This is a genomic window from Amycolatopsis echigonensis (assembly GCF_014174495.1).
GTDB classification, from domain to species: Bacteria; Actinomycetota; Actinomycetes; order Mycobacteriales; family Pseudonocardiaceae; genus Amycolatopsis; species Amycolatopsis echigonensis.
On record NZ_JACJHR010000052.1, the window covers coordinates 1 to 57,671 of the forward strand.

51 protein-coding genes are annotated in these 57,671 nt (G+C 69.7%); 22 read left to right on the plus strand and 29 right to left on the minus strand.

Annotation, left to right across the window (positions count from 1 at the left end; translation table 11 throughout):
• Window positions 1–415: SdpI family protein (locus tag H5411_RS29840; protein WP_183125752.1), on the minus strand; the 415-nt coding region annotated here is incomplete at its 3' end.
• 65 nt (window positions 416–480) lie between these two features.
• On the opposite strand from H5411_RS29840, the gene H5411_RS29845 reads away from it, so the two are divergent.
• The 3 genes from H5411_RS29845 (at window position 481) to H5411_RS29855 (ending at window position 5,375) form a co-directional block, all read left to right on the plus strand.
• Entirely contained in the window at window positions 481–1,638 is a 1,158-nt protein-coding gene (locus H5411_RS29845; protein ID WP_167441952.1) for an esterase-like activity of phytase family protein, read from the plus strand.
• Window positions 1,639–1,796: 158 nt separating this feature from the next.
• Window positions 1,797–4,685: a leucine--tRNA ligase gene (gene leuS / locus H5411_RS29850; protein WP_183125753.1), complete on the plus strand. Its 2,889-nt coding sequence runs from the start codon at window positions 1,797–1,799 to the stop codon at window positions 4,683–4,685.
• Between the two features lie 51 nt (window positions 4,686–4,736).
• Window positions 4,737–5,375 carry a hypothetical protein gene (locus tag H5411_RS29855; RefSeq protein WP_244194653.1) on the plus strand — a complete coding sequence of 213 codons (639 nt, stop codon included), beginning with the start codon at window positions 4,737–4,739 and terminating at the stop codon, window positions 5,373–5,375.
• Window positions 5,376–5,382: 7 nt separating this feature from the next.
• On the opposite strand, the gene H5411_RS29860 is transcribed toward H5411_RS29855, so the two are convergent.
• On the minus strand, window positions 5,383–6,063 hold the full coding sequence (locus tag H5411_RS29860) for a hypothetical protein (RefSeq protein ID WP_246369427.1): 681 nt from the start codon (window positions 6,061–6,063) through the stop codon (window positions 5,383–5,385).
• Window positions 6,060–6,800 (minus strand): ABC transporter ATP-binding protein, encoded by a 741-nt coding sequence (locus H5411_RS29865; protein ID WP_246369429.1) that lies wholly within the window; start codon window positions 6,798–6,800, stop codon window positions 6,060–6,062. The genes H5411_RS29860 and H5411_RS29865 overlap by 4 nt, the downstream gene beginning before the upstream one ends.
• Window positions 6,801–6,952: 152 nt before the next feature.
• Between H5411_RS29865 and H5411_RS29870 the strand changes: the two genes are divergently transcribed.
• A complete protein-coding gene (locus tag H5411_RS29870) occupies window positions 6,953–7,690 on the plus strand; it encodes an SDR family NAD(P)-dependent oxidoreductase (RefSeq protein ID WP_101436736.1) in 738 nt (245 codons plus the stop codon).
• Here the strand turns inward: H5411_RS29870 and H5411_RS29875 are convergent.
• Window positions 7,687–8,424 (minus strand): TetR/AcrR family transcriptional regulator, encoded by a 738-nt coding sequence (locus H5411_RS29875; RefSeq protein WP_101436737.1) that lies wholly within the window; start codon window positions 8,422–8,424, stop codon window positions 7,687–7,689. The two genes, H5411_RS29870 and H5411_RS29875, sit on opposite strands and share 4 nt — an antisense overlap.
• A 343-nt stretch (window positions 8,425–8,767) precedes the next feature.
• Between H5411_RS29875 and H5411_RS29880 the strand changes: the two genes are divergently transcribed.
• From H5411_RS29880 to ptsP, 3 genes are read left to right on the plus strand one after another with little or no spacing between them, the layout of a single operon-like run.
• Window positions 8,768–9,640, plus strand: a complete 873-nt coding sequence (locus tag H5411_RS29880; protein ID WP_101436738.1) for a ribokinase — start codon at window positions 8,768–8,770, stop codon at window positions 9,638–9,640.
• A 28-nt stretch (window positions 9,641–9,668) separates the two neighbouring features.
• Window positions 9,669–10,406: a hypothetical protein gene (locus H5411_RS29885; protein WP_183125755.1), complete on the plus strand. Its 738-nt coding sequence runs from the start codon at window positions 9,669–9,671 to the stop codon at window positions 10,404–10,406.
• Window positions 10,399–12,075 (plus strand): phosphoenolpyruvate--protein phosphotransferase, encoded by a 1,677-nt coding sequence (gene ptsP / locus H5411_RS29890; protein WP_183125756.1) that lies wholly within the window; start codon window positions 10,399–10,401, stop codon window positions 12,073–12,075. Before H5411_RS29885 ends, ptsP begins: the two co-directional genes overlap by 8 nt.
• Window positions 12,076–12,133: 58 nt before the next feature.
• Here ptsP and H5411_RS29895 read toward each other — a convergent pair whose 3' ends face one another.
• On the minus strand, window positions 12,134–12,796 hold the full coding sequence (locus H5411_RS29895; protein WP_101436741.1) for a DUF1707 SHOCT-like domain-containing protein: 663 nt from the start codon (window positions 12,794–12,796) through the stop codon (window positions 12,134–12,136).
• Window positions 12,797–12,925: 129 nt separating this feature from the next.
• Between H5411_RS29895 and H5411_RS29900 the strand changes: the two genes are divergently transcribed.
• Window positions 12,926–13,918 (plus strand): hypothetical protein, encoded by a 993-nt coding sequence (locus tag H5411_RS29900; RefSeq protein WP_312878649.1) that lies wholly within the window; start codon window positions 12,926–12,928, stop codon window positions 13,916–13,918.
• 2 nt (window positions 13,919–13,920) lie between these two features.
• Here the strand turns inward: H5411_RS29900 and H5411_RS29905 are convergent, their stop codons facing one another.
• Genes H5411_RS29905 through H5411_RS29915 form a run of 3 tightly spaced genes read right to left on the minus strand, consistent with a single transcriptional unit; the run spans window position 13,921 to window position 16,924 of the window.
• Complete coding sequence (locus H5411_RS29905; RefSeq protein WP_101436743.1) at window positions 13,921–14,577, minus strand: response regulator; 657 nt, start codon at window positions 14,575–14,577, stop codon at window positions 13,921–13,923.
• Window positions 14,574–15,707, minus strand: a complete 1,134-nt coding sequence (macS, locus tag H5411_RS29910) for a MacS family sensor histidine kinase (protein WP_183125758.1) — start codon at window positions 15,705–15,707, stop codon at window positions 14,574–14,576. The genes H5411_RS29905 and macS overlap by 4 nt, the downstream gene beginning before the upstream one ends.
• Window positions 15,704–16,924 carry an AI-2E family transporter gene (locus H5411_RS29915; protein ID WP_183125759.1) on the minus strand — a complete coding sequence of 407 codons (1,221 nt, stop codon included), beginning with the start codon at window positions 16,922–16,924 and terminating at the stop codon, window positions 15,704–15,706. Before H5411_RS29915 ends, macS begins: the two co-directional genes overlap by 4 nt.
• 297 nt (window positions 16,925–17,221) lie before the next feature.
• Here H5411_RS29915 and H5411_RS29920 point away from each other — a divergent pair, with 297 nt between their 5' ends.
• Window positions 17,222–18,256: a hypothetical protein gene (locus tag H5411_RS29920; protein ID WP_183125760.1), complete on the plus strand. Its 1,035-nt coding sequence runs from the start codon at window positions 17,222–17,224 to the stop codon at window positions 18,254–18,256.
• A gap of 178 nt (window positions 18,257–18,434) precedes the next feature.
• On the plus strand, window positions 18,435–21,569 hold the full coding sequence (locus tag H5411_RS29925; protein ID WP_143271404.1) for a beta strand repeat-containing protein: 3,135 nt from the start codon (window positions 18,435–18,437) through the stop codon (window positions 21,567–21,569).
• A gap of 81 nt (window positions 21,570–21,650) precedes the next feature.
• On the opposite strand, the gene H5411_RS29930 is transcribed toward H5411_RS29925, so the two are convergent.
• Window positions 21,651–22,430: a dioxygenase family protein gene (locus H5411_RS29930; protein ID WP_183125761.1), complete on the minus strand. Its 780-nt coding sequence runs from the start codon at window positions 22,428–22,430 to the stop codon at window positions 21,651–21,653.
• Between the two features lie 103 nt (window positions 22,431–22,533).
• Here H5411_RS29930 and H5411_RS29935 point away from each other — a divergent pair, with 103 nt between their 5' ends.
• Entirely contained in the window at window positions 22,534–23,073 is a 540-nt protein-coding gene (locus H5411_RS29935; RefSeq protein WP_101440932.1) for a YciI family protein, read from the plus strand.
• Window positions 23,074–23,076: 3 nt separating this feature from the next.
• On the opposite strand, the gene H5411_RS29940 is transcribed toward H5411_RS29935, so the two are convergent.
• Window positions 23,077–24,255 carry an MFS transporter gene (locus tag H5411_RS29940; RefSeq protein ID WP_183125762.1) on the minus strand — a complete coding sequence of 393 codons (1,179 nt, stop codon included), beginning with the start codon at window positions 24,253–24,255 and terminating at the stop codon, window positions 23,077–23,079.
• Between the two features lie 95 nt (window positions 24,256–24,350).
• Here H5411_RS29940 and H5411_RS29945 point away from each other — a divergent pair, with 95 nt between their 5' ends.
• A complete protein-coding gene (locus tag H5411_RS29945) occupies window positions 24,351–24,722 on the plus strand; it encodes an ArsR/SmtB family transcription factor (protein WP_101436749.1) in 372 nt (123 codons plus the stop codon).
• A 36-nt stretch (window positions 24,723–24,758) separates the two neighbouring features.
• Here the strand turns inward: H5411_RS29945 and dnaB are convergent, their stop codons facing one another.
• The 12 genes from dnaB to H5411_RS30005 all read right to left on the minus strand — a co-directional run bounded on the left by dnaB (window position 24,759) and on the right by H5411_RS30005 (window position 35,027).
• Entirely contained in the window at window positions 24,759–26,162 is a 1,404-nt protein-coding gene (gene dnaB / locus H5411_RS29950) for a replicative DNA helicase (RefSeq protein WP_037364212.1), read from the minus strand.
• 722 nt (window positions 26,163–26,884) lie between these two features.
• Window positions 26,885–27,682, minus strand: coding sequence for an ESX secretion-associated protein EspG (locus tag H5411_RS29955; protein ID WP_312878650.1), 798 nt, complete (start codon window positions 27,680–27,682; stop codon window positions 26,885–26,887).
• Between the two features lie 11 nt (window positions 27,683–27,693).
• Entirely contained in the window at window positions 27,694–29,058 is a 1,365-nt protein-coding gene (locus H5411_RS29960; RefSeq protein ID WP_183125764.1) for a hypothetical protein, read from the minus strand.
• Window positions 29,059–29,100: 42 nt separating this feature from the next.
• Window positions 29,101–29,712 (minus strand): DUF3558 domain-containing protein, encoded by a 612-nt coding sequence (locus tag H5411_RS29965; protein WP_183125765.1) that lies wholly within the window; start codon window positions 29,710–29,712, stop codon window positions 29,101–29,103.
• A 7-nt stretch (window positions 29,713–29,719) separates the two neighbouring features.
• Window positions 29,720–30,127: a hypothetical protein gene (locus tag H5411_RS29970; RefSeq protein WP_246369431.1), complete on the minus strand. Its 408-nt coding sequence runs from the start codon at window positions 30,125–30,127 to the stop codon at window positions 29,720–29,722.
• Window positions 30,128–30,367: 240 nt separating this feature from the next.
• Window positions 30,368–30,832, minus strand: coding sequence for a 50S ribosomal protein L9 (gene rplI / locus H5411_RS29975; protein ID WP_101436753.1), 465 nt, complete (start codon window positions 30,830–30,832; stop codon window positions 30,368–30,370).
• A 14-nt stretch (window positions 30,833–30,846) separates the two neighbouring features.
• Window positions 30,847–31,095, minus strand: coding sequence for a 30S ribosomal protein S18 (gene rpsR, locus H5411_RS29980; protein WP_037364233.1), 249 nt, complete (start codon window positions 31,093–31,095; stop codon window positions 30,847–30,849).
• 34 nt (window positions 31,096–31,129) lie between these two features.
• Window positions 31,130–31,657, minus strand: coding sequence for a single-stranded DNA-binding protein (locus tag H5411_RS29985; RefSeq protein ID WP_101436754.1), 528 nt, complete (start codon window positions 31,655–31,657; stop codon window positions 31,130–31,132).
• Between the two features lie 29 nt (window positions 31,658–31,686).
• On the minus strand, window positions 31,687–32,010 hold the full coding sequence (rpsF, locus tag H5411_RS29990) for a 30S ribosomal protein S6 (RefSeq protein WP_093572314.1): 324 nt from the start codon (window positions 32,008–32,010) through the stop codon (window positions 31,687–31,689).
• 101 nt (window positions 32,011–32,111) lie between these two features.
• A complete protein-coding gene (locus H5411_RS29995; protein ID WP_183125766.1) occupies window positions 32,112–33,035 on the minus strand; it encodes a hypothetical protein in 924 nt (307 codons plus the stop codon).
• Between the two features lie 79 nt (window positions 33,036–33,114).
• Window positions 33,115–34,020, minus strand: a complete 906-nt coding sequence (locus tag H5411_RS30000) for a hypothetical protein (protein ID WP_312878651.1) — start codon at window positions 34,018–34,020, stop codon at window positions 33,115–33,117.
• A gap of 179 nt (window positions 34,021–34,199) precedes the next feature.
• Window positions 34,200–35,027 (minus strand): hypothetical protein, encoded by an 828-nt coding sequence (locus H5411_RS30005; RefSeq protein WP_183125768.1) that lies wholly within the window; start codon window positions 35,025–35,027, stop codon window positions 34,200–34,202.
• 103 nt (window positions 35,028–35,130) lie between these two features.
• Here H5411_RS30005 and H5411_RS30010 point away from each other — a divergent pair, with 103 nt between their 5' ends.
• The gene (locus H5411_RS30010) at window positions 35,131–35,904 is read left to right on the plus strand and encodes a deoxyribonuclease IV (RefSeq protein ID WP_183125769.1); all 774 of its coding nucleotides are present in this window, start codon (window positions 35,131–35,133) and stop codon (window positions 35,902–35,904) included.
• Window positions 35,905–35,959: 55 nt separating this feature from the next.
• On the opposite strand, the gene H5411_RS30015 is transcribed toward H5411_RS30010, so the two are convergent.
• Both H5411_RS30015 and H5411_RS30020 read right to left on the minus strand, forming a co-directional pair.
• Entirely contained in the window at window positions 35,960–37,519 is a 1,560-nt protein-coding gene (locus H5411_RS30015; protein WP_183125770.1) for a glycosyltransferase family 87 protein, read from the minus strand.
• Window positions 37,520–37,554: 35 nt separating this feature from the next.
• A complete protein-coding gene (locus H5411_RS30020) occupies window positions 37,555–38,622 on the minus strand; it encodes an ROK family transcriptional regulator (RefSeq protein ID WP_183125771.1) in 1,068 nt (355 codons plus the stop codon).
• Between the two features lie 57 nt (window positions 38,623–38,679).
• Between H5411_RS30020 and H5411_RS30025 the strand changes: the two genes are divergently transcribed.
• Window positions 38,680–39,738, plus strand: a complete 1,059-nt coding sequence (locus tag H5411_RS30025; protein ID WP_101436761.1) for a Gfo/Idh/MocA family oxidoreductase — start codon at window positions 38,680–38,682, stop codon at window positions 39,736–39,738.
• 67 nt (window positions 39,739–39,805) lie between these two features.
• Here the strand turns inward: H5411_RS30025 and H5411_RS30030 are convergent, their stop codons facing one another.
• From H5411_RS30030 to H5411_RS30040, 3 genes are all read right to left on the minus strand, one after another.
• Window positions 39,806–42,340, minus strand: a complete 2,535-nt coding sequence (locus tag H5411_RS30030) for a transglycosylase domain-containing protein (RefSeq protein WP_312878652.1) — start codon at window positions 42,338–42,340, stop codon at window positions 39,806–39,808.
• 217 nt (window positions 42,341–42,557) lie between these two features.
• The gene (locus H5411_RS30035) at window positions 42,558–45,491 is read right to left on the minus strand and encodes a transglycosylase domain-containing protein (protein WP_183125772.1); all 2,934 of its coding nucleotides are present in this window, start codon (window positions 45,489–45,491) and stop codon (window positions 42,558–42,560) included.
• 91 nt (window positions 45,492–45,582) lie between these two features.
• Complete coding sequence (locus H5411_RS30040; RefSeq protein WP_037809062.1) at window positions 45,583–45,984, minus strand: DUF5318 domain-containing protein; 402 nt, start codon at window positions 45,982–45,984, stop codon at window positions 45,583–45,585.
• 245 nt (window positions 45,985–46,229) lie between these two features.
• Between H5411_RS30040 and H5411_RS30045 the strand changes: the two genes are divergently transcribed.
• Together H5411_RS30045 and H5411_RS30050 are read left to right on the plus strand one after the other, a co-directional pair.
• The gene (locus H5411_RS30045) at window positions 46,230–46,787 is read left to right on the plus strand and encodes a PadR family transcriptional regulator (protein WP_037716279.1); all 558 of its coding nucleotides are present in this window, start codon (window positions 46,230–46,232) and stop codon (window positions 46,785–46,787) included.
• 65 nt (window positions 46,788–46,852) lie between these two features.
• Window positions 46,853–47,941, plus strand: coding sequence for an inositol-3-phosphate synthase (locus H5411_RS30050; RefSeq protein WP_101436763.1), 1,089 nt, complete (start codon window positions 46,853–46,855; stop codon window positions 47,939–47,941).
• Between the two features lie 68 nt (window positions 47,942–48,009).
• Here the strand turns inward: H5411_RS30050 and H5411_RS30055 are convergent, their stop codons facing one another.
• Complete coding sequence (locus tag H5411_RS30055; protein WP_183125773.1) at window positions 48,010–48,867, minus strand: SAM-dependent methyltransferase; 858 nt, start codon at window positions 48,865–48,867, stop codon at window positions 48,010–48,012.
• An 86-nt stretch (window positions 48,868–48,953) separates the two neighbouring features.
• Entirely contained in the window at window positions 48,954–49,610 is a 657-nt protein-coding gene (locus H5411_RS30060; RefSeq protein ID WP_101436765.1) for an HAD family hydrolase, read from the minus strand.
• An 85-nt stretch (window positions 49,611–49,695) separates the two neighbouring features.
• Here H5411_RS30060 and H5411_RS30065 point away from each other — a divergent pair, with 85 nt between their 5' ends.
• From H5411_RS30065 to H5411_RS30090, 6 genes are all read left to right on the plus strand, one after another.
• Window positions 49,696–50,181, plus strand: coding sequence for a MarR family winged helix-turn-helix transcriptional regulator (locus H5411_RS30065; RefSeq protein ID WP_101436766.1), 486 nt, complete (start codon window positions 49,696–49,698; stop codon window positions 50,179–50,181).
• Window positions 50,178–51,398 (plus strand): MFS transporter, encoded by a 1,221-nt coding sequence (locus H5411_RS30070; RefSeq protein ID WP_183125774.1) that lies wholly within the window; start codon window positions 50,178–50,180, stop codon window positions 51,396–51,398. Before H5411_RS30065 ends, H5411_RS30070 begins: the two co-directional genes overlap by 4 nt.
• Before the next feature lie 160 nt (window positions 51,399–51,558).
• Window positions 51,559–53,640 carry a PhoX family protein gene (locus H5411_RS30075; protein WP_183125775.1) on the plus strand — a complete coding sequence of 694 codons (2,082 nt, stop codon included), beginning with the start codon at window positions 51,559–51,561 and terminating at the stop codon, window positions 53,638–53,640.
• A gap of 54 nt (window positions 53,641–53,694) precedes the next feature.
• The gene (locus tag H5411_RS30080) at window positions 53,695–55,101 is read left to right on the plus strand and encodes a DUF7850 domain-containing protein (RefSeq protein ID WP_183125776.1); all 1,407 of its coding nucleotides are present in this window, start codon (window positions 53,695–53,697) and stop codon (window positions 55,099–55,101) included.
• A gap of 85 nt (window positions 55,102–55,186) precedes the next feature.
• Window positions 55,187–56,869: a hypothetical protein gene (locus H5411_RS30085; protein ID WP_183125777.1), complete on the plus strand. Its 1,683-nt coding sequence runs from the start codon at window positions 55,187–55,189 to the stop codon at window positions 56,867–56,869.
• A gap of 52 nt (window positions 56,870–56,921) precedes the next feature.
• Window positions 56,922–57,599, plus strand: a complete 678-nt coding sequence (locus H5411_RS30090) for an SDR family oxidoreductase (protein ID WP_183125778.1) — start codon at window positions 56,922–56,924, stop codon at window positions 57,597–57,599.
• Window positions 57,600–57,671: the final 72 nt, after the last annotated feature.

Genomic DNA, 57,671 nt, shown 5'->3' on the forward strand with positions numbered 1-57,671 from the left:
CGTCGCTGGACTTCTGCAGGACTCCGCAGCCGCCGGCACCGCACGCGCAGCCGCTGCAACCGGCCGGGGCCGGCGAGGGCGCGGGCACGCTCAGGGCCGCTCGCGCGCCCATCCGGGCACCGGCGACGACCATCACCAGCAGGCCGAGCAGTCCGACGATCGCGGCGGCCACCAGGCCCGCGGTGGCGGGGATCGCGAGACCGGCGAGTCCGCAGACGACCGCGGCCGCGCCTCCGGCGAGCGTCGGGATTCCGGCCACCCGGTTGGCCAGCTGGAACGCCTCCTCGCTGCGCATCGAGGCTTCGGTCCGGACTCCGGCCCCGCCTGCCCTGGTCAGGCGTCCGCGCACGCCGAGGAAACCACCCCAGCCGACGACGACACCAAGGACGATCGGGACGAGCGCGATAGCGAACACCCCCTGAGGATAAGCGTGACCTCGCGGCAATGCCCCGGATACCCTCGTCGGCTGTGCTACGGGCCATGTCTTCGTCCACGCGACGCCGGCTGCTCGCCGCCGGGATCGTCACCGTGTCCTTGCTGGTTCCGGGAACAGCGCAGGCGTCACAGCGTCCGGTCCGGTTGCTTGGCGAGCAGCTCGTACCGCACAACCTGCAGTTCCAGGGCACCACCGTCGGCGGGTTGTCGTCGGTCGACTTCGATCCGCGCACCGGCGGTTACGTCTTCATCAGCGACGACCGGTCCGCCGTCAACCCGGCCCGCTTCTACACCGCGAAGTTCGACGTCAGCGCCAAAGGTGTGGGTCCGGTCACCTTCACCGGCACGCATCCGCTGCTGCGCCCGGACGGCACGCCGTACCCGCCGCTCGCGAAGAACGACCCGGCCGCTCCGCAGAACGAGCAGACGATCGATCCGGAGGAACTGCGCGTCGACCCGTGGAGCGGGCATTACGTCTGGTCGCAGGAAGGCGACCGGCTCGCTGACCAGCACCTGATCCAGCCGTCGATTCGCGAAGCCACCCGCGACGGGCACTACGTCCGCGACCTGCCGCTGCCCGCCAACGAGCGGATGACTCCGGACGCCGGTCCGCGCCGCAACTACGTCCTCGAAGGCCTCGCCTACACCGGGTTCGGCACGCTGCTGGCCAGCGAGGTCGAGGCACCGTTGCGGCAGGACGGCCCGCCGCCCACGCCGACGTCGGGGGCGTTGTCGCGGATCACTCTCCAGCGCCGGTCCGGACCCGTGCTCGCGCAGTACGCGTACCCGCAGGAGAAGCTTTTCTCCGCGCCGAAGCCGGCCACCGGGTTCGCGGACACCGGCGTTTCGTCGATGCTCGCGGTGAACCAGGCCGATCCGACGAAGTTCCTGATGATGGAGCGGTCCTTCGTCACCGGCGTCGGCAACAAGGTGCGCATCTTCGAGATCGACACCACCGGCGCGACGAACGTCCTCCACACCCCGTCCCTGGCAACCGCGGAGCACGTCCGGCCGGTCAAGAAGAAGCTGCTCGCCGACCTCTCCGACCTCCCGCTTTCCACGGTGGACAACATCGAGGGGATGACCTGGGGACCGGCGCTGCCGTCCGGGGAGCGCAGTCTCGTGCTCGTCAGCGACAACAACTTCTCCGCGTCCCAAGTGACCCAGGTCGTCGCTTTGGCGGTCCCGTCGGAACGGCTTTGACCAGGGCGTTACGATGAGTGCGTGAACATGGCTCGGCTGCTCCTTGGCCTGCCGCGCTGACCTGGTCCGATGACCGGCTCGGCGCGGCGACCCCTCATGCCTTCTGGCTTGGGGGGTCGAGTTGTTTCTGGAGTGGCTCGACACGGAGGAAGACGGCGATGACAGGGTCTGACGAGGCCACCGGGGCCGCGACGAAGAACGTCGCGGACGCTGAGCACGCCCCGCCGTTCCGCTACACCGCGGAGCTGGCCGGGCAGATCGAGCAGCGCTGGCAGGACCACTGGTCCGACCACGGCACCTACCACGCTCCGAACCCGGTCGGCCCGCTCGCCGAAGAGGGCGAGCCGGTGCCCTCGGACAAGCTGTTCGTACAGGACATGTTCCCGTACCCGTCCGGTTCCGGCCTGCACGTCGGGCACCCGCTGGGCTACATCGGCACCGACGTCTACGCGCGCTACCACCGGATGATCGGCCGGAACGTGCTGCACACGCTGGGCTACGACGCGTTCGGCCTGCCCGCCGAGCAGTACGCGGTGCAGACCGGCACGCATCCGCGCACCACGACCGAGCAGAACATCGCCACCATGCGCCGCCAGCTGAAGCGGCTGGGCCTGGGACACGACGAGCGCCGGTCGATCGAAACGATCGACCCGGACTACTACAAGTGGACCCAGTGGATCTTCCTGCAGATCTTCAACTCCTACTACGACGAGGACGCCCGCAAGGCGCGTCCGATCGAGGAGCTGGAGAAGGCGTACGCCGCGGGCGAGCGCTCGACGCCGGACGGCCGTCCGTGGGCCGAGCTGAGCCACGTCGAGCAGCGCAAGATCATCGACGACCACCGGCTGGTCTACATCTCCGAGGCTCCGGTGAACTGGGCCCCCGGCCTGGGCACCGTCGTCGCGAACGAGGAGGTGACCGCGGACGGCCGCAGCGACCGCGGCAACTTCCCGGTGTTCCGCAAGAGCCTGCGCCAGTGGATGATGCGGATCACCGCGTACGCCGACCGCCTGGTCGACGACCTGGACCTGCTGGACTGGCCGGAAAAGGTCAAGTCGATGCAGCGCAACTGGGTCGGCCGTTCGCAGGGCGCGCGGGTCTCGTTCGCCGCGGGTGACGAGAAGATCGAGGTCTTCACCACTCGTCCGGACACGCTGTTCGGCGCCACCTACATGGTGATCGCGCCGGAGCACCCGCTGGTCGAGAAGCTGACTGCGGCGCAGTGGCCGGGCGAGCACCCGGAGAGCTGGACCGGCGGCGCGAAGACGCCCGTCGAGGCCGTCGCCGCGTACCGGGCCGCCGCCTCCCGCAAGTCCGATCTGGACCGGCAGGAGAACAAGGAGAAGACCGGCGTCTTCACCGGCACCTACGCGGTGAACCCGGTCAATGGCAAGGAAATCCCGGTCTTCGTCGGCGACTACGTGCTGATGGGCTACGGCACCGGCGCGATCATGGCGGTGCCCGCGCAGGACCAGCGCGACTGGGATTTCGCGAAGAAGTTCGAGCTGGAGATCGTCCGCACGGTCGACCCGGGCGAGGGCTTCGAGGGCGAGGCGTTCACCGGCGACGGTCCGGCGATCAACTCCGCCAACGACACCGTCGACCTGAACGGCATGGGCGTCGCGGACGCCAAGAAGACGATCATCGCCTGGCTGGAGGACCGCGGCGCGGGCGAGGGCACCGTGCAGTACAAGCTGCGCGACTGGCTGTTCGCGCGCCAGCGCTACTGGGGCGAGCCGTTCCCGATCGTCTACGACGAGAACAACCTGCCGATCGCGCTGCCCGAGGACCAGCTGCCGGTCGTGCTGCCGGAGGTCGACGACTACTCGCCGAAGACCTTCGACCCGGACGACGCCGATTCCGAACCGTCGCCGCCGCTGTCGCGCGCGAAGGACTGGGTCGAGGTCACCCTGGACCTGGGCGACGGGCCGAAGAAGTACCGCCGCGACACCAACGTCATGCCGCAGTGGGCCGGTTCCTGCTGGTACCAGCTGCGCTACGTCGACCCGGCGAGCCAGGACGTGTTCTGCGCGCCGGAGAACGAGGCCTACTGGCTGGGCCCGCGCCCGGCTGAGCACGGCGTGGACGACCCGGGCGGCGTCGACCTGTACGTCGGCGGCGTCGAGCACGCGGTGCTGCACCTGCTGTACTCCCGCTTTTGGCACAAGGTGCTGTACGACCTGGGCCACGTCTCCTCGAAGGAGCCGTACCGCCGCCTGTTCAACCAGGGCTACATCGAGGCGTTCGCCTACACCGACAAGCGCGGTGTGTACGTGCCTGCGGAGGAGGTCGTCGAGCGCGACGGCAAGTTCTTCTTCGGCGACGAAGAGGTCAAGCAGGAATACGGCAAGATGGGCAAGAGCCTGAAGAACGCCGTGACGCCGGACGAAATGGCGGACACCTACGGCGCGGACACCTTCCGCGTGTACGAGATGTCGATGGGGCCGCTGGACATGTCGCGGCCGTGGGCGACCAAGGACGTCGTCGGCGCGCACCGGTTCCTGCAGCGGCTGTGGCGGCTGGTGGTCGACGAGCAGACCGGCGATCTGCGGGTTTCGGCGGACGAGGCGACCGAGGCGGACCGGAAACTGTTGCACCGCACCATCGCCGGGGTCCGCGAGGACTACGCGGAGATGCGGTTCAACACCGCGGGCGCGAAGCTGATCGAGCTGAACAACCACCTGACCAAGGTGTACGGCTCGGCCGCGGCGACCCCGCGCGAACTGGCCGAACCGCTGGTGCTGCTGCTGGCTCCGCTGGCCCCGCACGTGGCCGAGGAGCTGTGGCACCGGATGGGCCACGCCGATTCGCTGGTGCACGGGCCGTTCCCGGTCGTGGACGAGAAGTACCTGGTCGAGGACTCGGTCGAGTACCCGATCCAGGTCAACGGCAAGGTCCGCTCGCGGATCACCGTGGCCGCGGACGCGAAGAACGACGCGGTGCAGGCTGCCGCGCTGGCCGACGAGAAGATCGCCGCGCTGGTCGGCGACAAGACGCCGCGCAAGGTGATCGTGGTGCCGGGCCGTTTGGTCAACATCGTGCTCTGAAAAAGCGCATTCCGGCCCGGGAGCCGATCCCGGGCCGGTACTGTGCTGTCCGTGCGTAACCGGGCGATCACTGCGGTCACTGTGGCCACTGTCGTAGCGGCGGCAGTGCTTTCCGGGTGCGCCGTCGCTCCTGCTCCGCCACCGGGGAAGCCCGCGCCGCGGCTGCCAGCGGATTCGATCGCGTACGACACGCTGCCCGTCATCACGAGCCGGCCGAAGCTGTTCCCCGGCGACTGTTCACAGTTCGAGAAGAACCCGGCGTTGCTGGGCACCCTCGGCGGCAGTTCGCCGACGTACAACCCGTATGCCAAGGCCTGCGTCATGAAGCGGTCGGCGGGCACGCAGGTCGAGGTCGGCTCGATGGACCCGGACCAGCGCATCCCGGAGCCGTGGCCGGGCTGGTGGAAGGTCTACGACTACAGCGTCTACCACTTCCGCCGGATGCTGGTGCTGGACCGCTACTACGCGGTTTCCCAGCTCGACGGGTACGGCTGCAAGGTCGCGGTGAATACTGGTTCGCCGCAGGTGCTCACCGTCCGGGTCGGCGCCGAATTGGGCCAAGGTCCGGTCCCCGGCGACAGCGTCGACGTCGATCGCCAGACCGCTCAGCGGTTCTGTCCGGACGCGCAGAAGGCCACCGAGGACTACCTGAACACAGTCGACCCCGGCGGCGGCTCGCTGGCCGGCTGAGCTGGGGTCACGCCGCTTCTCGCGTGCCCGCCCGCCAGATCGCGACCCCGGCCAGGCCGATCCACACCACCAGCGACGCCGCCAGCGCGACCGGTCCGTGCTTGGCGATCCCCGCGAGCTGACGCGCGGGTTCGGCGGGATCGACCCATCCCGCGTAGTCGATGCCGCTCTGCAGGAACACGAACAGCAGCGACAGCAGGACGTAGGCGGTGATCGCTCCGGCGGTGTTGGGGATCAGCCAGCCGATGGTGACTGCGAACAGGGTCATGCAGAATCCGCCGAGCAGAATCGTCGCGACCATCGAGCCCGTCCGGGCGTCGAGCAGGAATTGTGTGTCGTACGCGTCGAGGCGGCTTCGGTAGTAGGTGAAGGTCATCAGCAGGTGCAGCCCGGAAGCGACCAGCCAGACGCCGAACGCGATGGTGGCCTGAGCGAGGACGTAGCGCAGCCGCGACGGCTGGGCGAGCAGGGTCGGCTGCGCGCTGCGGTAATGCCATTCCGCGGCGATCAGCTTCACGAGCACGACGTTCATCAGGACCGCGCCGAGCCGGATCGTGAGGAACACCGGCAACAGCTGCTTGTCGAGCGTGTAGTCGCGCATTCCGCCCTGCAAGAACAGCAGCGACAGCGTCACCAACAGGACCGGCGCGGAGAGCACCAGGATCTTGTCCGCCACCGTCGCGGTCATCTTCCGCAGCTCGACGCCCACCACGGTGCCGAACGACGCGCGCCGCTGCGCCGGGGCAGGTCGGTGGCGCGGATGAGCGTGCGGGCCGGTCCGGCGAAGCTCTCCAGCGGACCGTCGGCGACGACGCGACCCTGGCCGATCATCACCACGCGGTCCGCGGTCTGGTCCACTTCGGACAGCACGTGGCTGGACAGCAGCACGGTGCCGCCGCGCTGGGCGTACCCGCGCAGCAACTGCCTGGTGGAGCGGATGCCGTCCGGGTCGAGGCCGTTGATCGGTTCGTCGAGGATCAGCACCGGCGGATCGCACAGCAGCGCCTGCGCGATGCCGAGCCGCTGCCGCATGCCGAGGCTGTACTTGCCGATCCGCCGGTTCGCCGCGTCGGCGAGGCCGACCTGCCCGAGCACCTGATCCACCCGGGTGGCGGGCAGCCGCATCAGTTTCGCGGCGTTGAGCAGGTGGTGCCTGCCGGTGCGGCCGGGGTGCACGGCGGACGCGTCGAGGAGCACGCCCGCGACGTGCGCCGGGTTGGGCCACTCGCCGAAGCGGCGGCCGGCGATGGTCGCGGTGCCGGACGTCGGCGTGGTCAGGCCGCAGATCATCCGCAGCGTGGTCGATTTGCCCGCGCCGTTCGGTCCGAGAAAGGCGGTCACCGTGCCCGGCCGCAGGCTGAACGACACGGTGTCGACCACGCGGCGCTGGCTGTAGACCTTCACCAGCTCTTGGACGTGCAGCAACCCGTCCCTCCCCCGTTCTCCCGCTGGCAGGAGTTTGTCACAGGCTGTGGCCGTCCGGGCGCGGAATCGGACCGCCACGACCGAAAGACGCCAGCTTCGCCCGTTGTTCGGCGCTTCGATGGTTGAAAGCAAAACAAACTGAAAGGACGGACATGAACCTCGACGGCAAAGTGGCGCTGGTGACGGGCGGGAGCCGCGGAATCGGTGCGGCGACGGCACTGCGGCTCGCCGAGGCTGGGGCGGATGTGGTGCTCACCTACGCGGTGAACGCCGAGCAGGCAGCGGAAGTGGTCGACCGGATCAAGGCGCTCGGACGGCGTGCGCTCGCGGTCGGCGCCGACAACGCGGATTCGGCGGCGGTGGAAGCCGCGGTGGAAGCGGCGGTCGCCGAGTTCGGGCGGCTGGACGTGCTGGTCAACAACGCGGGCGTCGGTTTCGTCGGGCCGTTGGAGCAGACCGGAATGGACGACGTCGACCGGGTGCTCGCGGTCAACGTGCGCGGTGTGCTGGCCGCGACCAAGGCGGCGGCCAAGCATCTCGGCGAAGGCGGCCGCGTGATCACGATCGGCAGCTGCGTGACCGATCGCGTGCCGGGACCGGGGATGGTGCTGTACGCGGTCAGCAAGTCCGCGATGGTCGGGCTGACCAAGGCGCTGTCCCGTGAACTGGCTCCGAACGGCGTGACGGTGAACCTGGTGCACCCGGGACCCACCGACACCGAAATGAACCCGGCCGACGGCCCCTATGCCGCGGACCAGGCGTCGATGACCGCGGTCGGCCGGTACGGCAAGCCCGCGGAAGTGGCTGACACGGTGGCGTTCCTCGCCTCGCCGGCCAGCGCGTACGTGACCGGCTCGACCATCTCGGTCGACGGCGGCCACGCGGCCTAATCCGAGTAGAGGCCGACGTCTCGCGCGAGGTCGGTGAGCATGGCCTCGAACAGGACGTCCGGTTTCGACACCGGGATCGGGTAGTTGCCGAACACCTCGAGGGTCACGTGGCCGTAGAGCCGCGCCCAGAAGGTGATCATCAGATAGGTGAGCCCGAGGTCCAGCTTCTCCGGCGGGATTTCCCGCCCGGACTCCTTGAGCACCGTCAGCAGGTCCTGCTGGAACGCGGTGAGGTCGTCGCGGAGTTCGGGCGGGACCACGTCGTTCGGCGGCATGACCAGGTCGTGCTGGGCGAGCACGTGGCCGGCCGCGGCGAGGAAGATCCGGCCGAACGGCTCGTCGAGCCTGCGCAGCGCGCTGCCGGTCGCGGTGCCGGTGGACCCGGTCGGCGACGCGAACACCAGCGTGAATTCCTTGGTGTGGGTCAGCGCCCAGCGGCGGAACCCTTTGCAGATCTGAAAGAGCTGCAGCAGGCCCTCGTCCTTCAGCTCCGCGATGTCCTCGGCGATTTCGGCGGCGAGGTCGGTGCAGACGTCGAGACGGAGGTTTTCCAGCAGGTCGTCGCGGGATTCGTAGTAGCGGTAGAGGGCCGGTGCGGTGATCCCCAGCTCCCGGGCGATGGCCCGCAGCGTGACGGCCTCCGGGCCCTGGCCTACCAGCAGGTTTCGCGCGGTCCGGCGGATGTCCGCTTCGGTAGCCGCTCGCGCGCGACCCCTGCGTGTGGGGCTGCTCATCTGGGCAGTCTAGGTGGTCTGGACACCGATTCAGCTGCCCGGCGCGCGAATCGGGGCGCCGCCGACGCCGATCACTCGGGGGGCTACGTGATCGGCGCCGGCGACCCGATGCCCTCTCCGGTGCGCTTCCGGTCGGGGCAACGTCATCGGCTCAAGGCCAGTGACGCTCGAAGAAGAGCGAAGCCCGGCACGGAAGTGACGCCTGGGGGATACGGATCCCCCGATCGAGTGACGGCCGTTCGCTGTTCCGCCTGATTGTCGCACTCCGCGCCGAGAAAGTTACAAACACTTTCACTTTCGGGCACCGGGGGCGGAAAGGACGGGTCATGGCAAAGTGGCGGCCATGAGTCATGCGGTACTGGTGGTCGGGTCCGCGAATGCGGATTTGGTGGTGCCGGTCGACCGTCGACCCGGCGGCGGCGAGACGGTGCTGGGCGGCGACACCGCGTTGTCCCCTGGCGGCAAGGGCGCGAATACCGCGGTCGCGGCGGGAAAACTCGGTGCGGACGTCGCGTTGCTCGGCGCGGTCGGCGACGATCCCTACGGTCGATTGCTGCGGGACTCGCTGGCGAATGCGGGGGTCGACACGCAATTCGTCCGGACCGTCGAGCGGCCTACGGGAATCGCCTACATCACCGTGACTCCGGACGGGGAAAACTCCATCCTCGTCTCCCCTGGCGCGAACTCCGCGCTGGAACCCGAGGACATCACCGACGAGGCGTTGGACGGCGTACGCGTGCTCGTCGCCTCGCTGGAAGTGCCGCTGCCGACGATCGAGCGCGCGGTGGTGCGGGCGCGCGAAAAGGGCGTGCGGGTGCTGCTGAACCTCTCGCCGGCGGCCGAGGTGTCGCCGGAAACGCTGGCCGCGCTGGACGTCCTGCTGGTCAACGAACACGAGGCCGCGTACCTGCTCGGCTCGGAGGACGCTGACCCGCGCAAACTGCTCGACCTCGGCCCGCGCGCGGCCGTCGTCACGCTCGGGGCCAAGGGCGCGGCGGTACTCGAAGGCGATAAGTCGACAACGGTCGAGTCGCCCAAGGTGGAAGCGGTCGACACGACAGGCGCGGGCGACGCGTTCGCCGGTGCGCTGGCGGCGGCCCTCGCGGACGGCGCTGACCTGGTCGAAGCCGCTGAGCGGGCGGTGAAGGTGGCCGCGGTGACCGTGACCCGCCGGGGCGCCCAGCCGTCGTATCCGACGGCCGCCGAGCTGGAATGAGGCACGTCCGGACCGTGTTGCAGGTCACGTGGGCGATTCGTTCGGTTCGGCGTGGTGGCAGGGGTACGCGACCCGGTTGCGGAGGATCGCGGCGGCGCGGCCGCGTGATCCGCTGGCTTTGATGCCGCTCGACGAGACGCTCGCCGCACTGGGCCGAACAGCGGAAACTTACGAAGGGTTGCGCCCGGTCCCGGTTGACGGCGTCGTGGGTTCCCTCGCGCGCGCCGACGATTTCGACCGGCTGTTCCGGCCCCGAAACCGCGCGCTGCGAGACCGCTGGCGGGCGATCGCCGACGCCGTCGGGGAGCTTCCGCCGGTGCGGCTCGTGCGGTTGGGCGACATGTACTTCGTGGAGGACGGACATCACCGGATCGCGCTGGCCAGGGCGCGCGGCGCGGAGACGGTCCTGGCCGAGGTGCGGTCGGTCTGCACGGTCGCCTGGGCGATGCGCTGCCTGACTCTCGCGGACCTGCCGTCGAAGAGGGCCGAACGGATGTTCCTGGAACGGGTTCCGCTCGCCGACGCCGACCGGACCGACCTGTGGCTGGACGATCCGGCCGACTGGTTCCGGCTCGCGGACTCGGCGGAGGCCTGGGGTTTCCGGCAGACTTTGCGGGGCCGGGTGCTGCGCGACCGCGCCGAACTGGCCCGCGCTTGGTGGCACGAGGAGGTGCGTCCGGTGGTCGAACGGATGCGAAATCGGGAAATGGGTGCGGCGCCGCGGGAGATCGCCGTCTATGTGAGCTATGGTCTAGACCATGTCTGAGAGTGCCGCCGCTCCGGCCGAGTCGCTGTCGCGCCCTTCCTCGCTGACCGGGGTCGCGGTGAGCCCCGGACGCGCGAGCGGACCCGTCGTTCGGGTCGCCGAGCCGATCGGGGAACCCGCCAGCACGCCCGCGCCGGACGATCCGGCGGCGGAGGCGGCCCGGATCGAACCCGCCGCGCGAGCGGTCGCCGCCCGGCTGGAAGCGCTGGCCGAGGCCGCGACCGGCGAGGCCGCGACGATCCTGGTCACGACCGCCGCGATGGCCGCCGACCCGGCGCTCGCCGCTCAGGCTCAACAGCTGGTGACGGCGCGGAACCTACCCGCGGCCCGCGCCGTCTACCAGGCCGCTGAAGGCTTCGCCGACGCGCTGGCGGCCGCCGGCGGGTACATGGCCGAGCGGGTCCGCGACGTCCGGGACGTGCGCGACCGGATCGTCGCCGAACTGCTCGGCGTCGCCCCGCCCGGCGTGCCCGAGCTGGCGTCGCCGAGCGTGCTCGTCGCGCGCGACCTGGCCCCGGCCGACACCGCGGGGCTCGACCCGGCGAAGGTGCTCGCGCTGGTCACCGAGGAGGGCGGCCCGACGAGTCACACCGCGATTCTGGCGCGGGCGCTGGGAATTCCGGCCGTCGTCGCGGTGCGCGGGCTGCTGGCCTCCGACGCCGAGGCGCTGTCGGTCGACGGCGACACCGGCGTGGTCGAGGCGGTCGACCCGTCCGCGCCAATCGTCACTGCCGCGGCTGCTGGTCCGGCCGAGTGGAACGGCGTCGGAGAACTGTCCGACGGGCACCGGGTGAAGGTGTACGGCAACGTCGGCTCCCCGGCCGACGCGCAGGCCGCCGCGGACGCGGGCGCCGAGGGCGTCGGGCTGTTCCGCACCGAGTTCTGCTACCTCGACGCGCCGGCCGAGCCGTCTGTCGAAGAGCAGCGAAAAGCTTATGCCGCAGTGCTTTCGCCGTTCCGCGGCAAGCCGGTCATCGTGCGCACGCTGGACGCCGGCGCGGACAAGCCGCTCGCGTTCCTGTCCCCGGAGGACGAGCCCAACCCGGCGCTCGGCGTCCGCGGCCTGCGGATCGCGTTCGACCGGCCGGAGGTGCTCGACCGGCAGCTGCGAGCCATCGCGGGCGCGGCGGAGGATTCCGGCGCGGAAGTTTCGGTGATGGCCCCGATGGTCGGCACCGTCGAGGAAGCCGCCTGGTTCGCCGAACGCGTGCGCGCCGCCGGGATCGCGCGGGCGGGCGTGATGATCGAGATCCCCGCCGCCGCGGTGCTGGCGCGGGAAATTCTCGGCGTGGTCGATTTCGTCTCCGTCGGCACGAACGACCTGGCCCAGTACACCTTCGCCGCCGACCGCCAGCTCGGCGCGGTGGCGAAGCTGAACGACCCGTGGCAGCCCGGTCTGCTCCGCTTGCTGAAGCTGATCGGCGACGCGGCGGAAGCGACCGGAAAACCGGCGGGCGTGTGCGGCGAGGCCGCGGCCGACCCGCGGCTCGCGCTGGTGCTGGCCGGGCTCGGCCTGACGAGTCTGTCGATGAACGCCCCGGCGATCCGGGCGGTCGGCGCGAGCCTGTCGACGGTGTCGCGGGAGCAGGCCCGCGAGATCGCGGAGGCGGCGCTGGCCACCGTCGATCCGGTCTCGGCGCGCAAGGCGGTCGCGGACGCGCTGTCCTAGCCGGGGGACGCCGGATCCGGGTGAGAGATGGGGTACCGGATCCGGCGCCGGACGCTGGTCAGCCGAAGATGCCCCGCCGAGGGTGGCGGATGACCAGCGAGCCTCCGTGGACGCGGCCGGTCAGCACATAGCGCGGGGTGCCCGCGCGGCCGTTGCTGCCGGTCTTATCGTCGAGCGAGCCGAACTTGATCTCGGTGATCGAGTTGTAATCCACCGCCGCGTGCTGCGGGATGATCAGCTCGACCGAACCCCACTTCGAGTCGAGTTCGATCTGCACCACCGGGGTGGCGACGCGGGCCTCGGTGAAGTCGAGTTTCGTGCTGCCGTACTTGTTGCGCACCACCATCGCGGCCGGGACCTGCCACGGGCCGCTGCGCTGCAGTGACGAGTACTTGGCGTTGAGCTCGAGCCGCTGGCCCAGTCCGTAGTTCGGCCCGTAGCCGGGAGGTTCGGTCTGCGGCGCGTACTGCGGAGCCGCGCCCGGGTGCACCAGGCCGGGCAGGTCGGCGAGGACAGTGTTGAGCTCGCCGCGGGTGCGGGCCGCGAGCGCCTGGTCGGTGCGTTCGGTGAACTCGTCGAGGGTGAGCATTCCCTGTCCGATGGCTTTCTGCAGCACGCCGACGACGTGTTCGCGTTCGTCGTCGGACACCCGGATGTCGCGCGCGGTCAACGGCTTGGTCTCGGTCGCGGGCTGCGCGGCGGTCGTCTCTTCCTCGGCCATGGCTTCGATGGTAGAACTCGATTTCCGCTGGCAGATCGGGGAAAAACCCTGAACGGACCCGTACCCCGCGCACTGGTCGCCCTGATCGCGGCCGGCTGCTTGCTGACCTCCTGCACGAGCGGCGCTCCGGTGCCCGCGCCGGCGAGTTCGGCGCGTCCGACCCCGACCACACCCCCGCCGACCGGCCTCGACGGACGCGTCGCCACTGACGGCATCGGCGTGGAACTGTTGCTGGCCACGTCGCCGCCGACGGTGTTCGACGCCGACTCAGGCGTGCGCGGCACCCTGCCCGGCGTCCCCGGTGGGGAACGAGTGGTTTCGGTGCTGCGCGTCGGCCACACCCCGGTCGTGCTGACCGCGCCGACCTGCCAGCAGTCCGGCTGCGCCCCGGCCGAGGTGTACGTCTACCTGGGGCTTTCGCCCCCGCGGTCGCTCGGCACAGCGGTGAGCGCGGCCCCGGGAGCGGACGGCACCAGCGTGTGGCTGATCCGCGAGGACGGTCCGGACCTCTGCCGGCTGGAACACGTCGCGCTCACCGGCGTCTCGTTCGGCCACGGCACCGTGGCGTCCTGCCGCACGCTCGTCCGGGTGGAGACGTCGCACGGATTGCTGATCACCGTCGGCGGCGGCACCGCCGAGACCGTCGACGTGCTGATCGACCCGGCCACCGGACGCACCGTGCAGCAGTCGCCGCGCATTCTCGCCGCGGCCGGCGACCGGCTCGTTCTCGGCGGGCTCACCGACCTGACCGTGTTCGACCTGCGCAGCGGAGCGCGAAAACCGGTGGCGCTGCCGGTGCCACAGCCCAACCCGTACGTGCTGCCCAGCCGGGACGGCAGCGTCGCCGCGGTCGATTTCGGCACCCCGTCATTCGCCGGAACCGGCACGCAGACGCGGGACCTGTGGCTGCTGGACCTGCGCGATGGCACCTGGCAGGAGGCTCCGTCGATGCCGTATTCGACGGAGAACCTGAAGCACTCCGGCCTGGAGTGGACCGAAGCGGGCGACTTGATCGTGGACGACGGCGTCGTCGCGGCGTGGCATCCGGGCGAACCGGCTTGGCGGCTGGGGAAGGCGAAACTCGCCGCGGCGCAGCAGGCGGCCGGGGTCGCGACCTCCTGAGGTCAGTCCTCGTCCAGCCCGTGCTCGATCGCGTACCGCGCCAGCTCGACCCGGTTGTGCAGCTGGAGCTTCCGCAAGGTCGACTGCACGTGGTTCTCCACGGTCCGGTGCGACAGCACCAGGCGCTCCGCGATCTGCCGCGCGGTCAGCCCCTTAGCGACCAGCCGGAGCACGTCGGTCTCCCGGTCGGTGAGCCGCGGCGGTTCCGGAGCGCCGTCCGGAGCGTCGGCCATCCGCCGGTACTCGCCGAGCACCAAGCCCGCCAGCCCGGCGGTGAACACCGGATCGCCGTCGGCCGTGCGGCGCACCGCGTCCACCAGTTCCGCCGCGGACGCCGATTTCACCAGGTAACCCGACGCGCCCGCCTTCACCGCTTCCAGCACGTCGCTGTGTTCGCCGCTGGCCGAGAGCACCAGCACGCGCGTGTCGGGGGCCGCCGTGGTGATCTCGCGGGTCGCCTCGACGCCGGACGTGCCGCCGAGGTTCAGGTCCATCAGCACCACGTCCGGCCGCACCGCGCGCGCGATCCGGATCGCCGCCGGAGCGTCCGGTGCGGTCGCAGCCACCTCGAACCCGTTCTCGCTGAGGTCGCGCGCCACGCCGTCGCGCCAGATCGGGTGGTCGTCGACCACCATCACGGAGATCGTCCGTTCCGTCATCGTCCGCCCCTCATCGTGGCTGGCACCCGCACTTCCCACTCCGTGCCCCGGCCCGGAGCGCTGTCCAGCACCGCGTTCCCGCCGAGATCCTCCGCTCGGCCGCGAATCGACTTCACTACTCCGAGACGGCCCTCGGCCGCCGCTCGTTCCAGCCGGCCGGCCTCGATCCCCGGTCCGTCGTCGCGGATGCTCACCACGACCTCGCCGCCGAGGTCTTCGAGCAGCACCCAGGCGTGCGCTTCCGGACCAGCGTGTTTCTCCACGTTAGCCAGTGCTTCGCGGGTGATCGCGACGAGTTCCTCGGTGACGTGCGCGGGCAGGTCAACCGTGCCCGCGGGCGTCGATACCTGCACCGACGTGGTCGCCAGCAGTTGCAACGCCGAACGGAGGTCCACGGTATCGCCGGACCGCGTCGGCTCGCTGCTCACCAACGCGCGCAACGCGATCTCCTGCTCCCCCGCGAGCCGCGCCAACTCCGCTGCTTCGCCGCCTACTTCGAGACCGCGCCGCCGTACGCGCGCGAGGACCTGAAGCACGCTGTCGTGAATCGAGCGTGCGAGCCGTTCACGCTCGGCCGTCGCTGCTTCGGTGCGAAGTGCGCGCGCGAGCGCTTCGGCGGACGTACGCGCGAGCGTTGCCGCCATGCCGACAAGGAGACCACTCGCGCACAGCAGAACCCCGTCACGGACAACGTCGAGGTCGATCTTCTCGCGCGCGAGACCAGTTCCCACTGCGACGACGAGGCCCGCCACGACGCCGCCGCGCGCGCCGAAACGCGTTGCCGCGGCGAGCGGTGCGACTGCCGCCCACACTGTCGTGATCAACGGCGAAGCCGCGTCGTACTGCGCGTCCGACAGGATCCACGGTGACGTGAGCATGAGCGCTGTGGTGAGCAGGACGTCGAGAATCACCAGCCAGCGATGCCGTCCGCTCTCGCGCACGTACGCGAGACTCGACCCGGCAGACCACGCGCCCATCACGCCGACGACGAGCCACGCCAGCCACGGCCGTTGAAAGTCGGTGTGGTGCGCGATCACCACAGCCAACGCGAACAGCCAGGTGACGACGCGCAGCACCACGACACCGCGCCACAGCGGCGTCGCCGGATCTCGGGTGGATCGAACAGTCACTTCTCGTCTTCGCCGGACCCGGCGTCCTTGTCGTCGCCGGAGTCCTCGCCTTCCTTGGAGTCGTCGTTGGGATTCGCGGCCTGGCTGTGCAGCGCGTCGACGGTCGCCGGATCGGGATCGTGCTCGTGCAGCAGCGACCGGACCCCGGCGTTGAGCACGGCCAGCAGCGGAACCGCGAGCAGCGCACCCGCGATGCCCGCGGCGACCAGGCCGACGGCGATCGCCAGCACCACCGCGAGCGGGTGCAGCCGCACCGCGCGGCCGAGCAGTAACGGCTGCAGCACATGGCTTTCCAGTTGCATCACGCCGACCACGATGGCCAGCACGACCACCGCGCCGATGATGCCCTTCGACACGAGCGCGATCAGCACCGCGACGCCGCCGGTGATCAACGCGCCGATGATCGGGATGAACGCGCCGAGGAACACCAGCGTCGCCAGCGGGATGACCAGCGGCACGCCGACGATCCACAGCCCGATGCCGATGCCGACCGCGTCGACCACGGCCACCGCCGCCGTCGCGCGGATGTAGCTCACCAGCGACGCGAACCCGCGCCGTCCCGCCACATCCACCCGGTCGCGTACCCGGTGCGGCACGCCGCGCACGAGGAACGACCAGATGCCGTCGCCACCGGCGAGGAAGAAGATCGTGACGAACAGCGTCAGCACGAAGCCAGTGAGGATCTCGCCGACGGTGCCCGCGGTGGTCAGCGCGGTGGTGGTGATCGAGGCCTGGTTGTTCTGCAGGAAGCCGATCGCCTGGTTGATGAAGTCCTGGATCTGCTCCTGGCGCAGGTGCAGCGGGCCGTTGATCAGCCAGTCCTTGATCTGGTTGAGGCTCGTGGTCAGCTGCTGCTGCAGTTCCGGGAGGCCGCTGGAGAACTGGGTGATCACGAAGGTCAGCAGTCCGCCGAGCACGGCGAGCCCGGCCACGAGCACGATCGCCGTGGCGAGCCCGCGCGGGAAGCGGACCTGCACGAGCCGCGACACCGCCGGGGCCAGCAGCGCCGAAAGCAGCAGCGCGATCGACACCGGCACCACGACCGAGGCGAGGTAGCCCAGCAGCCACACCACCGCGTACAGCGCGGCGATCACCACGATGAACCGCCACGACAGCGCGGCGGACACGCGCAGGCCGCGCGGGATGAAGCCGGTGACGTCGGCGACTGGTTCGGAAAGGGACGGTTGTTCGCGTTGTCCGCGCCCAGGCTGGCTCACGGGGTCAACCGTATCGGCCCGGGCGGCGAAAACCGGGCGGATCGCCCAGCGGCCGGCGCGAATCACCGCTTCGCCGGGGCCGCGCGTACCGACTCTGGAGTAACCGGCCGTCTTCTCTGCGGATGACCCAACGTGAGATCCGGCCACACTCTGTGTTGTTCACACGATGGTGGCATCAAGTCGTGTCAAGGATGCGCGGCGGGCCGGAAATTTGGTTGTCTCGGTTTTGCACCACCGCGGAACTGTGCTGTTCCCGGCGAAAACCGGAATCAATTTTTACCTGAGGAGAATTCACCTGTGACGAACGACGCTGTGCACGAGAGGCGGGGCGCGACGCGCTTCGGCCGTCTCGCGTCGCGTGCGTTGTTCGTCGTCGGCGGCGCGCTCGCGGCCACCGCGGCCGCGTGGGCCGTCTCCTCCTCCGCCGCTTCGGCGGACACTGTCGACACGAGCGTCACGCCGGTCGCCGACGCGACGGCCGCCGGAATCGGCGACGTCACCGACGGCGTGGCCCGGTTCGCGGGCGACGTGACCGGTGCGGCGCAAGGGCTTTCGTCGTGCGGCCAGGGAGCCACCACGTGGTCTGAACCAGGCACGTCGCGGCCCACCTGCTCGCTCGACCGGCTCGGCGGCCCGCACCGCGACGACCTCGCCAGCGGCCAGGAGGCCGCCGGAAAGGTCAGCGACGCGGTGAGCGACCTCGGCCAGAACGCGGTCGTCAAGCCGGTGCAGCGCACGCTCGGCTCGCTCGAGCACATCGCGCGCAAACCGGCGGACGCCCGCCAGGTGATCGCCGACGCGACCACCCCGCCGCCCGCCGCACAGGACTTCGGCCGGAAACTGTGGGATCTGCTCGACCCGAGCGCTCCCGCCAACCTGGTCGACCTCCCGAAACTGCCCGCCGCCCCGGTTTCCGGTTCCGGCGAGCAGCTTCCCGCGCCGGGCGTTCCCGAGCAGCCCGCTCAGGCGGACCAAAACCTCGGCGCCGCCGCGATGACCACGTCCGACGCACTGCAGTCGGTCTTCCCGTCGGCGGCCGCGCAGTCCGTCGATCCGGTGCAGGGCGCCGAACTGCCGTCGCGGCACCACGGCGACCGCGGTCTGCCCGGCGCGCCGTTCTCCCCGGCGCAGCTTCCCGTCGCGCCGCTTTCCATCCCGAACTCCCCGGCCGGTGGGAGCACCGCGCCCGGAGGACACCTCGACGGCCTGAACTTCGGCGTCCCCTCCTGGGTCACCGCCGCCGTCGACAACGCCGTGGCGGGATCGACCCGCAACGGCCTCGCGCACACTCCGCGCACCCCGGGCGAGCAGCCCGGCGTCACTCCTGACTGATCCACTTCACCCGCGGGGTCTTTGACGCACCCTCGGACGCCTTCGCGCGCCGTAGCCGTCATCGACAGATACCCCGCGGGTTTTTCGCGCGCTGCGCAATTTCCGCGCACGCATTCCCCGGTGCATTCCGCACCGCCGCAAACCCGCAAGGGACCCCGATATGAAGGAGAAAAACCCCATGCAGACCTGGGCAAAGCGCGGACTCCAGACCGCGTTGGTCACGGGTGGGTTGCTGATGCTGGGCACCGGCATCGCCTCGGCCGACGAGAACGTCAACCCGGACACCCCGGCCTCCCCGCTGGATCTCAACGTCACCGTTCCGATCGACGAGGCCAACAACGCGATCGGCACCCCGCTCGGGCAGGTGGACCTCCCGGCGCACCACAACGAGATCAGCACCAAGCCCGTCACCTCCGCCGTCAAGGGAGCGCTCGCCTCGGCGAAGACGCCCGGCGGCTCCGCGGGCAGCCTGACTGACAGCCTCCCCAAGGCGGACGCGCCCCGGCAGCTCACGCCGACCCACGACGCGTTCAAGGGCAACAAGGTCAACGGCGACGTCGTCGTCCCGATCCAGATCGTCGACAACGCCGTGGGCGTCATCGGCGACGCGCACGTGCAGGGTGGCAACCACACCCAGACCTACAGCCACAACCAGGACGTCGCGACTGACGGCAAGTACTCCGGCCTCGCCGGCAACGTCGTGGCGCTCGACTACGCGCTCCCGGTGCAGATCGCGGGCAACGGCGTCGGCCTGGCCGGCGGCAGCGGTGCGGTCAAGGGCGGTTCGGCGCACCAGAGCACCACCGAGACCGGCAACGTCGACACCACGGGTCAGGGCTCCGGCCTGTCCGGCAACGTCGTCGGCGGCCAGTTCGCGACCCCGGTCCAGGTGACCGGCAACGCCGCGTCCTGGATCCTCGGCAACGCCTACAGCGGCGGGTACAACGCGGACACCACCGCCACCTCCGGCGGTTCGATGAAGTCCAACGGCAAGGGTGCCGCGGGCAGCGGCAACGTGGTCGGCGCGCCGATCGCGCTGCCGGTCAAGTTCAACGGCAACGCCGGCGGCGTGTGGGGCTCGGACGCGGACTCCACCTCCAGCTCCTCGGCCGACGCCAAGGCGGGCGACACCCGTCCGGGCAGCCTGAACGGCACCCCGACCTACCTCGAGACGGACGGGGACCACTCGTTCCTGTCCGGCAACGCCGGAGCCGCGCAGGCGAGCCCGGTCGCGAACGTCGCGTCCGTCGCCGGCTCGTGGATCGGCAACGCCACCACCGGCCAGGCGCTCGACCGCCAGGCGTCCTCCTCCACCCACGAGACCACCGCCACCTCCGGCGGCTTCGTGAAGACGAGCGGCAACGACGCCGCCGGCTCGGCCAACGTGGTCGACCCGGCTGTGGCGCTCCCGGTCGAGGCGTGCGGCGTGGGCGGTACCTACATCGGCCGCGCGGTCGCCCAGTGCGACAACACCACCACCGCCACCTCCGGCGACGGCAGCTACACCCGCGGCAACGGCTCGACGCTGACCGGCAACATCGTCAACACCCAGATCGCCGGCGCCCCCGAGGTGCACGGCATCGGCGGCAGCCACATCGGCAACGCCTCGGGCACCTCGACCGAGACCAAGACCGTCACCGCCGGCAACTACGACGGCAGCCAGGGCAACGACTCGTCCGGCTCGGGCAACATCGTGCAGGTCCCGGTGGCCGCGCCGGCCGAGGTGTTCGGCGTGGGCGGCTCGTTCATCGGCCAGGGCGCCGGCAACGGCTCCGAGACCAAGGTCGTGAAGGCAGGCGGCGGCGGGAACACCCAGGACGACAACGGGTTCCTGAGCTCCAACCTCGGCACCGTCCCGGTGTCGACCCCGGTTCAGCTGTTCGGCATCGGCGGCGCGTTCGTCGGCCAGGGCCACGGCAAGGCCAGCAACGACACCACCTCCACCGCGGGCCAGGACGTGCACGCCACCGGCACGAAGGGCGCGGGCGCGGGCAACATCGTCGAGGCTCCGGTCTCGCTGCCGCTGCAGGGCCACGGCGTCGGCGGCGCGGTCGCCGGCATCGGCACCGGCATGGCCGACAACCTGACCGACTCGAAGGCGGGCGGCAACGCCGGCACCGACGGCAAGGACGGCGCGCTCGCCGGCAACATCGTCAAGGCTCCGCTCGCCGGCGCGGGCACGATCTTCGGCGACGGGCTCGCCGGGGGCGCGCTCGGCCACGGCACCGCCACCAACGACATCACCTCGACGGCGGGCGGCGACGCTCTCACCAACGGTGACGGCGGCGCGGTCGCGGGCGACATCGTCGGCGTGGACCCCGCGCCGGTCGCGCAGATCTTCGGCGACGCGGTTTCCGTCGCGGGCGTGTCCTCGGGCGACGGCATCAACAACACCGTCGTCAAGGACGCCGGCAAGGACACCACCTCGGGCGTGGAGGGCTCGCTCTCGGGCGACATCCTCGACTTCCCGGTCCCGGCCGTCGCGCAGATCTTCGGCGACTCGGTCGCCGTGGGCGGCGTGGCGCACGCGGTCGGCGACAACGTGACCAAGGTGACCGACGGCAACGACGCCACCAGCACCGACGGCTCCGGCGAGGCCCTGTCCGGCTTCGACTACTACCACCCCATGGGTGCGCTGGTGCAGATCTTCGGCGTCCCGCTGGAGGTGCTCGGCGTGGCCACCGCCGAGGCCCCCAACTCGACCACGGTCGACCCCGAGCCGGCCATCGACGTGCCGTTCGGCGGCGAGATGGGCGCTGACCAGCTCCCCGCGCTGCCGGCCGTTCCGGGTCTGCCGGGCCGCTCCGCCACGCCGTCGCTGCCGTCGGCTCCGTCCCTGCCGGGCCTGCCCGGCCTGTCGGGTCTGCCCACCGCGACCACGCTGCCCGGCCCGGCGCTGCCGGGTGCCCAGCGTGCCGACGTGCCGCAGGTCAGCGGCCTGTCCGCGCTGGGTCAGCTGAACCAGCTGAAGGGCGCTTCGCTGCTGCCGTCGGTGTCCGGGCTGCAGAACGGCGTCCACCTGCCGTCGGCCCCGGCCGTCCCGTCGCTGCCGGGCGTTCCGGCTCTGCCGGGTGCGGGTGCCGAGCGTGCGGACGTTCCGGCTGTTCCCGCTCAGCTGCCGGTGAAGACCTCGCTGCCGACGCTGAACCAGCTGCCGGCCGTCGCCGCGCTGCCCGCCGTTCCGGGTGCCCCGACGACCCTGCCGACCACGATGCCGACCGCTCCGGCCGTGCCGGCGATCGGTGACGCGACCGGCCCGCTGGGTGCGTTCCAGAAGCTGGCCGCGAAGGTGACCAGCTTCTTCAAGAAGTGAACCGCTTCGCCTGAAGCGTGCCGGGGATAACCCGGACGGGCCCGGAAGCCACGTGCTTCCGGGCCCGTTTTTTGTGGTGCGTCAGGAGAATTCGAGCGACCGCTTCGCCAAGCCGTGCCAGAAACCGTCGATCACCGTGCGGCCCTCGCCTTCGGCCGAGCTGGCGCCGAGCGATACGAACAGCGGCGCGAAGTGCTCGATCCGCGGGTGTGCCATCGCGGCGGCCGGGGCCTTGTGCTGGAAGTCGAGCAACGCGTCGAGGTCGTGGGCACGCAGCGCCTCGTCGCCCCAGTGGTCGAATTCGGCGGACCATCCCGGAGGCGTTCCGTCGGTGCCGTCGACTTCCCGCATCGCGCGGAGGTTGTGGGTGAAGAATCCGCTGCCGATGATCAGCACGCCCTCGTCGCGCAGCGGCGCGAGCTTGCGGCCGAGGTCGTAGAGCGCCCGCGGGTCGAGCGAGGGCATGGAAATCTGCAGCACCGGTACGTCGGCGTCAGGGAACATCTCCACCAGCGGCACGTACGCGCCGTGGTCGAGGCCGCGGTCCGGGGCGTCGTGCACCGGGGTGTCGGTCGAATGCAGCAGCTTGCGGACCTTCGCGGCGAGCTCCGGAGCGCCCGGTGCGGCGTATTTGACCTGGTAATAGCGCTCGGGGAAGCCCCAGAAGTCGTAGACCAGCGGGACCGTCGTGGTCGCCCCGAGCGTCAGCGGAGCCTCCTCCCAGTGCGCCGAAACGACCAGGATCGCGCGAGGTTTCGCCAGGTCAGCGGACCACTGCGCGAGCTGGCGGGTCCACGTCGCGTCGTCGGCGAGCGGCGGCGCACCGTGGCTCAGGTACAGAACCGGCGTGCGGGTCGCCATGGCTGCCTCCAAATGTTTGAAAGTTCAACTACTATCGTACGCCTCCTTCGCGGACTTGGCGAATTCGTGCTCGGCTCCCCGGCAGATGCGGCAGACTCGCCCGGTGAAGTTCTTCTGCTACCACCGGGACCGTCCGGGCTCCGCCGCGTTGCGGGCCGAGTTGCTCGAGGCGCATTGGTCCTACATGGACGGTTTCGCCGAGGAACTGATCGCTCGCGGCCCGACCTTGAACGGCGAGCTCCCGACCGGAAGCGTGCACATCGTCGACCTCCCGGACGCCGCCGCGGCGCGGGAATTCGCTTTCGCGGAACCGAATTACCAGGCCGGTGCGTACCGGGACGTCCTGATTCGCCGCTGGGACAACGCTCTTGGCCGCACCATGTGGGAATTCCCGGGCGATCCGGAGGCCGCGAACCTGTATTTGGTGCTGGGCTTGGGTTCCGGTTCCCCCGTCGACCTTGAGCCAGCCGACACGGAGACCTTGATCGCCTATGGTCCGCTGTGGTCCGACGACGGAACCGCCTGGCTCGGCACAGCAGCCTTGGTGCAAGCCGCTGACGCCGATACGGCCCGCGGACTCCTCGCTGCGGAGCACTACGCCGCGATCGAGGTGCACGACTGGGCGCCCGGCGGCCGTTCGTGATCGTCAGCGGGCCGAACGCCAGACGATTCCGGCGGCGGTGAGCGCCGCGAGTGCGAGAACCACGGCGAAAACAGTTGATCCGGTAGCGATTCCGAGGACGTCACTGAGATAGCCGGTGGCGACGGGCAGGAGTGCGGCGGGAAGGTAGCCGCCGAAGTTGAGCAGAGCGTTGGCCTCGGCGCGCCGCCGTTCGGGTACGTGAGTGCTGATCAGCGTGAGCCCGCCGAGTTGACCGAGTCCCTGCGCGGCTCCCGCGAGCACGGCGGTCACGACGATGGCAGCGATCCAGTGCGCGTGGACAGCGACCAGCAACGCGGCCATGCAGGCCACCCCTGCCGCTGCCCCCGCGAGCAGGATCGTGCGAACCTCAAACCGCTTCGCCGCGAACTGAACCGCGGTCGCCGCACCGAACATCACGAACGCCGTGACTCCGGCGAGCAGGCGATTGCTGGTGCCGAGCACGCTGGCCAGCAGTGCCGGTCCGAGGGAAAGCACGAACGACGTCGACGTGATTCCCGGGGCGAAAACCGCGATCCCGAGCGCGACGTACTTGCGCTGCGCCCGCGGTACCGTGGGGATCCGCATCCAACCGCCCGCACCGGCATCGACCGGACGCCGAAGCGGCAGCCGAACAACCACGACGGCCGCGCTGACCAGGAGAACCGCCGAAACCGCGAAGATCGTCACCGTCGGCCCTGGCAGAGTTTCCGACAACGCCCCGGCGAGCAGCGGCCCGAGTCCAGCCCCGAACACCATCGCGGTTGACGCCGCGAGCGTCGCGGTGCGAGCGCGTCCCGGCCCGCCGACGTCAACCACGGCGGCCATTCCCGCCGAGACGGTGATGCCGACCGCGAGTCCCGCCAGCAACCGAGCGATCGCCAACGCGAGCACCGACGTCGCGACGGCGAACAACCCGCAAGCGACCAACGCGAGCAAAACACCAGGCAGCACAACAGGTTTGCGCCCGAGCCGGTCAGACGCGCGACCTGCCACGAGCAGCGCGGCCAGCAACCCGGCGATGTAGGCCGCGAAGATCACCGTGAGCGTGCCAGCGGAGAACCCGAGCCGGTGCTGCCACAGCACGTACAGCGGGGTCGGTGCGTTCGAAAGCACGAACACCGCCGTGACGGGCCACGCGGCGAGCCAGGGACTACCGGTCCGCGGGGGTGCGACGACGGTCATGGATCCTCCAGTACGAGATTATTCGAACTAGTACGAGCGAACTCGAACATAGCAGTAGTTCGACTAATCTCGTACTGGAGTGGTTGAATGAGGTCATGCGCTCGTCCCCGGTGACCGACCCGGATACCCCGCCCGCCGAACTGCCGCCGCCCCTGCCCGAACCGGCGCGAGAAGACCTGCGGCTGGAAGCGGTCCTGGGTGCCCTGAGCGACCCGCTGCGGTTGACGATCGTGCGAAAACTGCTGCTGGAACGCGAGGCCTACGACCATCCGTGCGGCTGGTTCGGCTTCGACCGTCCGAAGTCGTCGCTGACCCACCACTTCAAGGCACTGCGGGAGGCGGGCGTGCTGCGTCAGCGCCAATACGGGCTGGAACGACGCAGCCGGGTGCGCGTGGAGGATCTCAACGCCCGCTTCCCGGGACTGCTGGACCTCGTCGCGGACTGGCAGCCCAGCGCGGGCGCCTAGCGAGCCGTGCGGGGTCGAGCCCGCCGACGGTCGAGGTCAGTCGTGGGCGAGGTCGGCGAACCGGCTGTAGTGCAGCTGGTGCGCGACCACGATCGTGCTCGTCGGACCGGCACGGTGCTTCGCGAGGATCAGGTCGGCCTCGCCGGCGCGCGGGTCGTCGCGTTCCCAGGCGTCTGGGCGGTTGATCAGGATGACGATGTCCGCGTCCTGCTCCAGCGACCCGGATTCACGCAGGTCGGACAGCATCGGCTTCTTGTCGGTGCGCTGTTCCGGACCACGGTTCAGCTGGGAGATCGCGATCACCGGCACCTCGATCTCCTTCGCCAGCAGCTTCAGCTGGCGGGAGAACTCCGAGACCTCCTGCTGTCGCGATTCGACGCGCTTGCCGGACGTCATCAGCTGCAGGTAGTCGACGACCACGAGCCGCAGGTCGTGCCGCTGCTTGAGCCGGCGGGCCTTCGCGCGGATCTCCATCATCGTCATGTTCGGCGAGTCATCGACGAACAGCGGGGCTTCGGACACCTCGCTCATCCGCCGGGCCAGCCGCGTCCAGTCGTCGTCGGACATCTTGCCGCCGCGCATGTCGGCGAGGCGGATTTTCGCCTCGGCCGAGAGCATGCGCATCACGATCTCGGTCCGGCTCATTTCCAGCGAGAAGATGACGCTGGTCAGGCCGTGCTTGATGGAGGCGGACCGGACGAAGTCCAGTCCCAGTGTCGACTTGCCGACACCGGGGCGGGCCGCGACGATGATCATCTGGCCGGGGTGGAGGCCGTTGGTCAACTCGTCGAAGTCGGCGAATCCGGTCGGGATGCCCTGGGACTGGCCGCCGCGCGAGGCGATCGCGTCGATCTCGTCCATGGTCGGCTGGAGCAGGTCCTCCAGCGCGACGTAGTCCTCGCTCGTACGGCGTTCGGTGACGTCGTAGATCGCGGCCTGCGCGCGGTCGACGACCTCGTCGATGTTCGCGCCGTCGGCCGCCGCCGCGCCGTAGCCGTACTGCACGATGCGCGTGCCCGCTTCCACGAGACGGCGCAGCACCGCCTTCTCGGCCACGATCTCGGCGTAGTAGCCCGCGTTCGCCGCGGTGGGCACGGTCGCGATGAGCGTGTGCAGGTACGGCGCGCCGCCGACGCGGCCGAGTTCGCCGCGCCGTTCGAGTTCGGCCGCCACCGTGATCGGGTCGGCCGGTTCGCCGCGGCCGTAGAGGTCGAGGATGCAGTCGTACACGGCCTGGTGCGCGGGCCGGTAGAAATCGCCGGGGCCGAGCGCCTCGATGACGTCCGCGACCGCGTCCTTCGACAGCAGCATGCCGCCGAGCACCGACTGCTCCGCCGCGATGTCCTGCGGCGGCTGGCGGTCGAAGCCGCCGGGGCCGGGGTCGCTCGGACCCGGATCGGACTCCGCGTACGCCGGACCGCGGTCATCGGTCACCGCCACTGCCCGGACACCTCCCTCGCCCAGCCGTCGTTCCGGCCGGCCCCGTCGTCTCGCGTGCGCCTGTCCCTGTCCCTGTCCCGAACCGCGTCCGCCGTCCGCCTCGCGAAGAGGTCAGTCCAGGCGAACACCTGTTCGAGTATGCCGGAATCGGCCCGGCTTTCCCACCTCGCCCGTCCGGCTCTCTTCGATGATGGACCGGGCGGTTCCCCGCACCGGTGACCGCCACGCGGAGCCACCGGGAGTAGTGGGCGCGAACGCACGCTAGATCCCCCGGAAGGACGAGCGCAATTCCGGGTGTTGACCGTGCTGTGGACAACCTGTGGATGACTGGGGGCAACGAATCACAGGTCTCCGCGAGCCTGTGGACAAAGTGGGGACAGCGCAGAACGGCCTCACTGAATCCGCAGGTCAAGGCCTGTGTAGAGACTGTGGAGAACTTCGCCAAAACTCGTCCGGCGTGTCGTGTCGAACTCCTTCTTCGGCGTGTCGCACCGGTCGCCGTCCACTGCCCTGTGGATGGTTGCTACGCACGGTAGATCACCGACCCGATGGGCTGAACGAAGGAGAATTCCTCACCTGGCCCACCTGGTGACTGCGGACAGTGAGTAACGAGGCAAAAGCCCAGGTTAACCGGGCGCAAACACGAAACCGGGTGAGGTTCACCGGCCAGACACCTTGCGGTGCCGTGCCGGGAACCCCACCCGGAGTAACGCTAGGGCCGCTCAGCCCAAGGCGCTCTGCGCTTGACGCAGCCGTTCGGAGATCGTCTGCCTGGACCAGGGCGTGTACACGAGGATGGATTCACGACCCGGGCGTTCCTCCATGAGCCAACGCCCCTCGTCGATGTCGACGAAGTTGATCGGCTTGGGAATCCGCCTGCGTGCGCCGCTTGCGGTCCTGACGGCGACGTACAACGCGCCATTGCCGATGCGTGGTGCCTTCATGATCCGCTGAATCTCCTTCAGCGGGGAAGCCTGTTCCTTCCGGCTCTGGTCGTTCATCATGATCGAAGTTCGCGGCTCGCCCGCGTTATGCGGTCGTCCGGTCTCGAATTCCTTGCGGTCGACAAGCAGGGCTTGCCCGGGAGGAGTCCGGGCGGCCGGAATGATGTCGAGGAAGGTTTCAAGGAGCAGCTCCGGCCGTTGCCTGGTGACGGCGACCCTCGGCTCGCGGCCAACCCGGACCAAGCCGAAGCCGCCGCCGTTGCCACTGCCCACCAGCGCGGAAAAGTTAGCCGGGCTTCCGTCGTCGAACTGGCCGTCGAACCAGCCGTAATACTCCAGGTGCGGATGGGAGATCGAATCGATCAACGCGAGCAGATCGCGATCTATCCCCCGCGGGCCCATCAATCCGGCCTGCTGGAGACCTGCGTTGACCTGCTCGTCGAGCCTGCGCTGGTCCTCCGGTACGTAGAACGCGGCCGTCTCTCCGATGACCTTGTGCGGCTCCGCACCACGTCGCCGGATCAGGTTGCACAGGGTGTAGGCCGTGAAGGTCACGGGACGGTCGAGGGTGATCACGTCGCTGACCCTCATTCACCGATGACCGGCGGAACGGTCATCTGGTCGGAGCCGAAGATGTCGTTGCCGTCTTCTTCCAGCAGGTACTTGGTCTGGTGCTCCTCGTCTTCCTGGCCCTTGCCGCCCTTGGCGCCGCCGCCCATGCCTCCCATGCCTGCCGCACCGGCCTTGCCAGCTGTTCCGGCACCGGCACCACGCATGCCGCCCACGCCTCCCGCACCGGCCCCAGCACCGGCACCGCCTGCCGCGGCACCGGAACCGGTGCCGCCGGGGCCAAAGCCTGCCCCGCCGAATCCGCCGGGTCCGAAGGCAGCGCCGCCGCCGGCACCGCCTCCACTGCCAGCGCCGTAGCCGCTGCCGCTACCAGTCGGGCCGAAGGAGCTCGGGTCGAACTTCGCCGGGTCAGTCGTCGGTGGCGTCCAGCCCGAGGTCTTCGTGCCGTCGTCAGGCGGCACAAACTGACCTGGCCCGCCGGGACCGCCTGGCGGAGTGAACCTCGGAGGGTTCGTTTTCGGCGGAGTGAAGCCGCCGCCACCGCCTGGCGGGGTGAACCTCGGGGGGTTCGTTTTCGGCGGAGTGAAGCTGCCTCCACCGACGCCACCCGGCCCGCCGCTGAATCCGCCGCCGATACCGCCAGGGCCGGTGCCCGGCCCGCCGCCGTACTTGCCGGGGTCGGTGTTGCCGTCTGAGATGTTGTTGCCCTGCCAGACGTTGTACTGCGGCATCCCGCCGGCGTTCTGGGAACTCGAACCGTAGTACGCCGTGTAAGCCTGGACGTTCGTCTGGCTGTTCTGGTTGTACTTGTCGATCTCGTCGTCTTTATCGCTGAACGGCTGGTGGTCGTACCACTTCATTTCAGGCGGGTCTTTGGGTAGTTCCTGGACCTTGCCGTGCACATCGTGAAACGCGTCGACCTGGTTGGTCATGAAGGTCTGGCTCGTGCCCAGATTTTTGGCAGAGTCGTCGTGCCAGATCTTGAGCGCATTCGCGCCCGACTGGGCCGCGCCCGCGCTGCTGCCCTGCCAAGCACTGTTCATCTTGTTGTTCAGCGCATCGATTTGCTGAGAGCGAGCTGCGTGCAGCTTCTGAAGCGTGTCGGCTGCGCTCCTGCCGCCGTCGAGCGAACTGGTGTTGCCTTTGCTGATCTTGTCGTAAATCGTGTACGCGTCGATCGACCCGCCGCCGACGTTCGCTTGCAGATGGTCTGCGTGCGGCCCGCCGCTGAAGATGCTGGATGCCGCACCGACCAGGCCGCCGACTACGCCGCCGACGACCGCCCCTTCCGGCCCCAGCACCGCACCGTAGGCGGCTCCGACCGCCGCACCCTTAGCAGTGTTCTTCAGCGTGCTGCCAGTGCTGTTGTCCTCATTCCCCATAATGAGAATCTTCCTTCCGGGCCTGCTAGAGCCGTGTGGCGATCAAGAAGCTGTCTTGAGGTGGTTGATCATCGCGGCGCCGATCTTGGTCAGCGGCTCGCACGGGTTGTCGAGGTTTTTGCCCTTCGAAATGGAATCGACGATGACGACAGTGAGCTGATCGGTGACGCCGATGACGAGATCGCATACGCCGTTTTTGCGCGAGTCGTGCCCAGCCGTGAAAACCGCCGGGTAGCCACTGATCTGGGTCGGCTCGAAGTACGCCTGGCGCGATTTCGTCGCGTAGGTGTCGGCGAGGCCGTTCTTATTCTGAGGGACCGGCGCGAGAGTGACCCCGTTCGCCTTGAGGTCCGGGTCTGAGGACTGCCAGTCGCACCCGCGTGGCGTGATGTCGTTGAGCTTCCCAGGCGAGGCGAGGCCGACGGCATTGGCGTCGTCGCCGAGGGCCGAGCACGGATCGGCGAGCAGCTTCTCGGTCGGAAGCGGTGCCGGGACCTTCGGCACGCCGTTGCTCGACGAGTTGTCGGGACTCGACGGGCTGGGGTTGCCGGGCGCGGGGGTTTCAGCAGTACCGCCGGTACCGCCGCTGCAGGCGGTCAGCAAGCTGAGGGCTACGACAGTGCCGGCAGCGAGCCGGGCGATGTGTTTTGGCATGTGCTGATCAGAGCCCACTCTGTGTCTGCTTCTTCATGGCTTCGGCGTTGTGCAGCTCGGTTATGGTGATCTTCTTCTTCGCCGCGATGAGCGCGTCGATGAAGTTCTGCGTGTACGTGACCATGCTCTCGTGCTCGGTCAACAGGCTCTTCCCTGAAGGGTTGGCACCCCGTTCGACGAAGGTATGGCTGGCCACTTCGTCGGCGGGCGGCGTCACCGACGCGATGGTCTCGGCGTGCTGGCGGTCCTTGTGCAGGTCGGTGAGCAGGTCTTTCCACTGCCCGATGACTGAGTCGACCTCGTCTTCGGTGAACTTGTAGCCGCCGGCCTTGCCGTAGCTGCCCACCATGATCGGCGGGACCGGGGGCACCTGGACCCCCGGGTTTCCGCCGGACGCGGGTGATCCTTCAGGCATCTCGCTGGCCCCCTTACAACCCATGCCTCGCTCTTCCCCGGCGAGATCAGCGTCTTGGATGTTAACGCACGCGAGTTGGTTCCCGCTTGATGTTGGCAAGTTCGCACGAGGGCTTCTGAGCTGGGCATCTGTGGCGGTTTCCGGTCAAGCGCGCTCGACCCGGCTGGTCGCCGTCGTCGAAACGAAACCGCCCCCAGGAGAATCTCCCGGGGGCGGTTTCGCGGAAAAAAGGCGCGAACGTCAGTTCGCCGCCACGGCCTTGACCTCGAGGCGGAGGTCCACCTTCACGTTCGGGTGCAGGCGGGCGTTGACCGAGTGCTTGCCGACCGTCTTGATGTGGTCGCGCAGGTCCAGGACGCGCTTGTCGAGCAGCGGGCCGCCCTGGGCTTTGATCGCGTCGACGATCTCGCCGGCGGTGATCGAGCCGAAGAGCTTCTTCGAGCCCGCCGCGGCCTTGCCGGTCAGCTGGATCGCGCCGAGGCTCTCGAGGGTCGCCTTGATTTCCTTGGCGTGGTCGAGGTCGCGGATGCGGCGGGATTCCTGTGCGCGCTGGATCGTGCGCACGTTCTTCTCCGCACCCTTGGTGGCCACGATCGCGTAGCCGCGCGGCAGCAGGTAGTTGCGGGCGTAGCCGTCCTTGACCTCGACGATGTCGCCGGGGCCGCCGAGGTTCGCCACGTCGGTGGTGAGAATGATCTTCGCCATGACTAGTGCTCCCCTCAGCGCGCGGTGGACGTGTAGGGCAGCAGAGCCATCTCGCGCGAGTTCTTCACCGCGATGGCGATGTCGCGCTGGTGCTGGCTGCAGTTGCCGGTGACGCGACGGGCACGGATCTTGCCGCGGTCGGAAATGTACTTCCGCAACAGGTTGGTGTCCTTGTAGTCGATCGCTTCCGGGCGGCCCTTCTTCTCGGCCTTGCAGAACACGCAGACCTTCTTCTTGGGCTTGCGAATGGGTGGCTTGGCCACTGTTGTACTCCTGGAATTCTAGAAAGAGATGAGATCAGAACGGGGGTTCGTCGGAGAAGCCTCCGCCGCCACCGCCCGCGGGCGGGGCCGAGCCCCAGGGGTCGTCGGCGGGCGCGCTGTTGCCGCCGCCGCCGCGATTGCCGCCGCCTCCGGTGAAGCCGCCTCCGCCGCCGAAGTCACCACCGCCGCCGCCACCGCGGCTGACCTTGTTGACCTTCGCCGTCGCGTAGCGCAGCGACGGGCCGATCTCGTCGACCTCGAGCTCGACGACGGTGCGCTTCTCGCCTTCCTTGGTCTCGAACGACCGCTGCTTCAGCCGCCCCTGCACCACCACGCGGGCGCCCCGCGTGAGCGACTCGGCGACGTTCTCCGCCGCCTGCCGCCAGATGTTGCAGCGCAGGAACAGCGCCTCGCCGTCCTTCCACTCGCCGGTCTGCCGGTCGAGCGTGCGCGGGGTGGACGCGACGGTGAAGTTCGCGACCGCCGCACCGGACGGGGTGAAGCGCAGCTCCGGGTCGGACGTCAGGTTCCCGACCACGGTGATGACGGTGTCTCCAGCCACGGATGGCGTCCCTTCGGATCGGGCTCGGATCAGGCCTTGGCGGGCGCGGGCTTGGCCGCGGCCTTGACCTCGCGGCGCATGACCTTGGTGCGCAGCACGGTTTCCTGCAGCGACAGCTGGCGGTCCAGTTCCTTGACGGCCTCGGCCGTCGAGTTCAGGTCCAGCAGCGCGTAGATGCCCTCGGCGTTCTTCTTGATCTCGTACGCCAAGCGACGGCGGCCCCACACATCGACCTTCTCGACGCTTCCGCCCGAAGTGCGGATCACGTTGAGGAAGTTGTCCAGCGTGGGCGCGACCGTGCGCTCGTCGAGCGTCGGGTCCAGGATGACCATTACCTCGTAATGGCGTGACATAACCACTCACCTCCTATGGGCTCGCGGTCACGGCGGTTCCGTGACAGGAGGGTTTGTCCAGGTAAGCGTACCCGGCGGGTCCGACAGTCCCGTCCGGCGGGTCAGCTGACGCGGCGCAGCACCCAGGTGCGGACCAGCCCGGCGGTGACGCCGGCCAGCACGATCACCGCGAGCAGCATCGGCAGCTGGACGTCCGAGGCTCCGCCCTGGCTCGCCAGCGCTTCGGCGTTGCCCGCGTTGCGGATGTCCGGGCCCTGCTGGCCCTGCGGGTCCTGTCCGGCGGACGGCTGCTGCGGCAATGCGCCGGAACCGGGCAGCGCGCCGTAGCGCGCGCCGGGTGCGACCGCGGTGCCCAGCGCACCCGGGCTGCCCGGGGTCGCGGTCGGGATGTTGCCGTAGTCGCGCGGCGGGGCGATCCCGGTCGAGCCCGGCTGGTAGTTGCCGAGCGGGTTGCCGCCGCTGTTCTGCCCGGGCGCGCTGCCGTTCGGCTGCTGGGAGCCGCCGTTCGACGGGGAATTCGAGGACGACGGCGCCTGGTAGTTGTTCGCCGTCGTGGTGAGCCCGCACGCGGACGCGACCTCGCTGCGGATCCCGTTCAGCACCTTGGTCTTGGTGTCGGGCAGCAGGCCGATTCCCGGCGCGTCCTTCAGTGCGTCCGAGACGACCTGGCCGATCGCGTCGCCGCTGATCGTGCCGCCCGCGGCGTTCGGGATCTCGCCGACCTGCAGGTTGCCCTTGTTCGCGATGGCGTTCGCCAGCGAGTCCGGCCAGACGGTGGCCAGCCGCCAGAAGTTCACCTGGTCCCTGGCCGACTGGCGGACGATCTCCTTGACCGCCGAGCCGGGCATGGCGACCGCGTCCCCCATGCCGCCGGTGACCGCGCCCGTGCACTGGTTCGCGAGCGTGGTCGCCGCGGACGCGGTGCCGGCGCCCAGGAACGTGCCGCCGGTGAAGAGGGCGGCGAGAGCGGTGACGGTGAGTGCTCGACGGGTTCGCTTCCAGGTGGGGATTTTCCGCACGAGCACTATCCTCCGGGGTCCGCGGGCGTGGTTCGTCGCATCAGGAACAACGAATGGACTCCGGCAAAGATACTGGTGAGTTGGCCTAAACCGCAGCGGCCATTCGGCGGAGTACCCAGGTGCGGACCAGGCCCGCACTGACTCCGGAGAGTGCTAAAACTGCCACCAGAACTGGCCAGTCCAACCCGTTCGTGTGGTTGCCGCCAGTACCGGGCAACGCCTCAGCATTACCGGCGTTCTGGATCGTGCGGTCGCCGCCCTCCGATCCGTCCGGGTTGGCAACGCCGTACTGCGGCGCGTAACCCGGGATCTGGCTGCCGTACCGCAGCGACGGCGACGGGCTGAAGAGTCCGGCCATCGCCATCGGGATGCCGCTGTAATCGCGCATCGGCGCGTAGCCGGTGTTGTAGCCGTACGACAAATCGCTGAAATTCGGCAGGAAGGCCGAGAACGGCGCGGCCCCGCCGCCGGCGTAATCGCCGAGCACCGGACTGGTCGAGCCCGGCATCTGGGACTGCTGGTCCGGCGAGCCGCCGCCCTGCTGCGGGCTGCCGCCATTGCCTCCGGACGGCGGTTGCTGCGGGCTCTGGCCCGGGTTCTGCTGGCTCGGCTGGCTGCCGCTGACGGCCTGGCCCGCCGTGGCGACGCCCTGCTGGAGGCTGTTCGTGCCGCCCGCGACCGCGCCGTTGACCGCGCTCGCGGCGGGCGCGCCGACCACCGGGACCGGCGCGACGACGGTGTTGACCACGTTCACCGTGACCTGGCAGACCGTGCCGAGCACCGCGTTGATGGTGCCGGTGAGCACGCCGGAGGTCTGGCCGACGACGCCGAGGTCGATCGGGAGGCCGAGCAGCGGAGTGGTCGCCTGGACGTGGTCGCCCGGGTGAGCGGTGATGGTGGAACCGCAGGGTGTCGTCAGGGTGCCCGCGGACGCGGTGGCGGGGGCGGCGAGCGCGGCCGAGCCCGCCAGGACGAAAGCGGCGGCGCCCACCGCGGTGGCCCTCCGTGCCCGGTGCTGCTGCATGGCCGTCGACCCTTTCGTCGCGTCCGTTATCACTGCCTCGCTGTGGACAACGACGGTAACGAAGACGAGTGACGCCCGCCTCCCCTCCGAGGTCAGGCATTCGGGTGGAAGCGGGTGCTACTCAGCGTCAGATAGGTGAGAGAGAGTCAGGCGGGCTTGCGGCGCAGCCACGCGCGCACCAGCGCGGCGGCGACCATCGCGAGCGCCAGCACGGCGATCAGCAGCGGCAGCCGCGCGGGCGGGTTGGCCGCGGGCAGTGCCTCGGCGGTGCCGGACTTCTTCGCGTCGACCGTCGGCACCTGGCCCTGCTGGGGCAGTTGGCCGGGCACGACCTGGGTGACGATCGGGGCCTGCACGAAACTCGCCGGGAGCATCGCGGCACCGGTGAAGATGCCGGACACCGCGTCGAGGCCGGACAGTCCGCCGCCGGAGGTCACCGGGCCGAGCGTGTCGCCACCGGGGACAGGCTGGCCCGGACCGCCGGGGCCCGGAGCCGGGGACGGCGGGCGGGGCGTGGGGTTCGGCGGCTGGGGCGTCGGCTGCGGGCTCGGAATCGGGGTGCCGGGCAGCCCGCCGACCAGTTCCTGAGTCGCGTTGCCGACGCCGTTCGCCGCGTTCTGCGCAGTCGGGCACAGCGTCTTCCCGGCCAGGTCGCCAGCCGCCGGGGCTTCGCCGACGCCCAGCGTCCGGACGGTGTCGCCGACGGGAAGGGTGAGCAGCGTGTTGTTGCCGTCGGTCTGCTTCGCCTTCGAATCGAGGCCGACGGTGAGCCGGTTCGGCGCGTTGAGCGGAGCGCCCGCGTCGAGGGCGAGGCCGTTGCCGTCCTTGCCGTTCTGCAGGGTGGCTTGGCAGTCGCCGTTCAGCGTCGGGTTCGGGTCCGCGGAGGCGGATGCGGGAAAGGCCAGAACCGCCGACAGCAGTGGCGCCGCGAGCGCGACTCCGAGTGCGACCGTCCGCCCAGCGCGTTTCCGCATGCCTTTCCTCCCCCGACCGGATCACGGAACGCGCTCACGGTACTCCACGAGCGTCACCACCAGGGGCGGAAGGGGGCGACTCGTTCGGGGGTAGCGTCAAGACATGCAGATTGGCGCCCATGTCCGCGACGACGATCCGCTGGCCGCCGTCGCCGAGCGAGAAGCCGACGTCGTCCAGTTCTTCCTCTCCGACCCGCAGGGGTGGAAGGCACCGAAACCGCATCCGCACGGCGAGGAGATCAAGGCCTCCCCGGTCGAGGTGTTCATCCACGCGCCGTACCTGATCAACGTCGCGTCCAAGAACAACCGGATCCGCATCCCGTCCCGCAAGAACGTCACCCAGCACGCCGACGGGGCCGCCGCGATCGGCGCGAAGGGCCTGATCGTGCACGGCGGGCACGTCGGCGCGAGCGATGACATCGAGGAAGGCTTGGTCAACTGGCGCAAGCTTTTCGAGCGCGAAGCGGAGAAGGGCGGCTTCGCGGTGCCGATCCTGATCGAGAACACCGCGGGCGGCGACAATGCGATGACCCGCGAACTCGACGTGATCGCCCGGCTGTGGGACAAGGTCGGCGAGTTCGGCGCGGGCTTCTGCCTCGACACCTGCCACGCCTACGCGGCCGGCTGGGATCTCGAGACCGCGGTGGAGAAGGTCAAGGCCATCACCGGCCGCATCGACCTGGTGCACTGCAACAACTCCCGGGACGAGCACGGTTCCAACCGCGACCGGCACGCGTCGGTGGTCGACGGCGACGGGACGATCGAACCGGAACTGCTCGCCGAGGTCGTGCGGCAGGCGGGCGCGCCGGTGGTCGTCGAGACCCCGGGCGAAGGCCAGGCCGCCGACATCGCGTACCTGCGCAAACAGCTCGCCTGAGGTCCGTGAAGGACTCCTTGGGGGAACCAGATTCCCGGAAGGAGTCCTTCACGGATCACGAGACTGGCTGCTCGGTGCGGGACCGGCGGAAGGACGCGAAGGTGACCTTGTCGCGGGCCCGCTCCAGCACGCCGCCCGCCGGGTCGTCGTCGCCGGAGAGCCGGACCAGATCGGTGCGCGGCCGGTAGATCTCGCGGAGCACCAGCACGCACAGCCCGACCACGGCCAGGTCGCGGATGACCACCCCGCCGAGGAACCAGCCCGCCGGCAGTCCTTTGTGGTCGACGCCGAGGTAATAGAACATCCGGGGCACCCACACCGCCGCGTCGATGACCATCCAGGCCAGCAGCGGCCGCCAGCGCGGGATCGCGAGCACCGCCAGCGGGACGAGCCACAGCGAGTACTGCGGGCTCCACACCTTGTTGGTCAGCAGGAACGCCGCCACGACAAGGAAAGCCAGCTGCCCGAACCGCGGCCGCCGCGGCGCGGTGAGCGCGACGTACGCGATTCCCGCGAAGCAGGCCAAGAACAGCACCGCCACCACGATGTTGAGCACGGTCGGCGTCTGTCCTTTTTGGAGCACGCCGTCGAAGCCGACCCACCCGGTGGCGTAGGAGACCACGTTGTAGAGCGAATCCGGGTCCATCGGGCGCAGCGTGTTGAGCCGGAAGAACTCCCACCAGCCGCGCGGTGCGGCCACGATGAAGGGGACGTTCACCACCAGCCAGGCCAGCACGGTGAACGCCGCGGTCTGGCTCCACGCGCGCAGTTTCCCGGCGCGCAGGCACAGCAGGAACAGCACACCGAGCAGCAGCAACGGGTACAGCTTGGTCGCGATGCCGAGTCCGAAGAGGACTCCGGCGACCTCCGGGCGTTTTCGCGACCACGCCAGGATCCCGGCGGCGGTGGCCGCGGTGGCGAGCGCGTCGAAGTTCGTAAAGGTGTGGACCAGCACCAGCGGCGAGATGGCGACGAGCGCCGCGTCCCACGGCCTGCGTTTCGTCGTCCGTCCGGTGGCCCACACGGTGACCAGCCAGGCGAGCGCGAGCCAGAACGCGGAGATGTTGAAGTAGATCGCCACCGGCAGCGCGCCGGGAAGCCAGCCCGCGTTCGCGACCGACGTCCAGCCCGCCGCGAGTTTCGCGTTGATCCACTGGAACAGGCCGGTGACCACCGGGTACTCCATGTACCGGGTCTGGTTCTCCGCGGTCTGCGAATCCTCCTGCCACGACGTGACGTAGGGGAAGGTGCGCGCGTCGTCGAGCTTTTCCGAGCTGTAGAGCGGGACGATGTCGGAGTAGCACATGGCGACGAACGGACGGCCGGCGCGCCAGTCGAGCTGGTGCACGCCGTTCGAGTCGCTGTACTGCTGAATGCACGACGCCTTGCCGAACCAGCACACCACCAGCGCGAGCACGGCCATCGCGAGCCCGACGCGCTGCGGCGACCAGAACCACTGCCTGCCCACCGCCGCGTGCGCGCCGATCGGACCGCCGATGGGTCTCGTCGCCGCGGCCACCAGCGGGTCGTGCCGGCTGGGGGCGATTCGCTCCGCCGGGGTGAGCGTGCGGGGAGCCGAATCCGGCTCGTCGGCGGGGTCGGAGGCGCGGGACACGTCGGGATGCTATCGGTCCGCGGGTGGGGTGCCGGTCATTTCGGATCCTCGTAAAACCCGGCAAGCACCTCGAAAGCGGCGCCAAGGGCCACGGCCTCCTCGTCGAGGTCGCTCAGTTCGACGTCGATGCGCTGCCAGTACGGCACCGGCAGCAGGTCTCGCAGCTGCTGCGAGACCGTCTCGCGGTAGACCTCGGGCGCGGCGCGGATGGTCCGTCCGAACAGGACGATCCGTTCGAGGTCGAGCACCTGAACCAGGTCCGCGAGCCCGATGCCGAGCAACCGGGCGGCGTCGTGCGGGGTGCCCGCGGCGCGGTGCATGACCTCGACGCAGCCGCGGCGTCCGCACGCGCAGCGCGGTCCGGCGTAGGCGATGGTGGTGTGGCCGAACTCCCCCGCGTTGGTGCGCGGGCCTCGATAGACGCGTCCGTCGATCAGCAGGCCGACGCCGATTCCGGTCCCGACGAGCACGACGGCGGTCGCCGCCGCGGTTTCTTCCGGCCAGGCGTGCGCGAAGGCGGCCGAGTTGGTGTTTTTGTCCAGCGTGACCGGCAGACCGGTGCGTTCGGCGAGCAGATCGCGCAGCGGGACGTCGTGCCAGCCGGGCATGTTCGTGGCGTCGCGGACGCGGCCCGCGTGGTGGTCGAGCGGTCCCACCGCGCCGACGCCGAGCCCGAGCACCCGTGCCGGATCGACGTCGGCGACCAGTTTGCGCACCCCGTCGGCGATCGCGGTCACCGCGGTCTCCGGAGCGAAGCCGACCGGCAGCGGGCCTTCCACGATCTCCTCGACCTCGCCGGTCAGGCCGGTGCGCAGCACGAGAAACCCGTCCCGATCGAGTTGCGCGCCGAGTGCGCAGCGGGCCTCCGCGCGCAGCCGCAGCATCGTGCGCGGTTTGCCGACTCCGGCCGCGGCCTGGCGTTCGACGTCCAGCAGTCCTTCCGGCAGCAGGTCGGACACGATTTTCGACACCGCCTGCTGGGTGAGCCCGGACCGCTGCGCCAGCTCGACCCGGCTCAGCCCGCCGGCGCGCAGGATGTGCCCGAGCAGCAGCGCGCGGTTGTGGCGTCGCAGCCCGCGCAGGTTGACGCCGGTTTCCGCCATCGGCCGATCATCGCGGACGGGTGGCCTATTACGCAACAGTGTTGTTTAATAGCGGCCATGGCTGATGACGCGCGGGTCGGCATTCTCGGATACGGGATCGGCGGCCGGATTTTCCACGCGCCGCTGGTCGCGGCGACGCCTGGCCTGGTCCCGGCCGTGCTGGTGACCGCGAATCCGGAACGGGCCGCCCAGGCGCGCGCCGAACATCCGGACGCCGAAGTAGTCCCGGACGCGGACGCGCTTTTCGCCCGTGCGGGTGAGCTCGACCTGGTCGTGGTGACCACGCCGAACCGCACGCACGTGCCGCTCGCCCTCCGCGCGATCGAGGCCGGGATTCCGGTGGTCGTGGACAAGCCGTTCGCGCCGACCTCGGCCGAAGCGCAGCAGGTCGTCGACGCGGCGAAGGCCAAGGGCGTCGGCGTCACGGTGTTCCAGAACCGCCGCTGGGACTCGGATTTCCGCACCGTCGGCAAGGTGCTCGAATCCGGTCGCCTCGGCAACGTCTTCCGCTTCGAATCCCGCTACGACCGCTGGGTGCCGAAGATCAAGGACAACTGGCGCGAGTTCGGCGATCCGGCCGAGGCCGGCGGTCTGCTTTACGACCTCGGCGCGCACATCGTCGACCAGGCGCTGCAGCTTTTCGGTCCGGTCGCCCAGGTTTACGCGGAGGTCGACCGCCGTCGCCCCGGCGCGGCGGTGGACGACGACGTGTTCGTGGCCCTGCACCACGCGAACGGCGTGCGGTCGCACCTGTGGTCGTCCGCGCTCGCCGGCACTCGCAACCCGCGCTTCCGCGTGCTCGGCGACCAGGCGACGTTCACCAAATACGGCCTCGACGTCCAGGAACCGCAGATCAAGGCCGGTCTCCGCCCCGGCGACGACGGCTGGGGCGTGGAGCCGGAAAGCGACGCCGGCTTGCTCGGGGTGAATGACGACACCGAAGCGGTGCCGACCGAAACCGGTTGCTACGAAGCGTTTTACGCCCAGGTCCGGGACGCGCTGCGCGGCGAGGCGGATTTCCCGGTGGACCCGGCGAGCGCGGTCGAAGCGTTGCGCGTGATCGAAGCCGCGCACCGCTCGGGTGCCGAAGGCCGCGTGATCACCCTCGGCGGCTGACACCGCCCCCTGAACGGCCGTGGCCGCGACGGCCTCCCCCCCACCGTCGCGGCCACGGCCTTTTTCGTCACTGCGGCGGCGGGGATTCGCCCGTCGACGGACCACCGGTCGGCGGGTTGTGCGACGACGGCTTGCCCGACGGCCAGTGCGGAAGCCCGCTCGGCCAATGCGGCTGGCTGGGTCCGCCGGTGATCGGACCGCCGTGCTCGTTCCCGTTGCCGGGGTCCGGTTCGTTGCCGTTGGTCTGCGTCGGCGGCTGCTGCTCGTCGCCCGCACTCTGGTCCTGCGACGGCGGCGGGGCCTGGACGCCGATCAGCGACACCTGGTCGAACTTCTCGCCCGGCTTGCCCTTCAAGTAGGCGTCGAGGAACTTCTGCCACATCGGGCCCGCGATCGTCGAACCGTAGATCGGCGACGTGCCCGAGCCGTGCAGCGCCTGGTCGCCGTCCGCGCCGACCCACGCGGCGACCGAGACCGACGGCGTGTAGCCGACCATCCAGGTCTGCGCGTTCGCGTTCGCCGCCCACGCCGGCTCGCCCGGCCGCGGCGTGTGCTGCTGGGTACCGGTCTTGCCCGCGCAATCGTGGCCGGACGGGCACTTCAGGTGCGAGAAGTCGATCACCGGGCCCAGCGCCATGGTCACGTTGCCGGCGATCTGCTTGCTCTTGTCCGCGTCGCTGTCGAACGCCGGTTTGCCCGGGCTCGGCTGCGCCTCGTAGGCGACCTCGTTCTGCGAGTTGGTCACCTTCTGCACGAAGTGCCGGTCGCGCTGGACGCCGTTGGCCGCGAACGTCGCGTACGCGCTGGCCATGTCCGCGGGCGTGATCCGGGTGTTCCCGCCGCCGAGCGCGATGTTGGCGTCCGCGGTGGAGATCTCCGACTTGCCGCCGTTGTCCTTGGTCTTGACGCCCGCATCCTGGGCGGCCTGCCCGACCGGACCTGGATGCGTCTGGTTCAGCACCATGTCGTAGAAGACCGTGTTGGCCGACCGTTTCATCGCTTCGGCGACGGTGCACTGCCCGTCGCAGCTGGAGCTCGGGCCCGCGTTGCGCACCTTGCGGCCGTCGAAAACCCGGTTGTTGCTGCCGTCGAAGGTCTCGTTGATCCCCTTGCCCATCTTGAGGAACGCGGTGAGGTCGAACGCCTTCATCGACGAACCGGGGTTCTGCGGCGTGTTCGCCCAGTCGCGAGCGCCCTGCTTCTTCCCGTTCACGTCGATGGTCGCCGGCCCGCCGTAGTACGCGAGCACCCCGCCGGTCTTCGGATCGACCGCCACCAGCGAATCGAGCAGCCGGTCGTCCGACTGGTCCTTCAGCGCGTCGGTCGCCACCTGGGTCGCGATCTCCTGGGCGTGCTTGTCGATGGTCGTCTGGATCGTGTAGCCGCCGGAGTAGTACTTGTCGTCCCCGATGCCGTGCTGCCCCAGCTCGGCCTTGGCCTGCTCGCTGATGAACTTGTACGGCGCGTTGGCGTCGTCCTTCGACTCCGCCAGCGGGATCACGTCCGGGAACTGTGCCGATTGCCGCTGCTGCGGGGTGATGTACTTGTTCGCGAGCATCCGGTCGAGCGCGGTGGTCCAGCGGCTCTGCGCCACCTTCGGGTTTTCCGAACGGCCCGGCTGCTGGATCAGCCCGGCCAGCAGCGCGGCCTCCGAGTAGTCCAGTTTCGAGACGTCCTTGTGGAAGAAGGCCTGCGACGCCGCGCCGACGCCGTACGCCCCGCGCCCGAAGTAAATGATGTTCAGGTACGCGGTGATGATGTCCTGTTTCTCGTACGTCTGGTTCATCTTGAAGGACTTCGCCAGCTCGGTCCATTTACGGGTGAGCGTGGGGGCGTCGTTGTCGGTGGCCTTCTTGATGTACTGCTGCGAGATCGTGGACCCGCCGCCGGTGCCGCCGGTGAGGTTGTTGAACACCGCGCGCAGCAGGCCGGTGACGTCGAAGCCGGAGTTGGTCTCGAACGTCGAGTCCTCGGTCGCGATCACCGCGTGCTTCACCACGTCCGGGATCTGCTGCGAGGTGAGGATCTGCCGGTTCCCGCCGGGGGGCACGTCCTTGCCCATCGGGCTGCCGTCGGCGTAGAGGTAGGTGACGGCCTGGTTCTGGCCCTGCGCCACGCTCTGCGGCGAGGGCACGTCGACCAGGAAATAGGTGATCACGAAAGCGATCGCCGGGATCACGATGAAGAGGCCGACGAACGCGTACGCACTGCGCCGGATGATCTTCCAGCGTCTTTTCTTGCGCTGGGCGGGGGTGCGGCCCTTCTTGTCCAGGTCTTCCGGCGGATAGCCGTCGTCCGGAGCGAGCGGTCCCTCGTCGCGGTAACCGGCGTCCCGGTAGCCGGGGTCGCGGTAGTCGTCCTCGGCGATCCGGTGGGTCATCAGCTCCGGCTCGCGCTGCGGCGGCGGAACCGGGCGACGGCCGGGCGGCGGCGGACGGCGGCCCGGCGGCGGAGAACCCGCCGGACCCCCCGGACGGGTCGGACCCGCGGCGGGCGGCTGCGGGCCGCGGGCCCACGGCGGCGGCCCGGGCTGGGTGGGAGGTGGTTGACGCCGCGGGTCGGGTTCCCGGTCGGGCCAGGAGCGGCTGCGGTCGTCGTTCACTGCGGATCCTCTTCTCGGACACGGGCAGCCTGCGGACGCAGAAGGCCCTCTGGTGACCAGACGCGGCAACCCCGGTCGAGGTTCACTCTCCTGGCCGATCCCCTTCCCGGGGGAGGAGACCGTCGGTGAACCTACCGCACCCCCAGCCGGGTGGTACCGGCGAAAAGAGGCTCCTCTCCGGGGTGGAGAGGAGCCTCTTCGAAGGGTCGGGCGCGGATCAGCCGGTGCGCCTCGGCGGTTCGCCGTTCACCACGGGACCGCCGCCGCTGCCGGGGTTGCCGCCGTCGGTGCCGCCGCCGAAGATGCCGCCCGGACGGGTCGGGCTGGTCGTCGTCGAGGACGGCGGATGCGACGAGGTGGACGGCGGCGGCTCCGAAGACGAGGACGTCGTGGGAGGCGGCGGCGGTTGCTCGCTCGACGTCTGGCGCGGCGGCGGGGCCGTCTTGCTCGACGTCACGACCTCGTCCGCGTCCTTGCCGATCGGATCGACCTTGTCGAACTTCTCGCTCGGCTTGTCCTTCAGGTAGTTCGTGAGGAAGTCCTGCCACGCCGGGCCCGCGATCGTCTTGCCGAAGATCGGGTTCCCGTCCTGGTCGTGCAGCGGCTTGTTGCCGTCGCCGCCGATCCAGACCGCGGCCGACACCGACGGCGTGTACCCGACCATCCAGGTCTGGGCGTTGCGGTCCTTGTACGAACTGGGGTCGCCGTCCTGCGGGTCGTACTGCTGGGTACCGGTCTTGCCCGCGCACTCGTGGCCGCTCGGGCACTTCAGGTGCGATTCGGCGATGACCGGACCGAGCGCGTCGGTGACGTTCCCGGCGATCTGCTTGCTCTTGTCCGCGTTGTCGTCGAACGCGGGTTTCGCCTGCCCGGCCGTGTCGTCGAAGATGACCTCGTCCTGGGAGTTCGTGAGCTTCGCGACGAAGTGCTGATCGCGCCGGACACCGCCGGAGGCGAACGACGAGTAGCCGGCGGCCATGTCCTCCGGGGTGACCACGGTGGCGCCACCGCCGAGGGCGATGTTGGCGTCGCTCGTGCCGAGCTTGGCCTTGCCCTTCGGCGCGGCCTGCACGCCCGCTTCCTTCGCGGCTTCCGCGACCCGGGCGGGCTTCGTCCAGTTCAGCACCATGTCGTAGAACACGGTGTTCGCCGAGACCTCCATGGCCTTTTTGACCGTGCACTGAGGACCGCAACTGGCGCTTTCGCCCGCGTTGCGGACCACGCGGCCGCCGAGCTCCCGGTTGTTCGTGCCGTCGAAGACTTCGCCGAGGCCCTTGCCCATTTTGAGCCAGGCGGTGAGGTCGTAGGCCTTCATCGACGAACCGGGGTTCTGCGGGGTGTTCGCCCAGTCCGTGGCGAGCACGTCCTTGCCCGCGCTGTTCTTCACAGTGGTCGGCCCGCCGTAATAGGCGAGCACGCCCCCGGTTCTCGGGTCGACGGCGACCAGCGCTCCCCGGAGGTTCTCGTCGGTCTGGCCCTGCATGTTGTCCTGAACGGACTGCACGGCGATCTTCTGCGCGTTCGGGTCGATCGTCGTGTAGATCTTCGCGCCGGTGGAGTACAGCTTGTCCTCGTCGTAGCCCTTGTCCTTGAGCTCGTCGAGAATGCGCTGCTGGATGAAGTAGTCCAGCGTGCCGGCGTCTTCCTTCTTCTGCGCGTCGCGCGGGATCATCGTGGGAAGCTGCGCGGCCTTGCGGTCGGCGGGCGAAAGCCAGTGGTTGGCGACCATCTGGTCCATCACGTAGCTCCACCGCTTCTGCACGTACGCGGTGTCGCGGTCGCGGCTCGGGCCCTGGATCATCCCGGCGAGCAGCGCCGCCTCGGAAGCGTTGAGATCCTTGACGTCCTTGCCGAAGTACGCCTTCGACGCGGCGGCGATGCCGTTCGCGCCGCGGCCGAAGAAGACGATGTTCAGGTAGCCGGTGATGATGTCCGATTTGGACGTCTCGTTGTTCAGCTTGAACGACTTCGCCAGCTCGGTCCATTTCCGCGTCAGCGTCGGGGCGTCGTTCTTGGTCGCCTGCTTGATGTACTGCTGCGAAATGGTCGAACCGCCGCCGGTGCCGCCGGTCGCCTGGTTGAAGACCGACCGCAGGATCGCCATCACGTTGAAGCCGGAGTTGGTCTCGAAGCTCGCGTCCTCGGCCGAGTAGACGGCGTGCTTGACGACCTCGGGGATCTGGTTGGGCTGCAGCAGTTCGCGGTTGCCGCCCTGCGGGACCACTTTGCCCATCACCGATTTGTCGCCGTAGTAGAAGGTGATCGGCTGGCTCTGCTTCGCGAGCACGTCCTGCGGCGACGGCACGTCGACCAGGAAGTAAGTGATCACGAACGCGATCGCGGGCACCACGACGAACAGGCCGAACATCGCGTACAGCACGCGCCGGACGATCTTCCACCGGCGTTTGCGGCGCTGCATCGGCGAGAGCGGGGTCTTGTTCTTCTTGCCGTCCTCCTCGCCTTCCGGCTCGTCCTCGAAGTCCGCGTCGTCCGAGTACTGGGCGAGGCGGGTTTCCTCGTCGTACGGGTCGTGGTCGTCGTACCGGTCGTCGTAAGGCGCGTAGCCGTTGTGCGCGGCGTGCGTGATCAGGTCCGGTTCGCGGTCGGTCTCCGGATAGGACGGCGGAGGCGGAGGCGGCGGGACCCGGCGGCCCTGTGGCGGACGTCCGCCCGGCGGCGGCTGCCGGAAACCCTGGGTGCCGTTCCCGGTGGGACCGCCATTGGGACCGCCGTTCGGACCGCCGTTGGGTCCGGGACGTCCGACCGGGGGCTGGCGACGCGGCGGGGGCGCGCCCTGTCCGTCGAGGATCTGCGACGCGCGGGTGGCCGAACCGCGATCCTGCGGTGCGGGGCCTTGCGGCGGGCGGCCCTGCGGAGCGCGGTTCTGCGGAGGCCGCTGCGGACGGCGCGGCTCGTCGGCGGCGGGCCACTGCGGAGCGCCTTCGTCGCCGCTCGGCCATTCCGGACCGGCTTCGGCTCGCGGGGCGCGCGGCGGGCGCGGACCGCCCGCGGGAGGACGGCGGGGCGGCGCGGGGCGCCGGGGGGCGTCATCGGCGGGCCAGGCGGGACCGGGGTCCTCCTGCGGGCGCCGGGCACGGCGAGGTGCATCTGGCTCCTGGCTCGGCCAGGAGCGGTTGCGGTCGTCGTTCACGAATGGGCCTCCGAGGGCTGTACTGCCGGCGCCGTCGTCCGGGACGGACAGCGGCGCGCCGCCCTGCGTTCTGCAGCGGTTGTGGTACTCGTCACTGCCCGGCAGTCCTTCGCGGCCGGGTCGGCTGGGGCTCTCCCGTGCCGAGGACATAGGACAGGACCAGATGGTTCCAATGGCACGTCCGGCACACCTCTACGTCATAGACCGTGAACTCCCCGAAAATCCCCGACATCCGGGTCAGTTCGGCGGGGGTGCGTGCCGATCCCGAGACGTGCTTGAGCTCGTCGCCGTACACCCAGGAGACGAGGTGCAGCGGCGCCCGGCGGCACATCGGACAGGCCCGGTCCTCGGGCCTGCCGTGGAATTTCGCCGCGCGGAGCAGGTACGGGCTCGCGTCGCAGACCTCGTGGTCTCCGACGCGTCCGGAGCGGACGCCGGCCAGCAGCGCACGGCGCTGCAAGGCGTAATCCACAACCTGCCGCTGGTTTCGCACGAGGACAGAGTACGGGCTCTTTCTGTGTCCGCGGTGCCCCCTGCTTTCCCGCACCCACGGCGACCGTTCGGACACGCCGAAAGAGCGATAACGCTCTGATCACGGATCGCCGGGCGCGCGCTGGTCGCGGGTTACTTCCGCCACTTCGATGTATCGGCGCGATATACTCGGCGAGTAGGTTGGCTGAGCCGGTCCCGGGTGATCAACGGTGCCGGCCGCGGCGTATTCCCGGAATGGGGTGTGGTGTGCTCGAACTCGCGATCCTCGGATTGCTGCACGAGGCGCCCATGCACGGGTACGTGCTGCGCAAACGTTTGCACGAGACGCTCGGGATGTTCCGGACGTTCTCGTACGGCTCGCTGTACCCGACCTTGCGCCGGTTGCTGCGGGCCGGTTACCTCGTCGAGGAGTTCGACGAGGCGGACGACCGGGCGTGGTCCCGGCGCGGCCGCCGCGTCTACAAGCTCACCGCCGAGGGCAAGGAACGCTTCGCCGAACTGCTCGGCGACGCGGGACCGCAGACGTGGGACGACGAGGGATTCGGCGTCCACCTGGCGTTCTTCTCGCGGACACCGGCCGACGTCAGGATGCGAATCCTGGAAGGCCGCCGCCGCCGCGTCGAGGAGCGGCGCGAAGGCTTGCGGGACGCGCTGGCCAGGGCCGAGGAGAAGATCGACCGCTACACCCGCGAGCTGCACCGGCTGGGGCTGGAGTCGAGCGAGCGGGAGGTGCGCTGGCTCAACGAGCTGATCGCGCACGAACAAGCCGAGCAGCGCGGCCCGGAGCAGCCGGGACCGAGTTGAGCGGCGGCCGCAACGGGGCGGCAGACCTGCAGATGCAAGTGGATGAGATTGAAGGAGAAACCGGCATGGGCGAGAACCGCCGCGTTCGGGTGGCCATCGTGGGCGTCGGCAACTGCGCCTCGTCGCTGGTCCAGGGCGTGCAGTACTACCGCGACGCGGATCCCGGTACGCGCGTCCCCGGTTTGATGCACGTCCAGTTCGGCGACTACCACGTGCGCGACGTCGAGTTCGTCGCCGCGTTCGACGTCGACGCGAAGAAGGTCGGCAGGGACCTCTCGGAGGCGATCTCCGCCAGCGAGAACAACACGATCAAGATCGCCGACGTGCCGCCGCTCGGCGTCACCGTCCAGCGCGGGCACACCTACGACGGCCTCGGCCGCTTCTACCGCGAGACCATCGAGGAGTCCGACGAGGCACCCGTCGACGTGGTCGCCGCGCTGCGCGACGCGCAGGTCGACGTGCTCGTCTCCTACCTTCCGGTCGGCTCCGAAGAGGCCGACAAGTTCTACGCGCAGGCCGCGATCGACGCGGGCGTCGCGTTCGTCAACGCGCTGCCGGTGTTCATCGCCTCCGACCCGGAGTGGGCCAAGAAGTTCGAGGACGCGGGCGTCCCGATCGTCGGCGACGACATCAAGTCCCAGGTCGGCGCCACCATCACGCACCGCGTGCTGGCGAAGCTCTTCGAGGACCGCGGCGTGCAGCTCGACCGCACGATGCAGCTCAACGTGGGCGGGAACATGGACTTCCTGAACATGAAGGAGCTGGAGCGGCTCGAGTCGAAGAAGATCTCGAAGACCCAGTCGGTCACCTCGCAGGTGGACCGCGAGCTCGGCAAGGGCAATGTCCACATCGGACCGTCGGACTACGTGCAGTGGCTCGACGACCGCAAGTGGGCCTACGTCCGCCTCGAGGGCCGCGCGTTCGGCGACGTCCCGCTGAACCTGGAGTACAAGCTCGAGGTGTGGGACTCCCCCAACTCGGCGGGCATCATCATCGACGCGGTGCGCGCGGCGAAGATCGCCAAGGACCGCGGCATCGGCGGCCCGATCCTGTCCGCGTCGTCCTACTTCATGAAGTCGCCGCCGGAGCAGTACGACGACTCGACCGCCCGCGACGCGGTCGACGCCTTCATCCGCGGCGAACTGGAGCGCTGACCCCAGCCTGACTGTCCGTGAAGGGCTCCTTGAGGGAATCTGATTCCCTCAAGGAGTCCTTCACGGCGTCAGGGCCGGTCTGCGGTGACCAGTTCGGTTTTGGTCATCGCGTCGCCGAGCGGGTCGGGCAGCTGCTTGCCGTACTGGGCGGCGAGATCGCCCGCGCGGTCGACCGTCGTCCGCCAGCCTTGCCCGGCGAGCCAGTCGATCGGGTTCCGGCGCGGTTCGGTCGAAAGCACGTCGTTCACGTCGAGGCCGAGCCGTGCTCCGGCGGCCGACGACCGGATGGTGTCGAGGATGTCGGTGCTGCCGAGGTCGGGGATGTGTTCGAGGCCGATCCGGCTGCCCGGCGCGCTGCGGGCGTGCACGAGGTCGAACAGCAGTTCCTCCGCGGCCGCGGGCAGATACGGCAGCAGCCCTTCGGCGATCCACACCGACGGACGGGTGCGGTCGAATCCGGCGTTTTCCAGGGTGGCGGGCCAGTCCTCGCGCAGGTCGGCTCCGATCGGATGGCGGCGGCAGCGCGGGGCCGCGCCGAGCCCGTCCAGGACGTCCTGTTTGAACGCGAGCACTCGCGGCTGGTCCACCTCGTAGACGTCGCGGCCGGAGAGGTCCAGCCGGAAGGCGCGGGCGTCGAGCCCGGCGGCGAGGATCACCACCTGCGGCGCGTCCGTGCCGGTGACCACGTCGTCGAAGAACCGGGACCGCACCGCGAGGTACCCGGCCATCGCCATCCAGAGCGGATCGTCGAGCGGTTCGATCGGCATTGGCCGCGGCGGATTCGCGGCGCGGACGAACTCCGCCGCGTACGGGTCTTCGATCAGCGGATCCGGGGACACGGTGACGATCGCCCGGCCGGCCGCGACCCCGAGCGCGGTCAGTCCGACGCTGCTGACGATGTCCCAATCCTGGTCCGGTGCAGCCATTTCCCACCCCTCGAGCCGATCTTGTTGGCAGAGGTTCAGGATGGCACTGCGCGACGGGGCGGATACGGGCAGCGACCGTTTTGCGGTTATTTGCCGCTGTGGGCTGCGTCACTCAGCGAGTGCGGCAGGGCGGCGAGGTTCGGCAGCACCGTGGCCTTTCGCAGCACGGCCGGATCCGGCGGGAAATGCGGGTTCGGCACCGCGAACACCGTCATGTTCGCCGCGAACGCCGCGCGCAGGCCGTTCGTCGAGTCCTCCACCGCGGCGCAGCGGGAAGCTTCGACGCCCAGCAGCGTCGCCGCACGCAGGTAGACGTCCGGTTCGGGCTTGCCCGCGGCCACTTCCTCGCTCGACACCGCGACCGGGACCAGGGACGTCAAGTCGCACGCGGTCAGGAACGAGTGGATCAGCACCGGCGGCGACGAACTGGCGATCGCGACCGGCCAATGCCGGGAGATCTCGCGCACGACCTGGTCCGCGCCGTCGATGACCGGCGGGCGGTCGGCGTAGCGGGCCGCCATCTCGTCGATCACGACGCGCGCGATCTCGTCCGGGGCGAGCTGCGCGCCGAGGGTTTCCACCAGGTAGTTCGCCCATTCCGGCGTGCTCATCCCCTGCTGGGCGCGGGTCGCCTCCGGCCGCCAGGTCCCGCCGTGCTCGGCGACTACGGCTCGGCGCACCTCGTCCCACGTCGTTTCGGAGTCCACCAGTACGCCGTCGAGGTCGAAGATCACCGCATCCACTTGTCCAGCCTAGGGCTACTGGCCTGGACCACCTTGTGAGCCGAATTACTTCGCTACCCTAACTACTTTTTGTTAGCCTAGCTAAGTGACTTCCTCGACGGGCGATCTGGCGCAGCGGCTGCGGCCGGTGGTGTTCCGGCTGTACTACCTGGTGCGCCGCGAATCCGCGCAGCTGCTGACCCTGACCCAGGGGTCGGTGCTGTCGGAGCTGGTCGGCCGCGGGCCGAGCCGGATGAGCCGGCTCTCCCGTCTCGAGCGCGTGCGGATGCCGTCGATGACCGACGTCGTGCGCAGGCTCGAACGGCTCGGCATGGTGACCCGCCGTCCCGACCCGGCGGACGGGCGCGCCGTGCTCGTGGAGGCCACGCCGGAAGGCGAGCGGTTCTACGCCGAGATGATCGCGGGCCGGGAGGCGGAGCTGCGGGCGCGGCTCGACCGTCTCGACCCGGCCGAGCGCGCCGCCATCGACGCCGCGCTTCCCGCGCTCACGAAGCTGATCGCCGACTTCCACCGTGACGATCCCGCCGCGGAACTCGCCGTACTGTCTGAAGGAGGAACTGATCCGCGATGAGCGCTGAGCACCACTCGAGCCTGCTGGACGCGGTCAAGGACCAGCCCAAACAGGTGTGGATCACCGCGTTCGCCGCGGTCATCGCGTTCATGGGCATTGGCCTCGTCGACCCGATCCTGCTGTCCATCGCCAAGGGGCTGAACGCTTCGCCGTCCCAGGTCACGCTGCTGTTCACGTCGTATCTCGGCGTGCAGGTCATCGCGATGCTCTTCACCGGCGCGATGTCCGCCCGGTTCGGGGCCAAGCGGACCGTGCTGGTCGGGCTGACTCTGATCGTCGCCGCGACCGCGCTGTGTGCCGCCGCCGGTTCGATCGAGCAACTTGTCGGCCTGCGTGCGGTGTGGGGACTCGGCAACGCTTTCTTCATCGCCACCGCGCTGTCGGTGATCGTCGGCGCGGCGACCGGTGGCCAATCCGGCGCGATCCTGCTTTATGAAGCAGCGCTGGGGGTCGGGCTCGCGGTCGGTCCGCTGCTCGGCGCGCTGCTGGGCACGATCTCGTGGCGCGGTCCGTTCCTCGGCACCGCGGTGCTGATGATCGCCGCGCTGGTGCTGTGCTCGATCTTCCTGAAGAGCGACTCGCACGAGAAGCGGGAACCGATCAAGCTGCTCGACCCGATCCGCGCGCTGAAGCACCCTGGTCTGCTGCGCACGTCGGTCGCCTCGGCGCTGTACACCGCCGCGTTCTTCGCGGTGCTCGCCTGGTCCCCGTTCGTGCTCGGCTGGAACGCCATCGCCGTCGGCCTGATCTTCTGCGGCTGGGGCCTGTGCGTGGCGATCGCCGGCGTGGTGCTCGCCCCGAAGATGGCCGCCCGCTTCGGCGAACGGCACGCTGCGGCGCTGGCCGTGGTCGGCTACACCGTCCTGATGCTGGTGCTGGCCATCCCGAGCAAGCCGGTGGTGGTCGTCGGGATCATCCTGTCCGGCCTGGTCTCCGGGCTGCTGAACACGCTGTTCACCGGGACCGCGATGTCGATCAGCGACGCGCCGCGGCCGGTCGCGAGCGCGGGGTACAACTTCTGCCGCTGGTTCGGCGGCGCGATCGCGGCCACGCTCGTCGGCCACGTCGCCGAGTGGATGGGCTGGGAGCAGGGTCCGTTCCTGATCGCCGCGGTGCTGTGCCTGATCGCCGCGGTGCTCCTGTCGCAGCGCGAGAAGAAGGCCGACCCGCACACCGTGCCGAAGGAGGCCGCGCTCGTCGGCGACGAGGAGTTCTGAGCCTTATCGCAACGCTCGGCGATCGCCCCCGGACTGTCTGTTCGGGGGCGATCGTCGTCTTTGGACGAATACACTCGCTGTTTACCTTTTAGTCCGATTCAGGGGGTTTTCGCCGCATACGGTCGCTGCGTTCCCACCGAGAAGCGACCCTGGAGGCCCCGTGTCCCTGGAGCCCGGACGACTGCTGCCCTTGTTCACCGCGCATTCCGGCGGCCGGTCACCGATCACCTGCGAGTACCGCTGCGGCAACGCGTGTGCGCACGAGGCCCCGAACCCGACCGGCAACGACTACTTCGGCGACATCGCCAAGGGCGTCTCGCGGCGCGGCGTGTTCAAGGCCGGTGCGGTGATGGCCGCGGCGGCGGGCGGGTTCGCGGCCCTGTCCGGCACTGCTGCCGCGGCCGCCCCGGCCCAGGCTCCCGCCCCGCTGGCGAAGGGCCGTGCGGTGCCCGGCACCGACTTCACGCCGGTGCCGGCGAACAAGCTCGACGCCGTCAGCATCCCGGACGGATACGCCCAGCACGTGGTGATCCGCTGGGGCGACCCGGTGGTCCCCGGCGCGCCGAAGTTCGATTTCCGCAAGCAGACCGCCGCCGCGCAGGCCAAGCAGTTCGGCTACAACAACGACTTCGTCGGCCTGATTCCGCAGGACCCGCTCGGCCTGCGCAATCTGCTGGTGGTCAACCACGAGTACACCACCGAGGTGCACCTGTTCCCGGCCGATCAGTACGACCCGGCCAACCCCACCGAGGAGCAGGTGAAGATTGCCTGGGCGGCACACGGATTGTCGGTGCTGCAGACGCTGCGCGACCCGATCGGCGGCGCGCTGCGCACCGTGCCGAGCCCGCTGAACCGGCGGATCACGCTCGACACGATCTTCGAGGTGCGCGGTCCGGCGGCCGGTTCGAAGTACCTCAAGACGTCGGCCGACCCGACCGGCAAGCGCGTGCGCGGCACGCAGAACAACTGCTCCGGCGGTGTCACGCCGTGGGGCACCGTGCTGTCCGGCGAGGAGAACTTCCACCAGTACTTCGCCCACGCCGACAAGGTCTCCGATCCGACCGAAGCCGCGCGGCTCAAGCGGTACGCGGTCGGCACCGGCGAGAGCACGCGCAAATGGGAGCGCTTCGACAAGCGCTGGGACGTTTCGCGCGAGCCCAACGAGCCCAACCGGTTCGGCTGGGTCGTCGAAATCGACCCGAACGACCCGAATTCCACGCCGGTGAAGCACACCGCGCTCGGCCGGTTCAAGCACGAGGCGGCGAACGTCAAGATCACCGCGGACGGCCGGGTCGCGGTGTACTCCGGCGACGACGAGCGGTTCGAGTACATCTACAAGTTCGTCTCGAAGGGCAAGTACAAGAAGGGGAATTCCGCGCTCGCCCGGCGGCACAACTCGGCGCTGCTGGACGAGGGGACCCTGTACGTCGCCAAGTTCTCCGGCAACAGCCCGGGCGAGATCGACGGTTCCGGCAAGCTGCCCGCCGACGGCGAATTCGACGGCACCGGAGAGTGGATTCCGCTTGCCAGCGGCGACAAGTCCTTTGTGGACGGATTTACCGCCGAGGAGGTCTACGTGTTCACCCGCCAGGCCGCCGACCGCGCCGGGGCGACCAAAATGGACCGTCCGGAGGACATCGAGCCGAACCCGGTCAACGGCCGGATCTACGCCGCGCTCACCAACAACTCCGACCGCGGCGCGGCGGGCAAGGCGGCCCCGGACGAGGCGAACCCGCGCACCCGCAACAAAAACGGGCACATCCTCGAATGGGACGAGGACCGCGGCGACGCCGCCGCGACCCGGTTCTCCTGGCGGCTGCTGCTCGTCTGCGGCGACCCGGCCACGGCCGACACCTACTTCGGCGGCTTCCCGAAGGACCAGGTCAGCCCGATCTCGTGCCCGGACAACGTGGCGTTCGACCCGCACGGCAACCTGTGGATCTCCACCGATGGCAACACGCTCGGCGCGAACGACGGCCTCTTCTCGGTTCCGGTGACCGGTCCCGAGCGCGGGCACGTGAAGCAGTTCCTGTCGGTGCCGGTCGGCGCCGAGACGTGCGGTCCGGTCGTCACCGAAAACCTCGTGCTCGTCGCGGTGCAGCATCCCGGCGAGGACGCGCCGAGTTCGGCGAACCCGACCTCGCACTGGCCGGACGGCGGCACCTCGCAGCCGCGGCCGGCGATCGTGTCGGTGTGGAAGAAGGGGGCCTTCGGAGTGCCCGGCAAGATCGGCCGCCGGTAACACTTTGGAGTGTTTCTCACCGCCGAACGGGCTTCCTGGGTCTAGCTTCACCGCGTGAGGCGGGCAAGGAAAGTCGCGATCGGACGTACGGCGGGCGCGGCGGCGGGCACTGCGATGCTGGTCGGCGCGCTCGCCGTCGTCACTCCCGGATCGGCGCCCGCCGAGGGCGCCCCGGATTGCGGCGGCATCGCGGCCAACCCGAGCGTGGAGGACGCCGGTTCGCCCGGCGGACCGCCGAGCGGGTACCTGTTCACCCCCGCCGCGCCGGTTCCGCGCAGCACCCCGCCGGACCGGGTGCCGAAGCTGGTCACCAGCACCGCGTACGCGGTCGACGGACACGTCAACGCCCAGATCCAGACGCCGGACGGCCGGGTCAGCTCGGCCAGCCAGCAGGTGAAAGCCGTGCCCGGCGGGCAATACGCGTTGTCGGTGTGGACGGGTACGGCCCAATCCGGCCTCGGTTCGCACGCGAGCGCGACCACCGGGCTGAGCTTCGCCGACCGCACCGGCCGCGTGCTGGTGGAGAAACCGGTCGCGGTGACGCACGACATCGCCTCCGACGGCAAGCTCGCGCAGCAACAGGTGCCGCCGGTCACCGCGCCGGACGACACCGCGGCGGTCTCGTTTTTCGCCAGTACCAACCACAACTGGGTGCTGTGGGACTGCGTGCACGTGGCTCTCGCCGCGTTCGCGGTGAAGATGGAGGTGCGGAATCCGGCGGACGGAACGTGGGGCCCGTCGGCTGCCATCCCGGCCGGCGACGCCGCGCATTTCCGCATCTCCGTCTCCAACACCGGCTCCGAGCCGCTCACCGCGCTGCTCGTGAAAGACCCGTGGTGCTCCGGCCTTCCCGGCGCGTTCGACCTCGCGGCCGGCGCGTCGCGGGAGCTCACCTGCGACCACCCGAACCTGACTGAGGACGACAACGGACACGTCAACACCGCGAAGGTCACTGGCTCCGGCCCGGGCGGGCCGCTCGCCGAGCAGAAGGCGACCGCGACGGTCACCGTCACACCGCAGCCGGCGGTCGGCAAGATCGGCGACCGGGCGTGGAAAGACCTGAACCGCAACGGCATACAGGACGACGACGAACCCGGCTTCCCGGATCTGCCGGTGACGCTCAAGGACGGCGCGGGCGGCACTCTCGCCACCGCGCGCACGAACGCCGACGGCAGTTACCTGTTCGACCAGCGCAAGGACGGCACCTACCAGGTGTGCTTCGACGTGTCGAAGCTGCCGGACGGGTTCACCGTCACCCAGCGCGGTGCGGGTGCGCCCGGCATGGACTCGGCCGTCGACCCGGCGACCGGCTGCACCTCGCTGTTCACCCTCGGCGGCAAGGACCGCGAGCGGATGGACCTGGACATCGGCCTCGCCCCGCCCGTGCCGACCGTCCCGCCCGCACCCCCGACCCCGACCGCGCCACCCGCCCCGACCGCCTCCGCCGCGTCCGCTCGCTGACCTCGGCGGCGACCACTGAGCGTCGCTTCCCGGCGGATGCGAGACTGTGGCTGAACACCACGTCTCGGGGAGGTCTGGACCAATCATGACCGCGGCCGCCGGCGCGCTCGACGACCCGCACCCGTGGTATCGCCGCCCGATGGCCTGGACGTGGGCCGCCACCGCGGCGGTCCTCGTGCTGTACACGGTGCTCGCCTGGCATCGCCGGTGGATGAGCGACGACGGGCTGCTCGTGCTCCGCACCGTCCGGCAGATCCTGGCCGGGAACGGTCCGGTGTTCAACATCGGCGAGCGCGTCGAGGCGAGCACGAGTCCGTTGTGGACCTGGCTTCTCGCCGGCGTCGGCACGATCCCCGGGCCGCCGCTCGAATGGATCGCGGTGATCACCGGCCTGCTGTGCGCGGTCGGCGGCCTTTTCTTCGGCCTCGACGGCTGCCGTCGGCTCTACGCCGGATCAGTGGCCCCCGCCGGTGCGCTGGTCGTGTGCGCACTCCCGCCGTTCCGGGATTTCGCGACCTCCGGGCTGGAAACCGGTTTGGTGTTGCTGTGGCTCGGGCTGAGCTGGTGGCTGCTGGTGCGCGGCAAAGCGCCGGTCGCCACCGCGATCGTGCTCGGATTAGGCCCGCTCGTGCGACCGGATCTGGCGTTGTTCAGCGTGATCGGCTTCGTCGCCCTCGTGCTGCTGCGCCGCCCGCGATGGCTTGCCGCGCTTGGCTGGCTCGGTGCGGGGATCGCGATTCCGTTGGCATACCAGGTGTTTCGGATGGGTTACTACGGTCTGCTCACCCCGAACACCGCGCTCGCCAAGGAAGCGGCGAACGCCGACTGGCCGCGCGGCTTCGAGTACCTGGCTGATCTGCTCGACCCGTACGTGCTGTGGATTCCGTTGCTGTTGCTGGTGATTGCCGCGATCCTGGTTCGCCGGTCGCGGATTCTGCTGCTGGCTTCGCTGGCGGGCGCGGTTTTGCTCGCGCTGTACGTCGTGCGCGTCGGCGGCGATTTCATGCACGGCCGGATGTTGCTGCCCGCGTTGTTCGTGCTGCTGCTTCCGGTCATGGCGATCCCGGTGACCCGGAAGACGATCGCGTTCGGCGCCGGGGTTGCCGTGTGGGCGGTAGTCGCGGGCGGCTGGCTGCGCGTGCCGTACGAAGGCACCCATCTCGCGGTGAGCGTCACCGACGAACGCGCGTACTGGTCCTGGGCGACCGGACACGAGCACCCGGTGCTGGCGACGGATTACCTCGGACAGGACGTCATCCGTCGCGCCGTCGAGGCGGTGCAAGCGACGAAGCAGCCGGCGGTGCTCGTCTACAGCTATGGCGACGTGAAGCAGTGGTTCCGCTTCCCGACCGACCGGCCGTACGTGACCATGGCGGCCGACAGCATGGGCGCGATCAGCAACATCGCGCCGCTCGACGTGCGCATCCACGACGGCTACGGCCTGGCAAGCGACCTCGCCTCGCACTCGTCGTCGATCCCCAACGGCCGTCCCGGACACTCGAAGTGGCTGGTCGGGGCCTGGGAGGTCGCCGAAGCCGGACGCGGGGACTACGCCACCGACGGCCAGATCCGGATATTCCAGCCCGCCGAACTCGACGCCGCCCGCCAGGCGCTGCGCTGCCCGGACGTTCAGGACGTGCTCGCCTCGACCCGCGAACCCCTCACCTGGAGTCGGTTTATCGACAATTTCACCGGCGCGGTGCACCGGACGGAAATCCGCTACCCCCGGGATCCGTGGGCCGCGGCGCAGTGCGCCCCGGCGAAGTGACCGACGACTCCCCGGACTGGCGAATCAGCGGCAGACGCCTACCGTGGCCGGTATGACCGACCTCCCGCTCGCCTTGATCACCGGTGCCTCCCGGGGCATCGGCGCCGCTATCGCGCACCAGCTCTCCCCGACGCACCGCCTGCTCCTCGGCGGCCGCGACACCGACGCCCTCGCGAAGGTGGCCGAGGAACTGCCCGGCGCCGAGCCGTGGCCGGTCGACCTCACCGACGCCGCTTCCCTCGAAGCCGCGGCCGGCAAGATCGACCGGCTGGACGTGCTCGTCCACTCCGCGGGCATCGGCAAAATCGGCACGGTCGCGGACTCGCCGTCCTCCGTCTGGCGCACGAACCTCGAGGTGAACGTCATCGCGGTGGCCGAACTGACCCGGCTGCTGCTGCCCGCGCTGCGCGCCGCGAACGGCCACGTCGTGGTGATCAACTCCGGTGCTGGCTACACCGCTCGCCCGGGCTGGGGCCCTTACGCGGCAAGCAAATTCGCCGTCCGCGCCTTCGCCGACTCGCTGCGGGCGGAGGAACCGGGTCTGCGTGTGACGTCTGTCTTTCCAGGTCGCACCGACACTGACATGCAACGCGAGGCCCGTGCTCAGGAGGGTGGCGAGTACGAGGCGGAGAAGTATTTGCGGCCGGATTCGGTGGCGACGGCGGTGCTTACCGCGGTGACGGCTACTCCGGAGGCGCACTTCACGGAGATTCAGGTTCGGCCGCGTTGAGGTCCGCGTTCCGGTTCTAGGGAGTGGTGCGGTGGGCACCCCGAAGCCGGATTGTGCTGACGGTTGGTGGGT

Bases quoted from the DNA above. Each gene is read 5' to 3' on its own strand.
- H5411_RS29965 (WP_183125765.1), bottom strand. From the start codon at position 29,712: ATGCCAAAACACATCGCCCGGCTCGCTGCCGGCACTGTCGTAGCCCTC.
- H5411_RS30070 (WP_183125774.1), top strand. From the start codon at position 50,178: ATGAGCGCTGAGCACCACTCGAGCCTGCTGGACGCGGTCAAGGACCAG.
- H5411_RS29880 (WP_101436738.1), top strand. From the start codon at position 8,768: ATGAGTCATGCGGTACTGGTGGTCGGGTCCGCGAATGCGGATTTGGTG.
- H5411_RS29845 (WP_167441952.1), top strand. From the start codon at position 481: ATGTCTTCGTCCACGCGACGCCGGCTGCTCGCCGCCGGGATCGTCACC.
- H5411_RS29860 (WP_246369427.1), bottom strand. From the start codon at position 6,063: ATGACCGCGACGGTGGCGGACAAGATCCTGGTGCTCTCCGCGCCGGTC.
- rplI (WP_101436753.1), bottom strand. From the start codon at position 30,832: ATGGCGAAGATCATTCTCACCACCGACGTGGCGAACCTCGGCGGCCCC.
- H5411_RS29875 (WP_101436737.1), bottom strand. From the start codon at position 8,424: ATGAGCAGCCCCACACGCAGGGGTCGCGCGCGAGCGGCTACCGAAGCG.
- H5411_RS30050 (WP_101436763.1), top strand. From the start codon at position 46,853: ATGGGCGAGAACCGCCGCGTTCGGGTGGCCATCGTGGGCGTCGGCAAC.
- H5411_RS29940 (WP_183125762.1), bottom strand. From the start codon at position 24,255: ATGACCGTCGTCGCACCCCCGCGGACCGGTAGTCCCTGGCTCGCCGCG.
- H5411_RS29930 (WP_183125761.1), bottom strand. From the start codon at position 22,430: ATGGCGACCCGCACGCCGGTTCTGTACCTGAGCCACGGTGCGCCGCCG.
- H5411_RS30010 (WP_183125769.1), top strand. From the start codon at position 35,131: ATGCAGATTGGCGCCCATGTCCGCGACGACGATCCGCTGGCCGCCGTC.
- H5411_RS30005 (WP_183125768.1), bottom strand. From the start codon at position 35,027: ATGCGGAAACGCGCTGGGCGGACGGTCGCACTCGGAGTCGCGCTCGCG.
- H5411_RS29945 (WP_101436749.1), top strand. From the start codon at position 24,351: ATGCGCTCGTCCCCGGTGACCGACCCGGATACCCCGCCCGCCGAACTG.
- H5411_RS29925 (WP_143271404.1), top strand. From the start codon at position 18,435: ATGCAGACCTGGGCAAAGCGCGGACTCCAGACCGCGTTGGTCACGGGT.
- H5411_RS30085 (WP_183125777.1), top strand. From the start codon at position 55,187: ATGACCGCGGCCGCCGGCGCGCTCGACGACCCGCACCCGTGGTATCGC.
- H5411_RS30020 (WP_183125771.1), bottom strand. From the start codon at position 38,622: ATGGCGGAAACCGGCGTCAACCTGCGCGGGCTGCGACGCCACAACCGC.
- H5411_RS29895 (WP_101436741.1), bottom strand. From the start codon at position 12,796: ATGGCCGAGGAAGAGACGACCGCCGCGCAGCCCGCGACCGAGACCAAG.
- H5411_RS29970 (WP_246369431.1), bottom strand. From the start codon at position 30,127: ATGCCTGAAGGATCACCCGCGTCCGGCGGAAACCCGGGGGTCCAGGTG.
- H5411_RS30025 (WP_101436761.1), top strand. From the start codon at position 38,680: ATGGCTGATGACGCGCGGGTCGGCATTCTCGGATACGGGATCGGCGGC.
- H5411_RS29960 (WP_183125764.1), bottom strand. From the start codon at position 29,058: ATGGGGAATGAGGACAACAGCACTGGCAGCACGCTGAAGAACACTGCT.
- H5411_RS29870 (WP_101436736.1), top strand. From the start codon at position 6,953: ATGAACCTCGACGGCAAAGTGGCGCTGGTGACGGGCGGGAGCCGCGGA.
- leuS (WP_183125753.1), top strand. From the start codon at position 1,797: ATGACAGGGTCTGACGAGGCCACCGGGGCCGCGACGAAGAACGTCGCG.
- rpsF (WP_093572314.1), bottom strand. From the start codon at position 32,010: ATGTCACGCCATTACGAGGTAATGGTCATCCTGGACCCGACGCTCGAC.
- H5411_RS29905 (WP_101436743.1), bottom strand. From the start codon at position 14,577: ATGACGGAACGGACGATCTCCGTGATGGTGGTCGACGACCACCCGATC.
- H5411_RS30055 (WP_183125773.1), bottom strand. From the start codon at position 48,867: ATGGCTGCACCGGACCAGGATTGGGACATCGTCAGCAGCGTCGGACTG.
- ptsP (WP_183125756.1), top strand. From the start codon at position 10,399: ATGTCTGAGAGTGCCGCCGCTCCGGCCGAGTCGCTGTCGCGCCCTTCC.
- H5411_RS30090 (WP_183125778.1), top strand. From the start codon at position 56,922: ATGACCGACCTCCCGCTCGCCTTGATCACCGGTGCCTCCCGGGGCATC.